Source organism: Psychrobacter sp. DD43 (assembly GCF_904846555.1).
Classification (GTDB): Bacteria; Pseudomonadota; Gammaproteobacteria; order Pseudomonadales; family Moraxellaceae; genus Psychrobacter; species Psychrobacter cryohalolentis.
In genome coordinates, this window is sequence record NZ_CAJHBE010000005.1 from 1 (window position 1) to 57,671 (window position 57,671).

Below are 57,671 nucleotides of genomic sequence, written 5' to 3' on the forward strand. Positions count from 1 at the left end.
TACAGTGTCTAACTTGTCCATGAATAAGCTCCTTTTTCGTAAACTTATTTTAGGACGGGACATAAGTATTAAAAAAGCCTAACATTGACTGTTAGGCTTTTTATTATTCTAAAAATCGCTCTGTCGATTACGACTTATCGCGAATCAACTTATAGTTTAAAAATTCAGTAATGCCAAGGTTACCAAGCTCTCTACCAAAACCTGAGCGCTTCACACCGCCAAATGGGGTATTGGCTTCACTACCAGACGGGGCGTTGATAGTCACCATACCGACATCTAATTGCTGAGCAATCTCTGCTGCCAATGCTGCGTCTTGAGTTTGAATGGAAGCACCTAGACCAAATGGTACATCATTGGCAATTTGAATCGCATGATCGACATCACGCGCTTTATAAATGACAGCAACTGGACCAAAAAGCTCTTGACGATAGACGTCCATGGATTCATCAACGTCTGTCAGTACCGCAGGCTTAAACCAAGCGCCCGGCTTGTCTTTCACCATACCGCCTTCTACCAATACGGTTGCCCCTGCTTGAATGGCGCTGTCGAGCTGCTCTTGTAAGTTTATTGCTGCTGCTTTAGAGGACATCGGTCCGATAAAGGTGCCATCGTCAAGTGGATCAGCCAAGCTCATATCACGTACGACATCGGTAAAGCCTTTGACGAAATCATCATAAACTGACTCAATGACGATTAGGCGTTTGGCGGCATTACAGGCTTGGCCAGTATTACCAAAACGACCAGAGATAGCGCCTTGTACCGCTTTTCCGATATCAGCGTCAGCTGCAACGATGAACGCATCTGAACCGCCAAGCTCTAGCACGACTTTTTTGAGGGCGCCGCCTGCTACTTTAGCAACTGCTTGCCCAGCTCGTTCAGAGCCAGTTAAGGAGATACCTTGTACCCTGCTGTCTTCAATAATGGTCGCTGCTTGTTCATTGGTTGCAAACACATTGTTATAGACACCCTCTGGTAAGCCTGCGTCTTTGAAGATATCGACGATAACTTCTGCTGTCTTAGGGCATTGCGGCGCGTGTTTTAAGATAAGGGTATTGCCTGCCATAAAGTTTGGTGCGGCAAAACGTGCAACCTGATAATGCGGGTAGTTCCATGGCATGATACCCAACAGGACACCAACAGGTAGCTTCTCTACAGAGGCAGACCCTGTATCGACATCAATTTTATTGGGCGCTAATAGCTGCTCTGCATTATCGGCATAGTAACGAAAGATATCAGCAACCAATCCAATCTCGCCTTTTGCTTGCGCGACAGGCTTACCCATCTCTGTTGCTACGATACGTGCAAGCTCTTCTTTACGCTCAAGATAGAGATCAGCAATTTTATGCAGTAGCTTACTACGCTCACTTAGCGATACTGTACGCCAGTCTTGATAGGCTGTGTCAGCTTGCTCAATCACTCTTTGGATATCTTGCTCAGTTGCTGTAGGGTAAGTGGCTTCTACTTCACCAGTGGCTGGGTTATTAACTTGATAATCGCTCATAGTTATGTCCTTTTTTAAAATATTATTGGGTTCAAAATCCATTTGGGTCTATATTTTTATGCGGCTGCTTTTAGTTAATACTTTTAGTTGCTGCTTTTAATTGATGATTTTGGTTGCTGCTGCGTAATGCAATGAATATTGCCGCCACCAAACACAATCTCTTTCGTTCGTACTCCCACTACCTGATGTTGAGGAAAGACTTTTTCAAGCTGCTCGATAGCGAGTGCATCATTTATATCATCATATTGCGGTACGATGATAGCGTCATTACAAATCAAAAAATTGGCATATGAGGCAATACAGACGTCACCCGTTAAGCGCGCCTTGGCATCATCAGATTGTTCAGTATCATAATGTTCAGGCAAGGTGACAGAGTTCTTGGTACAGCATAGCTTATGGACTTTTAAACGTCTGCCTTTTGCATCAGTCATCTTTGAGAGCTGCTCATAGGCCTTTTGCGTTGCCTCATAAAACGGATGCTTAGGGTCGTCAGTAAACAAGCAAACCACTTCACCAGGGCGCGCAAAGCAGGCGATATCATCAATGTGACCTGTAGTCTCATCAGGATCAATACCGTCATCAATCCACAGCACTTTTTGCACATTAAGATAGGCTTTTAGCTTGTCTTCAATTTGATCTTCGGTTAGGTGCGGATTACGCCCTGGGCTTAGCAAACACATGCGTGTAGTCAGAACAGTGCCTTCACCATCGACGTGAAATGCGCCGCCTTCCATGACAAAGTCATCCGTTCGATAGCGTTTGATATCTAGATGGTCACATAAGCGTTCAGCCAACTTATCATCGTCATCCCACGGCGAGTATAGTCCATCATAGTCGCCGCCCCATGCGTTGAATGTCCAATCACAAGCGCGTAGCCCACCTTTATCATTGATTAAAAATGTCGGGACAGTATCACGCGCCCAAGCATCGTTGCTGGGCATCGATATGAGGTCGATATCAGCAGGTAGACTGTCACGGCATGATTGATAATCATCAGGATTGACCAGTACACCAACTTCACAAAATCTGTTGATTGCCGATGCAACATCAGCATAAGCTTTCTGAGCAGGAATGGCTTGCTGTCGCCAGTTATCAGCACGGTAAGGCCATACCATCCATATTTTTTGTATCGGCTCAAATTCTGCTGGCATGTAAAAGCCGTCTTGTTGTGGTGTTGAGCCAGTGATTAATCGGTTCGGTAATAATGACATATAGAGCACCTTATTTGACGACTTTTTTTAGCGATGAGTGGAAAGAGCCTAAAGCTCGAGTGGTGGTTACGCCAAAAGATTTGATAGAGCTGAGCGAGCCGAGCAGTAGAGTGTCTCTAAAGCAGGTATATAACTGTAGCACCACCAAGAACCTGGGTTTTTTGATCGAAACTTATCAGCCAAACAGCTCAACGGAAGAAAAAATTGCTCATGAAGGTGAAGAAATCGGTACCGTCATCGAAGGTAAAGTGTTGATTCGTATTGAAGAGACAACCTACTTATTAAATGAAGGTGACAGTTATGTGATCGATACGATTAAACCGCATACTTTTATCAATCCTACTGACGGCGTGACTCGTATCGTTAGTGCGCATACGCCAACGACTTACTGAACAAAAATCAGCATAAGCTTTTATACAGTGATAGGTCCATATATTAATGTATTTTCAAAAGCGTATGATTATTGAACATACAGGATTGCCTTTTACTCACGCTATTTTCTACTAGAAAGTAGCGTTTTTTGTATGTGTCTTTGAAGCGAGCTGATAAGAGGAAAGTTAATAATAGATAGGCAAGCAGTCAAATTAGAATTGACGCCAATTAAGCATCGTTTGGCTCTTCTGTTACTTTAGTACTATAAGATGTGTTGGGTTTGTCTTTGACCAACCTGACTTTATTGGCTGTTTTTTTATTAACGATGGGCTTAGAAGTTACGCCAAAGACTTTTTTGTGTCTTCTTACGGCTAAAGCATCCGCTGCCGCTTTTTCTTCTGCTAATGCCTGCTCATGCAGATTTTTATAGACGCCTATTGTCTCATCAATCATCTCACGCATGGTAAATTTGTTGGTCATCTCAGGGCGAGTCACACTTTCTAACTGATTGCGCACCGCTTTGCACAGTGCGTTGGCATTGTATTTTCTGACCAAACCTTGCGGATAGAGTGGGCGCAGAATTTCACTAAATGCCGCTTGATCCCAGCCAATGACAGGCGTACCCAAATGAATGGCTTGTAAGGCATTGATACCGATAGATTCAGGCTGATTGGCAAGTGCCATGACGACATTGGCCGCTGACAACCACTCACGCATATCATTACGTTTGCTGCCGACATAAGTGATACGATCGGCTAATCCCAAAGTATTGCTGCGTTGACGAAAATCTTCATGGGCGACATCGCCCGCGCGATAATCATCATCCATAATAATGGCATGGATATTAGGGAATTGCTCTTGAAGATTGCCCAAGATATCAATCAGCCATTCTTGACCATATTCCTTACCGATGATGGTTGGAAATACCAGCCATTTTTTATTCTCAAGCTCAGGGTATTCAGCAAAAGTATGACGTAGCCAATATACTGATGGATTATGACGATAAGGATAGCGACGCGTATCAACACCGCGGTAGATACGTTTAATGACTCTGGGGTCCAGCTCCTCACGGCGCAGCCCTTTTTTTAAGTAATCAGTCACACTATCAGACACAGTAATAATGGTGTGAACATCAAGTAAGGCTTGTGAGTATTTATTGATAGGATAGAAGCCATACATGGTTGATACCAGTTTTGGTCGACGTTTTACCCGTGCACGGCGCAGCGCTAAATGCAGTACCCATGCCGGTGTCCGCGAATGCACATGGATGATATCAGGGTCATATTTTTCAATCAGACGGCGCAGTGGCGCGACCTGTAATAAAGACAGCCAAGATTTTTTGTTCATATATAACTGGTGATAATGGTTGCCATCACGCTTTAGGCGTCTGACCAAGTCATTGTCTTCACTGGCACTAGAGATAATAATTGAGGTATGCTCGTTTTTGACCAAAGCACGCCCAAGATGAAAAATACCGCGCTCGGATTCATCATGCTTCAAAGACGACAGTAAACGCATAACTTTCATAATGGCGTGGGTCACTATTAGAGGAGATCAAGCTGCTATTGTCAGTGAAAAGTGCTGAAAACTCAACCACCAAGATAAAAAGATAGCATGGGACGATGACTATTATTTGTCGTCAATAAATACAGGTAATATAAATGACAGTAATCAAATATTTAGCGCTGTTTTTTGAGGTGCTGCGCATTTGGCAGGACTTGTTTTTCACTCAAGTATTTCCAATAGCGCTGCGGTAAGTATTGCTTGTGCAAACGTGGATTTTTACGCTCTTTGATATTAACGTTGGTAAAATAACCTTGCCAAAAACGCTGATAACGTTGCTCATCTTCGCTATGAATGCTGGCAGGATTGCGCAGTACTGCCTCATCAAGCTCAGTAATGGTTTGCAGGGCTGCGGGGCGCTTGGGCGTGCTTCGGCTTTTGTCATAATAAATACCATAGCCACGCGCCAAATCATAAATTGCCCAATGCTGATCTTGATAACGCTGACGAAAATGCTCCCCAATCAAAGGCAAAACATTAAAATCCGGCTCAACACGGGCAAAGTAAATGTCTTCAACTGTATGCTCAAAGCGTACAAAGGCTTCCATGCGGTGTTTTTCACGACCGACAGACTTGACCGTTTGCACGAGCTCTAAAACATTGAGATTACCCAAATCATCCATGATATGGCGACTTGGGTAGTTAATAGCGTATTTGACCACTTGAAACAATGTGCTACCAATATTGTCTTTTTCTGACAAAAAACCCCAAAGTAAATTTCGCATACCCGAGCGACCTAGGAGTTGATTCAACTTCGTAAGTACTCGTTCGGCATGGTTGGCATTGGTCTCTACACTAATGGCGTGAGCGAGTAATGACGGCACATAATAGTCCTGCGCAATAAGCTGTAGCGATGTATCGTCCTGTAAGTGATTGGAATAGACGTAAAATACTGCACTGAGCCACCCCTCAAAACTTGGCTCATAAAGTACAATACTGGGCGTCAATTGACCCAGCTGGTAGTTTTGATTTTTGGCAAGTTCTGACAGTGATTGCGACATTATTTGTCCTAAAATAACTTCATGATAGTAGCTAAATTATCAATAATTTTAATATTTAAAACAAAGCCAATTGCCCACTGCGTTGATCTTTAAATTTCGTCTGCGTTTGCGCCAGCACATATTGACGAAAGTTATCACGGGTTAAGTGTGCGAGATGCTCGTTTTTACCAGTAGTCGCAATGAAGTATTTGGCACGATTGACCGCCGCGCCCATTTTCTTCAAGTGATAAAGTGTCAGCTGATTAAACTTGCGGGCTTTGACTATTTTTTTAGCCGTTTTTGTACCGATACCGGGAATACGTACAATCATCTCATAACTTGCTGTTTGGATATTGACCGGAAAATGCTCACGGTGGCGGATTGCCCATGCTAACTTTGGGTCGCAGTCCAAATCTAAAAATGGCGAGTCCGGTTCAACGATTTCGTGCGCACCAAAACCATAAAAACGCATCAGCCAATCCGCTTGATAGAGACGATTTTCGCGTATCATTGGCACAGGCGTACCGATAGCTGGCAGGCGACTGTCAGATAACATTGGCACATAGCCAGAATAGTAAACTCGTTTTAAATCATAGTGTTTATAAAAATGACTCGATAGCTGAATCACTTGCAAGTCGGTCTCGTTACTTGCGCCAACAATCATCTGGCTAGTCTGACCTGCAGGCACAAATTTCGGCGCTTTTTTATGCGTTTTACGGCTCTCACGAATGGTGATGATTTCTTCTTTGACCGTCTCCATCGGTGCTTTTAATTGTTCGTGAGATTTTTCTGGTGCCAGTAACGCCAATCCTGATTTAGTCGGAATCTCAATATTGACGCTTAAACGGTCAGCATATAATCCAGCTTCTAATAATAATTCTTTTGAGGCTCCGGGAATGGTCTTTAGATGAATATAACCATTAAAACGCTCACGGGTACGTAATATCTTAGCGACCTCAACCAGTCGCTCCATCGTATAGTCGCCACTTTTAAAAATACCTGAGCTAAGAAACAGGCCTTCGATATAATTACGGCGATAAAACTGCATGGTCAAATCCACCACTTCTTCGACACTAAAAGCGGCACGCGGGGTGTCATTGCTTTTGCGCGAGGTGCAATAAGCGCAATCGTATATACAATGATTGGTCAGCAGGATTTTCAGCAGGCTGACGCAGCGACCATCTTCGGTATAGCTGTGACAAATACCGGTTGCTGAGGCATCGCCAAGGCCACCGCCTTGGTTTTTCCGCGTACCAGCGGAGGATGAGCAAGAGACATCATATTTAGCAGCGTCCGCTAAAATATTGAGCTTACCTTGTAGTCGTTCATAATTGATGGTTGCCATAAGCGGTATTTACCATGTCAGTAATGAAAGACTATTTTAGCAAAATTAGCGTTAAGTCATTGTATTTATGAGTAAAATAGAAATCATAGACGACAACTGTTGTCGTCTATTCTGAGCTGCACTATACGATTATAAAAGCGCTTAAACTTGAAGCAATATAGTCAATGAAAAGTAATATCGATACATTGAGTACTGCTAGTATTAATTTTGCTTGCTTGCTTGCTTGCTTGCTTGCTTGCTTGCTGTGCCTAGGTAGACAGAGGCTGCAAAAAAATTATACTAGCAGTACCGTAACGTTTTTAAGGTGTTTTGACTATGGTTTATGAATAGCCACAAAAAAGGCCTTGCCGGCTAGAGACTTAGCAAACAAGACCTTTTATTAGTTTTAGTATTTCTTAAGTTTCAATACTATAACTTCACTGCCGTATTTATTGAACTTTAGCGCGTATCACGACAGTCTGTGCAGCTTTAGGACTAAGATTTACTAAGTTCCATTTAAGACCTGAGTAATTTTCTTTTACCACTACTGTATTGCCAACTTGTTGGATAGTTTGATAGCTATCGCCACCAGTGGTCGCAAGCGTTGGTAGTGGACTGTTCAATGACACCATTCTGACGCCATTTGGCAAAGAAACCATGGCATTGATATCAGTCACTGGTTGCGCTGTGGTATTGGTATAAACGGTATGATACTCAATCACATCACCAGGCGCGATATGGTTGGCAGGTACTGCAACTTCACGTCCATCGCTATTTTTCAGGATTTTCATGACCTTAGTTTGCGCATTGACCACATCAGGCGTACTAAAAGTTGGTTTGAGCTGCAAGGCTTCTATAGAAGTAATTGTTGTCACAGGGGTAGTGATCACCGGTGCATTGATTACTGACGTATTTATGACTGGCAGCTGAGTTGCTGTGGTTACAGGCAGTATTTGAGTCGTCGGTAATACTTGAGTGACAGTACTGGTTGGCACTGCGATGACATCAACACGACTGCTTTGATTGGTTATTTGGTTGGTCACCGGTACGCTAGTGACAGTCGCACTACCTTGAGTGACGACAGTATTACTAACACCATTACTGGCTACTTGGCGAACCACGTAGCGCGGTACATTGGTAACCTGCGTCACAGCAAACGGCATGCCATCTTGCATACCAATGCTATTAGGCGTAGCAGTAATGACAGCTGTTTTACCATCAGAATACTGCTCGACCACGGTGGTACTACCGCCCGTAGAAGGTAGAACGGTCACTTCAGTGGCGGCATTGGCAGCAGACATAGCCATAACAGTGCCTGCCAACAGTGCGGATACTGCCGTGAATGTAGCTGTTTTTTGCATCACAACGAATGAGCGATTAATACTGGTGGTCATAATAAAGTCCTTTAAAATGATAATAAGTAACACAAAAATAGAGAACACTTAAATAAGAAAGCCCAGATAAGAAAACCCCCGTTAATTGACGCTGCAGGGGAGGTCAAATAACGGGGGCAGCATTACTGATAATAGTAGTAAATAGCCAGACGATAAAAGCTATCTGTCAAACCGTCCTATCAAACTATTGATTTATCCGTGATTATTTTAATTAGTTGCTAAGCATACACTTAGCAATCTCAACTCAACAATTATGCGCTAAAACGAGTTAGGTAGAAAAGCAGCGTTGTGTAACTGCTATCCTATAAACGATGACTTTTTGTGTGGTTTACTTTATCTAATTTCTTAAGAAAGTTACTATTTGATTCACTACAAAAGACGACTATATTAATCGTAAATGACTTTCATAATTTCGTATTCAACCACACCTTTTGGGGTTTCAATACGTGCTTCATCGCCCTCAGATTTACCAATCAAACCACGCGCAATCGGTGAGTTAACAGAGATTTTACCGGCTTTGAAATCCGCTTCGTCGTCACCAACGATTTTGTACTGCTTTTCTTCTTCAGTGTCCATGTTTTCGATAACGACGCTGACGCCGAATATCACACGGCCATCTTTTGGTAACGTCGTAGGATCAATCACTTGCGCACCGCCAAGTTTGGCTTCGATATCACGGATACGAGCTTCACAAAATCCCTGCTGTTCACGCGCTGCATGATATTCAGCATTTTCTTTCAAATCACCATGTTCGCGTGCTTCAGCAATAGAGGCGGTGATGCGAGGACGGTCAATACTTTTTAACTGTTTTAATTCGGCTTCTAAAGCCGCATGTCCTTGCGGAGTCATGGGATAACGTTGCATGTTTTTTTCCTTAAACCAATAACACGGGCACCATCTCCTACTCTTAGTGAATAGTGAGATGGTGTCAGAGTTGTTGCAATGGGTATAAAATAAAAAAAGAATAATGATGCAGACAGCGTAACCAGTCAGGTCGCTATCATTCATTGATATCAATTCAATAATCTGGGTGTTTAAGCTTACGTAATAAAAAGCATAGTCGCAGTTTAGCCACTATGCTTTTTAGGTCTATCATTTAAATTTTATTTCAAGCATGGTCTACATTATTAAACGCTACACTATGCTCAAATAAGCTCCTAGGCAAGCCTAACGGTTATGCTTAATCTACTGAAATTATTCAGCCAAGTCAATAGAGCTATACAATAGACTTTGCTTGCTCATGTAAATCTTGTAATTTATACACCTCAAAAGGTAGGTCAATCGCATAAGATTTACAAACGGCATCTGCTGCGCCCAAAGTCGTGACGTAGAACACTTTACCTTGTAGCGCGCTACGACGGATAGAGAATGAATCCTCTTGTGCCTGCTTACCTTCAGTCGTGTTAATAATAATATCGATTTTGCCGTTTTTTAAGGCATCAACGATATGTGGGCGACCTTCGGTGACTTTGTTAATTTGCTTGCATTCAATACCATTGTCACTTAGTACTTTTTGCGTACCAGTAGTCGCTACAATGTTAAAGCCAAAGTCAATCAGCTGACGAGCGATAGGGGAAATTTGCTCTTTATCGCTATCACGTACTGAAATAAAGACCGTTTTGGTTTCACCTTCAGTTGGCAAACCGGGCAAACGCTCATTACTACCGATAACCGCTTTGTAGAATGCTTCGCCAAAGGTTTTACCCACGCCCATCACTTCACCGGTTGATTTCATCTCAGGGCTCAAGATTGGGTCAACACCAGGGAATTTAGCGAATGGGAAGACCGCTTCTTTTACCGCATAGAATGCAGGAACGATTTCTTTCGTAAAGCCTTGGTCTTTGAGCGACGTGCCAGCCATACAGCGTGCTGCTATTTGTGCTAAAGAAGTGCCGATACACTTAGAGACAAACGGTACGGTGCGCGCGGCACGTGGATTGACTTCTAAGATGTAAACCGTTTCACCTTTTACCGCAAACTGGACGTTCATTAAGCCGACAACACCAAGCTCTTTTGCCATGGCGACAGTTTGCGCGCGCATCACATCGCACAGATCATCAGACAACGAGTAAGGCGGCAATGAACAGGCTGAGTCACCAGAGTGAACACCCGCTTGTTCGATATGCTGCATGATACCGCCAATCACCACATCTGTACCGTCGCTAACACAGTCAACATCGACTTCGATCGCATCGTCTAAGAAACGATCTAATAGAACCGGCGCTTCATTTGATGCTTGTACCGCAGTGCGCAAGTAATGTCTTAATTCATCTTCGTTATAAACGATTTCCATCGCGCGACCACCAAGTACATACGATGGGCGTACTACCAATGGATAGCCAACGTCTTTTGCCTTGACCAAACCATCTTCTAAGCTCGTCGCTAAGGCATTGGTTGGTTGCACAAGATTCAACTGCTGAATCATATGCTGGAAGCGTTCGCGATCTTCAGCGCGGTCAATGGCATCAGGGCTCGTACCAATAATTTTGACGCCAGCGGCTTCAAGTGCGCGGGCGAGCTTCAATGGTGTTTGACCACCAAACTGTACGATAACCCCATCAGGGTTTTCGATACGGACGATTTCTAGCACGTCTTCAAGCGTGATTGGCTCAAAGTAGAGACGGTCAGAGGTGTCATAATCGGTTGAAACCGTTTCAGGGTTACAGTTGACCATGATGGTTTCGTAGCCGTCTTCGCGCATGGCAAGGGCTGCGTGCACACAGCAATAGTCAAACTCGATACCTTGACCGATACGGTTAGGACCACCGCCGATAACCATGATTTTCTTATTATCGGTAGGGTTGGCTTCACATTCGCTATCGTATGTTGAGTACATATAAGCGGTGCTGGTAGCAAACTCTGCTGCACAAGTATCGACACGCTTATAAACTGGATAGACATTTAAGTCCCAACGCTTGGTACGTAGCTGCTTTTGTGAGACGCCAAGCAATTTAGCAAGACGCAAATCTGATAAGCCTTTACGCTTAAAGCTGCGTAAATTATGCTCAGTTAAGCCGCCAAAACCTAACGCTTTAACTTGTGCTTCGGTTTTTACGATATCCTCGATTTGTACCAAGAACCATGGGTCGATTTTGGTTAGTTTGAAAACGTCATCGACGCTCATGCCAATACGGAAAGCATCCGCAATATAATAAATGCGCTCAGGCGTTGGAATGGTTAAGCGATTGGTGATTTCGCTACGCGCTTTTTCAATACTTACTTTTGATAAGTCAATTTGCTCATCAAAACCATCATTGCCAGTTTCCATGCCGCGTAATGCTTTTTGCATCGACTCTTGGAAGTTACGACCAATCGCCATGACTTCACCAACTGACTTCATTTGCGTTGATAGAACATTATCGGCTTGTGGGAATTTCTCAAAGTTAAAACGAGGAATCTTAGTGACGACATAATCAAGCGCAGGCTCAAAGCTGGCTGGGGTTTTGCCGCCCGTGATGTCATTTTGCAATTCATCTAGGGTATAGCCAATTGCTAATTTTGCCGCAATTTTTGCAATCGGGAAGCCCGTGGCTTTTGAGGCCAATGCTGATGAACGTGATACGCGTGGGTTCATCTCAATGACGACCATACGACCCGTTTCAGGGTTGATACCGAATTGCACGTTTGAGCCGCCCGTTTCTACACCAATCTCACGCAGTACTGCTAATGAAGCATTACGCATGATTTGATATTCTTTGTCCGTCAAGGTTTGTGCTGGCGCAACCGTGATCGAGTCGCCGGTATGTACGCCCATTGGGTCAAAGTTTTCAATGGCACAAATGATGATGCAGTTGTCGTTTTTGTCACGGACCACTTCCATCTCGTACTCTTTCCAACCGATGAGTGACTCATCGATAAGCAATTGATGGTTTGGTGATAAGTCAAAGCCGCGCTCGCAAATCTCGATAAACTCATCACGGTTATAGGCGATACCACCGCCTGAACCACCCATCGTAAATGAAGGACGAATGATGCACGGATAGCCCATTTTCTCTTGGGTCGCAAAAGCTTCTTCCATGGTCTCAGCGGTTTCAGCGCGAGGACATTCAAGGCCGATACGCTTCATGGCTTTATCAAATAAGTTGCGATCTTCTGCCATTTCGATTGAGTCTTTGGTTGCCCCAATCAATTCGCAGTTATATTTGGTCAAGACGCCATGCTTGTCTAATTCCAATGCACAGTTTAGGGCAGTCTGTCCGCCCATGGTTGGCAAGATAGCGTCAGGACGCTCTTTAGCGATGATTTGTTCAACCGTTTGCCACGTAATCGGTTCAATATAGGTCGCATCCGCCATGGTTGGGTCAGTCATAATAGTCGCAGGGTTTGAATTGACCAAGATGACGCGGTAGCCTTCTTCTTTTAGCGCTTTACACGCCTGCGCGCCTGAGTAGTCAAACTCACATGCTTGGCCGATGACGATAGGGCCTGCGCCAATGATAAGAATGCTTTTTATGTCGGTACGTTTTGGCATAGTTAGGGCTACCTTCGTTTGAGTGATATTTTGAGTAATCTGCATTTTAACGATATGTTCAATAACGCTTATCGTGTCTGGCATGGTGCAGCTTGAATCACCATCTGTGCTTCAAGCTTTATACTTATTATTTATGGCTAGGTATTAAGCTTTCGCTGCTGCCATCATATCGGCAAATTTATCGAACAGTGGCGCAGCATCATGTGGGCCAGGGCTGGCTTCTGGGTGACCCTGGAAGCTAAAGACTGGCTTATTGGTCAGCTCAATCCCTTGGTTGGTACCGTCAAATAATGAGCGATGGGTAGATTTAACATTGGCAGGCAGCGTGTCTTCATCAACGGCAAAACCATGGTTTTGACTGGTAATCATAACCGTGCCAGTTGCCAAGTCTTGTACCGGATGGTTGGCACCATGATGACCGGTTTTCATCTTGATGGTGTTTGCACCGCTGGCAAGACCAATGAGCTGATGACCTAAGCAGATACCAAAGGTTGGAATGTCCGTTTCTTCAATAATGTGGCGTACCGCATCGATAGCGTAATCACAGGCTGCAGGGTCACCAGGACCATTTGATAAGAAGATACCGTCTGGATTCATCGCGAGGACATCTGCGATAGGCGTTTGCGCGGGTACGACAGTGACATGGCAGCCGCGGTCAACGAGCATACGTAGGATATTGGTTTTGCTACCGAAGTCATAGGCGACAACGTTGTATTTTGCTTCGACGTGCGTGCCCAAATGCTTAAAGAAGCCGCCTGTACCGCTATCATGGCTACCAGCTACATCGCGGTTAAGTAGGGTGTCTGATAAATCCCAGCTACCGGCGGTCCATTCAAATATCGTCGGTGTACAGCATTCTTTTGCCAAGTCCATACCTTCGATACCAGCAAATTCTTGTGCCAATTTAATCGCTTGCTGTTCATCTTCGCTGCTAATCGTTGTGCCGTTAGAAGCCGTCATGATACAGCCGTTTTGTGCACCTTTATCACGTAATAGGCGGGTCAATTGACGGGTATCAATATCAGCAATGGCGACGGTATTATGGCTCTGTAAATAATCAGTCAGTGACTCTGAGTTGCGGAAGTTTGAGGTCACCATGGTCGCATCGCGAATGATAAGACCTTCAGCCCATACTTGATGACCATTACCAGACTCGACATCTTCAGCGTTGGTACCGGTATTGCCGATGTGCGGATAGGTAAGCGTGACCAGTTGGCGTGCGTAACTTGGGTCGGTTAGGATTTCTTGATACCCTGTCATGGCTGTATTAAATACCACCTCACCGACACGATGACCAAGACTACCGATACTCAAACCGCGAAAAATCGTACCGTCTGCTAGTGCCAAAATTGCTTGTATTTCTGCCGATGAATTCAAGGGTTGCCTCCGCTGTTATTAGTGAGTGCTGTGCTATTTTTTGGTTAAAATAAAGCGCTGCTTTTTTGATTATTGCTATTTAACTGCGGCTAAATAACCATAATAAAAGAGACAGCGCCAAAATTTTTCCACAAAAAAGCGAGAAGACATCATAGATGAAAAGGTACAGGATTCACTAGGTGGTGAATAAGTAACTTACATCATGTCCGCTCGCTTTGGCACAGATTTTGCGCATTATACTAGAGTTTTGCACTAAGGGCTAGCATCTTAAGCTGATGCTTGACTAATAAATTTAAGATGTTTCTTATTTAACCTTCAATTATGAGCAGCCATAGTAGATTTGGCTATAGGTAGTGACTAGGAGGTGATATAAATAGGTATGAAGATTATGATTTATTGATCAAAAATTATAATGTACTGATAAGCCATAGTAATCTGGCGATAAGTTGGTGGCGATATGCAGCTGGTCATCTTGATAGCTTTTCGTCAGATACATACTGCTCGCCATACCTAAGGCAGCGCCTGCCAATACATCGACAGCGTCATGCTCATCGGCTTCAATGCGGCTATAAGCCACAAAACCTGCGCCAATATAGGCAGGAACACTATATTTTAGTCCATAGCGTTTATGAATAAAGCTGGCACCCTGAAAGGCTCTTGAGGTATGACCAGATGGATAAGAATCATCATCGCTGCCATCTGGGCGCTCTTTATCAATCACAGATTTTAGGGCATAAGTGGCTGCAACATTGGTTGCAAATGAATAATAAAATTGCTCTCGTCCCTCTTTATCATCCATATAATAAGTGCTACCGTAAGCAACTGCTGGTATAGCGAAAGATAGAATGTCACCCGCCTTGTCGATATTATCGCTACTACTGGCGTGAGCTGGCATAGCGACAAGCAAGCTGCTCGATAATAAAAAACTACTGGGTAATAAAATGATAGCGGAAGCGTTTTTGCTGATCATTGCGGCAATCCTAAAGAGGGTTTATAGGGCAGATGAATGAAAACCGCATTATACTACAAATGCTTGCTCCTAAATTCAGCGCTCACATATTTACAGGTCAGTTTTATAGCCGATATCTGTCTCAACTACATTTATTAATAATAACAACTGAATAAAACCTATCAAGGATAGAGTATGATTTATCAATATTTAGACAAAGTGCCTACATTCGCTGTACCCTTTAATGGTTGGGTTGCAGACTCAGCACGCGTGATAGGCGACGTGTATTTGGGTCATCAGTCAAGCGTCTGGTTTGGCGCGGTGATTCGTGGCGACAATGAACGCATCCATATCGGTGACTATACTAACGTGCAAGAAAACAGTGTTATTCATACTGATGCTGGTATCGAGGTAAAAATCGGTAATCATGTCACCATTGGTCATTTAGCGATGCTGCATGGCTGCGAAATCGGTGATAATAGCTTGATTGGCATTGGCGCGGTCATTTTGAATAATGCCAAAATCGGCAAAAACTGTATTATCGGTGCCAAAGCCTTGGTCACCGAAGGCAAAGAGATACCAGATAATTCTCTCGTTGTGGGCGCGCCTGCAAAAGTGGTGAAAACATTGACAGATGAACAGGCAGTCATGATGAAACTGTCAGCGCTACATTATAGCGATCGTTGTCAGAAGTTTAAAACGGGTCTTAGAGAGATTGAGCAACCAGAATAAGTTGCTAATGAACAATCACTAATCAACAGTTACTAACGACCGATTACTATTAATTATTATCAATTGTCATTAATGAGTATTTTATTATGAGCACGCCAAGCACTGTTAGTCAGACTGTCTCACGTACGTTAGCACTATTTGATTTAGACCATACTTTGCTCGATGTCGATAGCGACTACTTATGGGGCGAATATATCGTCAAGCATAATCTTGTCGACGAAGCCGAGTATCGCACTGCCAACCAGAAATTTTATAATGATTATATCGAAGGTACGCTTGATGCGACGGAATATAATGAATTTGTGGCACAGTTTTTAAGCAGCTTACCAATGGATAGGTTGCATGAGTTGCGCGAAGACTATATAAAAAGTGAGATTGAGCCGCACATCCGCCCAAAAGCAATGGAAGTCCTGTGTCAGCATGTTGAAGCAGGTCACGATGTGGTGATTATTTCGGCGACCAATGACTTTGTCGTTTCGGCGATTGCTAAGCGTTTTGGGATTGAAGACGGCAATGTGCTCTCAACGCCTCTTGAAATAAAAGATGAGCGCTATACGGGTAAATTGACCGATAAGCCAAACTTTAAAGAAGGTAAAATTTATCATTTGGATAAATGGATTGGCAAACAGCAACTGACAGGTATTAATTTTGACAAGACTTATGCGTATTCAGACTCCAAAAATGATATTCCTTTACTAGAGTGGGCAGATGTGGCGATTTGTGTATCACCTGATGATGCGCTACATGCTCATGCGTTGTCGCATCGCTGGGCGGTTGAGGATTGGTCAATTTAAAAGATGAAAATAGCGGCTAAAATTAGCCAAACATTTCACCCAAATCTCATTTAAAATAGCGCCATCGTATTTTTAAAACAGACAGGAACCCTTATGGAAATCAATCCGTATCAAGAACGAATTAAAGATTTATCAGAGCGTGGGCAGGACTTGCGGAGGTATCTTTGACTTCGATGGTAAGCAAGAACGCTTAGAAGAAGTCAATTTAGAGTTAGAAAACCCCGAGCTATGGAATGATCCAGAACGTGCGACCAAGATTAATAAAGAAAAAAGTCAGCTTGATGGTGTGATTGATGTGGTGGTGTCGCTTGAAACTACATTGGAAGATGCGTCCGCTATGCTAGAGCTGGCGGTAGAAGCAGAGGATGAATCCTTGCTGGCAGATGTGCAAGCCGAATTAGACAACGCTGAAAAGCGCGTTGCCGATTTAGAGTTTCGCCGGATGTTTAGCGGTGAGATGGACCCAAATAATTGCTACTTGGACATCCAGTCAGGTAGTGGAGGTACAGAGGCGCAAGATTGGGCAGAAATGCTACTGCGTATGTATACGCGCTGGGCAGAAGCGCATGGCTTTAAAGTTGAAGTGATTGAAGTATCATCAGGTAGCGTCGCTGGTATCAAGTCGGCAACCATTGAGATTAAAGGGGATTATGCCTTTGGTTGGTTACGTACCGAAATCGGCGTCCATCGCTTAGTGCGTAAGTCACCATTTGATAGTAATAACGGTCGTCATACTTCATTTGCTGCCGTCTTTGTGTCGCCTGAGATCGATGATAATATTGAAATTGATATCAATCCAGCAGATTTGCGTATCGATACCTATCGCTCATCTGGCGCAGGTGGTCAGCATGTAAACACCACCGATTCTGCGGTACGTATCACCCACGAGCCAAGTGGCGTGGTGGTCACTTGTCAGAACGAGCGTAGCCAACATGGTAATAAAGCGACGGCGATGAAAATGTTGCGTGCCAAGCTTTATGAGCTTGAGATGCAAAAACGAATGGAATCTCAGCAAGCAGTCGAGGACGGTAAATCAGACGTTGGTTGGGGCAGTCAAATTCGCTCTTATGTGCTTGATGATTCACGTATCAAAGACTTGCGTACTGGCGTTGAAACTTTTAACACTGGTGCGGTACTCGATGGCGACCTCGATCAATTTATCGAAGCGAGCCTAAAAGCTGGACTGTAAAAATAGAATATGAAGACAGATTTAAAATATCAACCAACACTTAATTAAGGAAAATTATGCCAAGCGTTAATAATTATTTTGAAAACAAAGTGACTTCTATTGCCTTTCAAACCGCAACTAAGCCTGCTACTGTCGGTGTAATGGAGATTGGTGAATACGAATTTGGCACCAGTGAGTTTGAAACCATGTCAGTCGTTAGCGGTACCTTGACGGTCAAGCTGCCAGAGAGTGATGAGTGGCAGACTTTTAATGCTGGCGAGCAATTTACCATTGATGCCAACCAAAAGTTTCAAGTAAAAGTGGAAGTTGAGTCTGCTTATTTATGTACTTACGGTAAATATCCATTTCCCATATGAGTACAGTCGTCAAAAAAACGCCAAGTTGATGCTTGGCGTTTTTTTATGAGTACTTTATTCCTCGACTAATTTCAAAAAATAAAACAAGCTAATACAATCTATAAGTTCTTACGGTATTGCACCATATCTGTTTGAGTGGCGATTGTGTCATAGAGTTTGCGCGCTGTGGTGTTTCCCTCTTGGGTTGTCCAATAAACGCGGTTGCAGTTTTGCTGGCGGGCAAACTCATAAACCTGTTCAATCAATGCACGTCCTACGCCTTGCCCGCGCACAGGTTGATCCACATATAAATCCTCTAAGTAGCAGCATTCAGTGCTATTCCAAGTATTGGGGTGTAGCACCACATGCGTGATACCTACCAACTTGTCGTCTTGCCAAGCACCAAAACCATAAATCGGCACATTACTATCGAGCAAACTGTGCCATGTTGCATTCGTCGTTTCTAATGGCAAGCTGCTCTCATAAAACGTCAGATAGCTTTGCCAGAGGCTTAACCAAGCATCGTAATCACTTTTAGATAATGGCATTATTTTTAAAGAGCCATTAGTTGGATTTATAGGAGTGGCGTTTGTCATATTAATGGTGTCTTTAGTCAGTTTGTCTTAAATTATGCCGTAGCGCCCAAAATCTACAAGCCATTTATCGGTTTTATTTTACACAGCATTACACATTGTCCATGGCAAGTACACAGCAATGATAATGGCGGTTGATTATGCTAAAACAACGATATTAGCAAATGAGTATTTTTTATGGCGAAGTCAAATCAACCAAGCAATATACAAGATGTGCGCCATGATTATGAGCACTTGGCGAGCCTCGCGAACTTACGTTATGTCAGCGATAACGATCCTGGATATGGGCGTCGGCGTTCTGGACGTGGCTTTACTTATCGAGATGCCACTGGCAAAACGGTTAAAGATAAAGCCTTGCGTCAGCGCTTTGATGCTTTGGTCATACCGCCGATGTGGTCAGAGGTTTGGATATGCCAAGATGATAAAGGACATCTACAATCGACAGGTCGAGATGATAAAGCGCGTAAGCAGTATTTATATCATTCAGAGTGGGATCGGGTACGTGACCAAGCCAAGTTTAATGCCATGATAGGTTTTGCTGAAGCGTTGCCCAATCTGCGTGCGCAAGTTGAAAAAGATTTAGAAGCCAAACCCTTATCACGTGACAATGTGTTGGCAGCAGTGGTCAAATTACTTGAGACCACCTTGATTCGCATCGGCAATAGTCGTTACGCCAAGCTCAATAAAAGTTATGGTTTAAGCACGTTACGCAGTAAGCATGTCAGCGAAACGGATACTGGACTGGCATTTGACTTTGTCGGTAAAAGTGCCAAAGAGCATCATATAGAATTGCAAGATGAGCGTTTGATTGACATCATCCAAGCGTGCTCTGAGCTGCCCGGTTATCAAGTATTCAAATACTTAGATGAAGAGGGTAATAAGCAAGTCGTTGATAGCGCTGATATCAATGATTATCTGCGTACGCATACCTGTGGTAATGAGTGTGAAAGTTATAGCGGCAATTTATACAGTGCAAAAGACTTTCGTACTTGGATGGCAAGTGTATTGGCAGCAAGCTACCTTTATGATGAGTTGCAAACCAAATCTGGTAAATTGATTTTAGCCACTGCGCCTGATAGTAAAGAGCGTCAGCAACTGGTGACTGATATGGTAAAAAGCGTCGCCGATGAGCTCGGCAATACCCCAACGGTCTGCCGATCCTCTTATATCAATCCTATTATTATCCAGCAGTTTTTAGCAGGGGAGTTTTTTGAGCCTTATAAACAAGCGCGCCGTGGACGTACCAGACGGCATCAAAGCTGTGAAGAGAAGGCGTTACTTGGGTTTTTGAGCGCGCGACAGTAAACCATTACTAAGTAACTGTCTTTAGAGAATAATAAAAATGATACGTTATGTATTGAAATAAGTATAAAAATACGTTACTAATAGAGTATGTGCCATTTAAGATTTTTAAACAGTTGATCAAATATAGCTGTTTTACGATTTATTCTATTATTTCTAACTCTCTGATTTTGTCAGTGATTCTCGATTGCTAAAGGATTAGCTTATGAATACCTCTCCTTCAAGTACTACCTTTTTAAACACCCCTTCAAATCATGCTGTAAATACCTCACAGGCGCTAACGAGTTATAGTGACTATTATCATAATTTTGATATGAACGCATTACTAACAGAGATATTTGGTGAAAATGTAGATGATCGTTTAAACGCCTATATGGCGTGCTGTGGACGTCATGTACGTGACGGTCGCGGTGATCATATTGCGCTAGTTCATGAAGATACGGCTGGCAATGTCACGCGTATGAGCTTTGCTGAGCTTGATAAAGCAAGTGCACAGGTTGCCAGTTTACTACTTTCTTATGGCGTGCAAGCGGGTGACCAAGTGGCAACTATGCTACCGCGTACCCCTGAGTTACTCACCATTGTATTAGCCACTTGGCGGATTGGCGCAGTCTATCAACCGCTGTTTACCGCCTTTGGTTATGATTCGATTAAGTATCGAATGGACAAAGCCAATACCAAGGTCGTTTTTACCAATCAAGACAATCGTGGCAAGTTTGACGACTTGGCGAAGCAAACCAAAATGGTGTTGGTTGGTAGCAAGGTAGATGCGCAAAGCTGGGGTGATGATAACTATGCTGACAAGATATCAGAGCAGCCACAAACTATAGAACCAGTGCTACTAAATACCGATGCACCCTTTTTGCAAATGTTTACCTCAGGTACAGTAGGCAAATCAAAAGGCGTTAGTGTGCCACTAAGCGCGCTCTCAGCCTTTTATCTGTATATGCGTTATGCAATTGACCTGCGCGCGGATGACAACTACTGGAATATGGCAGATCCAGGCTGGGCGTATGGGTTATATTATGCGATTACTGGGCCATTATTACTAGGTATTACTACCTATTTTAATGAAGCGGGCTTTGACGCTGCTCATACCCGCGACTTTATGGTACGTCATAAAATTAGCAATTTGGCGTCCTCACCGACAGCATTTCGGATGATGAAATCGAGTGGCGTGTTTGAAGCTGCTCACAATGACAGTAGTAATGACAATGAGGCTAAACTATCACTGCGCTGTGCCAATTCAGCAGGCGAAACCTTGAATACCGAAGTCGTCAACTGGGTGGAAACTTATCTAAACTGCAAAGTGTGCGATCAGTATGGGCAGACCGAAACGGGCATGACCTGCTGCGAGCACCATGCGTTAGCTCATGAATGCCCAGTAGGCTCGATGGGCATGGCGTTATCGGGGCACACATTGGTCGTATTAGATGATGACATGCAAGTATTGCCTGATGGTAAGCAAGGACAGCTGGCAGTGGTCGTCAGTCAATCGCCCGCGTTTTATTTCCGTGGTTATAGCTGGAACGAAAAAGACGCCTTCGCTGATGACTATTATTTAACAGGTGATGTGGTTGAGCGTCATAGTGATGGCAGCTATTGGTTTTCAGGGCGTGATGACGACATTATTATCACCGCAGGTTACCGCGTTGGACCAACCGACGTTGAAAACACAGTGCTGGAGCATGAGGCAGTCGCAGAGTCCGCAGCAGTTGGCGTGCCAGATGAAGTGCGCGGTCATACGATTAAGTCTTATGTGGTGCTAAAAGATGGTATCAAAGGCACAGACGAGATTGCTAAAGAGATTCAAGATTTGGTGCGCAGACGTCTATCAACTCATGCTTATCCACGTGAGGTTGAGTTTGTGAAAGAGTTACCAAAAACCCCAAGTGGTAAAATTCAGCGCTTTTTGCTGCGCAGTTTATCTGCGGCTTGATAAAGCAATGCATTCATATCGTTAGGTTAAGATAAAAATCGATGACTGATAAAAATAACAGTATAAATATTAATTAAAGGAAAAATTATGCAAATTGAACAACACAGCTTTTTGGTCACGGGCGGTGCGTCAGGTCTGGGTGAGTCGGTAGTGCGTGCTATCGTGGCTCAAGGCGGCAAGGTTGTCATCGCTGATCTTAATGAGTCGACGGGGCAAGCATTGGTCGATGAATTGGGTGACCATGCTCGTTTTGTGCGCTGTGATGTGACCAGTGGCGATGAGGTGCAAGCGGCTGTTGATATGGCTGAAAGCGACTTTGGCGGCTTACAAGGTTCTATCAACTGTGCAGGTATCGCTGTTGTACAGAAGCTCTTAGATCGTGAAAACAATCCGGCAGATCTCGATGCTTTTAGTCGCGGCGTCAATATTAATCTTGTCGGTTCTTTTAACGTGGCGCGTTTGGTGGCAGCCAGTATTGCGAAGCGTGTAGCTAATGCCAATAACGCAGACAGCTCCGTAGAGAAGAACGCTGACAACGGCGTCATTATTAATACGGCTTCTATCGCTGCCTTTGATGGGCAAGTCGGACAAGGGAGTTATGCTTCATCTAAAGCTGGCGTCGTTGGCATGATGTTGCCGCTCGCACGTGAGCTGACTCGTCATGGTATCCGTGTCATGACTATCGCGCCTGGGGTATTTGCAACGCCTATGATGCAAAGTTTGCCTGAAAAGGCGCGCGAGCAACTAGAGGCTGCGGTACCGTATCCTAAGCGCTTGGGTAATCCTAATGAGTTTGCCAAATTGGTCATGCACATCATTGATAATGCCTATCTCAATGGCGAAGTGATTCGTTTGGATGGCGCGATTCGTATGGTGTAATAGAATTCTAAGAATTTAATGTCGCATTTTTAAGTCTCATTCGTACAACTCGCACAACGCTTGGCATGGTTTTTTGTTATAGTTGATCCACTTTTAAAAGAGTACGGAACTACTGAGGTTCATTATTCGCAGCCTCTGTCTGCGTAGGCACAGCAAGCAAGAAAAATTAACCCCAGTAGTGATTGATAATATTTGTATTTCTTTGATTAAGGACTGACTATATCTTATAGATAATAATTTTATTTATTAATAATAAGAAGTAATACCATGCCATTTTTTCGTGCAGATTTTAGTCAGTATCTTGTTTGGTTAGTAAGCGCAATAAGTCTTAGCCTCGTGACTCTCATGAGTACCAATGCCGCGCCAAACATACAAAATACTTCAAAATCTACCCCCTCTATTCCTGATACTGCCATTATCGACAAAGTTTTCGTTGATAAATCAGCGCGTGTTCTACAATTATTAAGTGGTGACACTGTGATCAAGTCTTATCATATAGCGCTTGGTGGCAATCCTATTGGTCACAAGCAGCAGCAGGGTGATAAGCGTACCCCGTCAGGTTCTTATACACTCGATTATAAGAATGAAAAATCCAAATTTTATCGCTCTATTCACATAAGTTATCCTAATGCGGCTGATAAGGCACATGCTAAGAAGATGGGCATCAATCCGGGCGGTGATATTATGATTCATGGTCAAAAGAACGGTTCTGGACATCTAGCGTCGGTCAATCAATTACGCGATTGGACCAAGGGCTGTATCGCCGTCACTGATGAAGAGATGGATGAAATCATGGCGATGGTCAAGGTCGGTACCGCTATTGAAATCGTAGAATAAGAATATTAAATAATCGGTATCTACAGGCGTATTTTTTCTAAAATAAAATTCATTATGTATTAAATGTTAGCACGATTTAGTGACTTGATTTTAAGCAATTAATATCATTACTATTAATAAGGTTTTAGTGCTAAGTAGGTTGAAATTCCTCTCTATGTACCGCATATATAAAGGCAGACGAAGGCAAGTAAACAGCATAAGTTTGCTGCCTAATAATATATAAATGATAAAAGGATACGACTATGAGATTTGAGAAATTTACCCAAAAACTGCAATCTGCCATTCAAGAAGCACAAAGTTTGGCGTTAGGGCGTGACCATACCGGTATTGATCCGGTGCATTTGCTAGCAGTCTTGTTACAAGATGAGTCTAATTTGTCTATCTGCCAACAAGCGGGCGCGTCTATCCCTGCGCTAAAAAATGGCGTGGCAAAGGCGCTCGACAACCAAGCAACGATTAGTGAGCCAACGGGTGACGTTAATCTAAACCCAAATTCAGTCAAAATTCTGAACTTGGCAGACCGCCAAGCACAAAAAGAAGGCGATGATTTTATCGCCACTGAATGGGTGATGTTGGCGCTCGCTGAGCAAGGCGAAACCAAAAAGATATTTGAGAGTGCGGGCGTAACAGCGAGTAAATTAAAAACAGTCATTGAGCAATTGCGAGGTGATGATACCGTGAATAATCAAAATGCTGAAGATCAGCGTGATGCGCTGAATAAATATACCATTAACTTAACTGAGCAGGCGGAACTTGGTAAGCTTGACCCTGTGATTGGTCGCGATGAAGAGATTCGTCGTACCATTCAAGTACTCTCGCGTCGTACCAAAAATAACCCAGTACTGATTGGTGAGCCAGGTGTTGGTAAAACGGCTATCATTGAAGGTTTGGCACAAAAAATCATCAATGGTGACGTACCAGAAGGACTACGCCGCAAAGAAGTGTTGTCGTTAGATTTGGGCTCATTGATTGCGGGTGCAAAATTCCGTGGTGAGTTTGAAGAGCGACTCAAAGCGGTACTCAGCGATTTATCAAAGCAAGAAGGCAATGTCATCTTATTTATCGATGAGTTGCATACTTTAGTAGGTGCTGGTAAAGCCGATGGCGCGATGGATGCCGGTAATATGCTAAAACCTGCGCTTGCGCGTGGTGAGCTACACTGTGTCGGTGCGACAACTCTCGATGAATATCGCCAGTACATCGAAAAAGATGCGGCTCTTGAGCGTCGTTTTCAAAAAGTACTGGTCGATGAGCCAACGGTCGAAGACACCATTGCGATTTTGCGTGGTCTAAAAGAGCGTTATGAGCTGCATCACGGTGTTGATATCCAAGACAGCGCGATTATTGCTGCTGCGCGGATGAGCCATCGTTATATTACCGATCGCAAGCTGCCAGATAAAGCGATTGATTTGATTGATGAAGCGGCAAGTCGTTTACGTATGGAGATGGACAGCAAGCCTGAAGCCTTAGGTAAGCTTGATAGTCGCTTGATTCAGTTGAAAATGCAGCGCGAAGTGCTCAAAAATGAAGAAGACGCTGGTGCGCAAGCCGAGCGTAAAGTGCTTGATGCACAAATCGAAGAGTTAGAGAAAGAATACGCTGATCTTAATGAGATTTGGCAAGCAGAAAAAGCTTTGGTCAAAGGCAGTCAGCAGCTAAAAGACGAGCTGGACAAAGCGCGTATTGCTTATGATAAAGCCAGTCGTGAAGGCGATTATGAGACCATGAGTAAGCTACAATACGAGACGATTCCGCAGTTAGAGCGCCGTATCCATGAGTCGGATTTGGCAGAGCAAAAAGAGCAGACTGGTGAAAATAGTGGTGTAAAACTGCTGCGTAACAAAGTCACGGATAATGAAATCGCTGAAGTCGTCGCGGCTGCGACGGGTATTCCAGTCAGTAAAATGATGCAAGGCGAGCGTGATAAAATGCTGGCAATGGAAGAAAAACTCCATGAGCGCGTCATCGGTCAAGATGAAGCAGTCGAAGCGGTAGCCAATGCGGTACGTCGTAGTCGTGCTGGCTTGTCGGATCCGAATCGTCCTTCAGGTTCATTCTTATTCTTAGGACCTACGGGTGTCGGTAAGACTGAGCTGACCAAATCATTAGCGAATTTCTTGTTCGATAGTGAAGATGCGATTGTCCGTATCGATATGAGTGAGTATATGGAGAAGCACAGCGTCAGCCGCTTGGTTGGTGCGCCTCCAGGCTACGTCGGTTACGAAGAAGGTGGTGCCTTGACTGAAGCGGTACGCCGTAAACCTTATAGTGTGATTTTATTTGATGAAGTTGAAAAAGCGCATCCTGATGTGTTCAATATCTTGCTACAAGTGTTGGATGATGGTCGTTTGACTGACTCACAAGGTCGTGTCGTTGATTTCAAGAATACTGTAATCATTATGACCAGTAACTTGGGTTCGCATAAAATCCAAGAAATGGTCGGCGAGAGCTACGAGGATATCAAAGCAGAAGTGATGGATTCAGTTGGGCAGCATTTCCGTCCAGAGTTTGTCAACCGTATCGATGAGATCGTGGTATTCCATCCACTAGGTATGTCGCAGATGGCAGGTATTGCTGCGATTCAGTTAAACCGCTTACGTCAGCGTTTATATGAGCGTGAGTTAGACATCGAGTTATCAGCAGAAGCGATGAATAAGCTGGTTGCAGTTGGTTATGATCCTGTTTATGGCGCGCGTCCACTCAAGCGTGCCATTCAGCAAGAGATTGAAAACCCATTGTCATTGAAGCTGCTGGCGGGTGACTTTGTTGCTGGTGATATCATCAAAGTCGATGTCGGTGTGGATGATAAGCTGACATTTGATAAGCTTAGAATGAGCTAATCGTTCATTTTAGCCCTTGATCCGAAAATAAGCCCCTTATTTGCCCATTTTTTATACAGGCAAGTAAGGGGTTTTTACTTTGTGCGCCATCATTATTTTTACTCTTGCCATACTTAGATTATGTTATAAATAATCTAAGCTCTAATTATATAAATATAAAATTTATGGAGATAAAAGAATGATAATAATAAATAGGCAGTATATGAGTAAACCATTAACGTTACCGATAATTATCACAGCATTACTGTTTAGTACTTCTGCTTGTTCCAATCAATCTGCAACTGATACCAATGCCGATTTGGCAGAATATCAAGAAGTTGAAACCTCAGTAGCAGATATTGCAAGTACGGACAAACCTGCCTTTACCACAAAAGCCGCTGCCACCTTTGATGAGCCATGGGCAATGACTTCATTACCAAAAGTTGATAATAAACCATTAAGACTGCTCGTAACACAAAAGACAGGTGAGTTATTTATAGTCAATACAGCGACTGGCGCTAAGACAGCCGTCGTGGGCATACCTAAAGTCGCTTATGGCGGGCAAGGCGGTCTTGGCGATATTATTCTTGCACCGGATTTTGCGACTTCTAGCTATGTATATATCAGCTACGTAGAGGCAGGCAAAGGGGTTGATAATAATAAATTTGGTGCAAAAGTCATCAAAGCCAAGCTGTCAGGCTTGGATACTGATAAGCCAAGTTTGCGGGAGATTGCTCCAATTTGGCAGCAGATGCCGAAGGTAGACGGGCAAGGGCATTACAGTCATCGCTTAGTATTTTCTCCTGATGGGCAATATATGTATATTAGCTCAGGCGAGCGTCAGGAAAAAACCCCTGCTCAAGACATGACTGTCAATTTGGGCAAAATAATACGGTTAAATGCTGACGGCTCGATGCCAATGGACAATCCATTTGTGAGTAATAATGACATTGCTGCTCAATTTTGGAGCATAGGACATCGTAATGTACTCGGGATGGCATTCGATAGTAAAGGGCAGTTGTGGGCGCATGAAATGGGTCCACGAGGTGGTGATGAGTTCAATTTGATTGAGAAAGGTAAGAATTACGGCTGGCCAATTGTATCAAATGGTCGCAATTATTCTGGTGTGGATATTCCTGATCACAGTACGCGTCCTGAGCTTGAAGCACCCAAAATCACATGGACACCAGTCATATCCCCTTCATCAATCAGTATGTATTCGACTGGTACACATGCTGATTTTCCTGCTTGGCAAGACAATGCGCTGATCAGTGGTTTATCCTCCAAAGCACTGATAGTCGTTAATTTCGATGAAAATAATGGTGCGACTGAGCGCTATCGCTATGATATGGGCGAGCGTATTCGTAGTGTACTGGTTGTAGATGGGCAGGTTTGGGCGCTAGAAGACGGCAACGATGGTGATTTGTTGCAGTTGTTACCACAGTAGCAATTTATCTCCACTATCCTTTGTACTTAAGAAAGATTAAACGCTCCTAACGAAGTTGATAAGCGGATAAATATAGGAATTACTTGCTAAGTTTCTGAGGTTTTACGGTATTGTGGTTTGCGTGACCAGAGAGTTTTGATTCATGTCTATCAATGAGAAAAGCGTAAATACTTAATTAAATTTGATAGTTGGCAGCTATCTTGTTAAGGTTACCTTCCTAAAAACTAAGGCTAACAAACAAATGGATCATGTAAAAGTTGGCAGGTTAGGCCCTTTTCCACGGGTGAGTAAACCTGTGTTTATTACTTCAGCGTTACTTATCGTTGGATTTATCATCTTCGGTGCTTTCTTTACCGAGACCGCTGGCGCGCTATTTAGCTTTTTGCAGGACTTTATCACCGATAAGTTCGGCTGGATGTTTATTATATTAATGAATGTGGCGCTGGTCTTTTGTATTTATCTAGCGGCAAGTCGTTACGGCGACATACGTTTAGGTCAACAAACAGAGAAACCGCAGTACAGTCTGTTTTCTTGGATTGGCATGTTGTTCTCTGCTGGTATCGGTATTGGACTGGTATATTGGGGAACAGCTGAGCCCCTATACCACTTTATGGCACCGCCATTAGGTGAAGCTGAAACGGTAGAAGCTGCCAAGCAAGCTATGAGCATCTCATTTCTACATTGGGGATTACATGCTTGGGCAATTTATACCATAGTGGCATTAGCACTGGCTTATTTTCACTTTCGCCGTGGACTGCCGCTATCTATCCGTTCGACGTTATACCCGCTAATAGGCGAAAAAATATATGGTCGATGGGGTCATACAGTTGATATCCTAGCCGTATTCGGGACAATGTTTGGTGTGGTAACTTCCTTAGGTCTAGGGGTTATGCAGATCAATTCAGGTCTTGAAAATTTATTTGGTATACCAAATTCTTTAACCGTACAGTTTATTATTATTGCTTTTGTGACTGCGTTGGCATGTGGCTCATTGATGCTCGGTCTTGATAAAGGTATCAAGCGCTTAAGTGATATCAATATGGGTTTTACAGGTGTGCTCTTAGCCTTTATGGTCATTTTAGGGCCAACCTTATTCATTTTTGATAGTTTTATAGAAAACATCGGTAATTACATCGTTGCTATGGTGCCTTTATCAACATGGGGTGAAGCTTATAGTAATACCGATTGGCAGAGTGGTTGGACGATCTTCTACTGGGCATGGTGGGTAAGTTGGGCACCATTTGTAGGCGTATTTATTGCCCGTATCAGTCGTGGTCGTACTATCCGTGAGTTTGTATTGGGTGTGCTGTTGATTCCGATGGTAATTTTGTTCTTCTGGTTCACCACTTTTGGTGGTGTCGCTATCCATATGGAGCTTTTAGCGGCGCTTGATCCAGCTATGGCCAGTCCAGGATTGGTAGAAGCGGTGCAAGCAGATTCGGGTAGCGCTATTTTTAAATTGGTTGAATACTATCCATTTGCAAAACCAATTACTTTTCTTATCGTGATTATGATTGTCTTATGGTTCGTGACCTCATCGGATTCAGCAAGTTTCGTGATCGACATGTTGACGGCTGGTGGCGATACCAACCCACCCAAGATCCAACGTTTATTCTGGGCGTTGATGGAAGGTTTGATTGCCGCTATATTGTTAGCGGCAGGCGGACTAGGCGCATTGCAAGCCGCTGCTATTGTGGCTGGACTGCCATTTGCTTTGGTGATATTTGTCATGATGTATGCGTTACTTCGTGGCTTAAGTCGAGATCGATTGATACTGTATCGAGCTCAACAGCACTTTATTACTGAAGAATCTGCAGATCATAATTCAGCCAATGAGTTTGCAGATGAGCATTTGTTGAAAGGCCCACCTAAAATTGTAAAGGGTGATTAGTCAACACGATGCTGTTTAATAGTCATGAATTAGGGCTTAGATAAGCAAGCTGTGATTAAGCGAAGAAAGATCAAGAGTGTGCTGACAGTCGTTTCATTCAATGATTGGCAGCTCACTATATCTGTTTATTATTTATTAAAAGACGATAAAATACTTGTAATATCAAATCCTAAGATGCATGGTTATCTTAGGATTTTTTTATTTGTTGACCAATAGCAAGGTTATAAAGTGTCTAATTCGATTTGATAGTTGTGTAATATCTTGTTAAGGTGAGCCCCTTCAAAAACTGAGACGACTAAATGGATCATGTAAAAGTTGGCCGCTTGGGCCCTTTTCCACGGGTGAGTAAACCTGTGTTCTTAACTTCAGCACTATTAATTCTGGTGTTTATCATCTTTGGTGCTTTTTTTAATGAGCAAGCAGAACTGGTATTTGGTCACGCAAAAGCATTCGTGTCTTTGCGCTTTGGCTGGTTCTTTATTGTGGTGGTTAACTTAACGCTAGTGATGAGTATTTATATGATATTCAGTCGCTATGGCGATATCAGGCTTGGTCATCAGAACGAGAAGCCCGAGTATAATATAGTCTCTTGGATTGGCATGCTGTTTTCAGCTGGCATCGGTATTGGACTGCTCTATTGGGGCACCGCTGAACCCTTGTACCATTTTATGGCGCCGCCATTGGGAGAGCCCGAAACGATCGCCGCCGCCAAGCAAGCGATGAATATCTCGTTCCTGCATTATGGCTTACATGTGTGGGCGCTCTACGGCATGGTTGCTTTGTCATTGGCTTATTTTCACTACCGAGTGGGCTTACCACTAGCAATCCGCTCGACACTTTATCCTATATTGGGTAAGAAAATCTATGGCGGTTGGGGTCATACGGTTGATACGCTAGCAGTGTTTGGGACGATGTTTGGGGTAGTGACGACGTTAGGTCTTGGGGTATTACAAATTAACTCAGGTCTTGAGACGTTATTTGGTATTCCCAATAATATTACAGTGCAAATTATGTTGATTGCCTTTATCACTATGCTGGCAGGACTGTCTCTATTTATGGGACTCGATAAAGGAATTAAGCGCTTAAGCGATACCAATATATTATTTACTGTGATATTACTCAGTTTTGTGATTATTTTAGGACCAACTCAGTTTATCTTCAATAGTTTTGTAGAAAATATCGGTAATTACTTACATGAGATTGTACCACTAGGTCTTTGGACAGAATCTTATAACGGTGAAGAAAATTGGCAAGCCTCATGGACGATTTTCTATTGGGCATGGTGGATAAGTTGGTCGCCTTTCGTTGGGGTGTTCGTGGCTCGTATCTCTCGTGGTCGTACGATTCGTGAATTCATATTGGGAGTGTTGTTGATTCCTATTACCATATTGTTCTTATGGTTTACCGCTTTTGGTGGTTCAGCCGTTAATATGGAGCTAATGGCGGCGGCGGACCCCAATATTATCAGTCCTGGCTTGATCGAGGCCGTCCAAGCAGATACTGGCAGTGCCATCTTTAAGTTGATGGAGTCTTATCCGCTAACATCGGCTGTGAACTTGCTCATCGTGGTAATGATTGTTCTTTGGTTTGTCACGTCATCGGATTCAGCCAGTTTCGTCATTGATATGTTGACCTCAGGGGGCGATGCCAATCCACCGAAAATTCAGCGCTTATTTTGGGCGGGTACCGAAGGTGTTATTGCGGCGGTACTATTGGCAGCAGGTGGCTTGAGTGCGCTACAAGCGGCTTCCATTGTGTCAGGTTTTCCTTTTGCGATAGTGATAGTCGTAATGATGTATTCGCTACTACGTGGCTTAAGTCGTGACCGTTTGATATTGTATCGCAATCAGCAATGGTTTATCACCGAAGAGTCAGCAGAGCACAATTCAGCCAATGAATTTCGTGATGAAGACTTGCTTACAGGTCCGCCTGATATTGAAAAGCCTGAAGGTTAAGAGTTTTTTAGACAATGTTTAAATAATACTTAAGCTGAAAAATAATTCAAAAAGCCCCAGCTTTATCATAAGTTGGGGCTTTTTCATTTCTACTGATATATCTATAGTCAATCCACTGTAAATCAAACACAATGCTACAGGGATAAATTTTGCGTCGCCTCTGTCTGCGCAGGCACAGGCACAGCAAGCAAAAAAATTATACCAGTAGCGCGTTATAATATTTGTACTTATTTTATTTAGGATCGACTATATTATGATGAAAAGTATTTGATTAGAGTTACCAGAGGTAGGATATAAACTACACACATTGTCCTTTTACATAACCGACTGCAGAGGTAGTACCACATGCTGAACAGGCGTTGCCCGCAGTACGATAACTGACACCTGATTGGTTTTTTACAGTGACACAGACAGGATCATACTGTGCGGTACACATGGTTTGCTCAGGATTAAAGGGTGGGCATTTATTGAAAGGATTGTTAATTGAGCCTTGATTTCTGCTAGCACTGTGGTCTTTGTTGTTTTCAGTGCTATGAATAGGCGGCTCAGAATGGGTGCTGATTGGAAGATTATTACAACCAGATAATGTGATGGCTACTGAGAGCCCTAGTATTGACAGCCACGGTTTAGATAAATGATTCATAATGATGTTTCCTTATAAATAGCGCTCGATAACTTCCTGTTATCAACAGTCAACGACAACCATATCAGAAATAGAATGATACAAATGGATAGTAACTTATTTAGGGGAAGTCATCCACCACATCATATGATAAGTACAAAATAAAATCGAGAAAATTATATATGTATATATAGTCAGGGAAAAGTAATATCGATACATCAAGTACTGCTGATATTAATTTTTCTTGCTTGCTGTGCCTACGCAGACAGAGGCTGCAAAAAATTTATACCAGCAGCACTGTAGCGTTTTTGAGATATTTTAACTATAGCTATACTACTGCTATGTATTTTGCTCAATGCCTGAGAAAAGCTGCAAAAACTTCATAGCAATAGCATTGTTGGCTTTAATAATAGCTTTCTATCATTTACAAGCAAATAAAAACCCCAAACTTAATAGTAAGCTTAGGGTTTTTTATTTGCTCAAAGATAATTTCTGCCACTAAAGATGCTCAGATAAATATCTTTAACCAAGCATAACTGTTTTATTTAGCAGGCTTATCATCTTGATTAAGCTGAATATATTTATCAAAGTTCTGCGCATAATCAGTCAAGTTGTCGCTCAGCATTTGGCGATATTGTTTGGTATAAAATTCGACAATATCATCCTTTTCTTTGGCAAAATCATCACCTTTTACAAAGCCGATTGAGGCGACCGATGCGCTATAACGTGCTGCGGCATAAAGCAGTGACGCACCTACTTGACCTGAGTGCGCATCAGGACCTAATTGACTGTTTGCTACACCAATAATGGCATCAGCACGTTGATAAAACGACTGCATTTCAGGGGTGATTTCAAGACTTGCATCAATCTCATTGTTTTGAGCATTCTCTTGAGACATAAACGACTCCTAATAATGGTAGGTAAATTTAAATGTATCACAGCAGTCTAATAACTGGATAAGATAATAGGTACAAAAAGGGTTTTAGCAAAAATTTTATAAGCCAGCATCCGCTTTTAAAATCTCAGCTTTGTCAGTTTTTTCCCACGTAAAGGCGGTTTCAGAACCTTGGCGACCAAAATGTCCAAAACTAGCGGTTTGCTGATACATCGGCTGCAATAAATTCAGCATACGAGTGATACCATACGGACGTAGGTCAAAATGTGTACGAATCAAACTAATGATTTCATCGTTGCTAATTTTGTTAGTACCAAAAGTATTAATCGAAATAGAAGTCGGTTCAGCAACGCCAATGGCATAGCTTACTTGTACTTCACAGCGATCGGCAATACCAGCAGCGACGATGTTTTTAGCCACGTAACGCACCGCATAAGCCGCACTGCGATCGACTTTTGAGGGATCTTTACCACTAAATGCGCCGCCACCGTGACGCGCCATACCGCCATAAGTATCAACAATAATCTTACGACCGGTCAGTCCTGCATCACCAACAGGACCACCGATGACGAATTTGCCAGTCGGGTTGATATGATAACGTGTACCAGCATGTAGTAGCTCTGCCGGGAGTACTTGTTTGATAATTGACTCCATGATCGCTTCTTGTAAATCGGCTTGCGAGATACTTGGATCATGCTGCGTAGATAAGACGACCGCGTCAATAGCAACAGGTTTATTGCCATCATATTTAAGCGTGACTTGTGCTTTGGCATCCGGACGTAACCAAGGTAGTTCGCCTGCGCGGCGCAACTCCGACTGACGCTCCATCAAGCGATGAGCATACTCGATAGGGGCGGGCATCAATACTTCAGTCTCATTACTAGCATAACCAAACATCAAACCTTGGTCACCAGCGCCTTGTTCTTCAGGGTCAGCGCGGTCAACACCTTGGGCAATCTCAGGCGATTGTTTACCAAGCATATTAATAACCGCACATGTCTCGCCATCAAAACCCAAGTCTGAATGATGATAACCAATGCCATTAACCGTATCACGCACGATACGCTCAACGTCGATATTTGCCGTGGTGGTTATTTCACCTGCCAATACGACAGCGCCAGTTTTGACTAGGGTCTCACATGCCACGCGTGCATGTAAATCTTGCCGTAAGATCGCATCAAGGATAGCGTCTGAGATTTGATCAGCCATTTTGTCAGGATGACCTTCGCTCACAGATTCTGAGGTAAATAAGTTGTATTCGCGCATAATAGGATCGCTTAATTGAATCAGTAAAGATAGGAAAAAGCATAACGTCTGGGCGCTGCTTTAATTGGTATTGGCCAAACAATGTATTGCTTGGTGTTTAATCGGTACTACTTAATTCACTTATTCATAAATGCATGTGTTATATAAATTTACATAAGGCACAGATGTTTATAAATCATATGGGGTCAGGCTAAGAGAACGATAGCTTTACGTTGTACTATATCGAATTATTAACTGACAACGTGCTTGAAGCTGTCGCCAATCATACGTCTATCAACTGATTATCAGCAGGATCAAAAATATGACGTACTTGCCTAAAAATACGCTTATTCTAACTCGAAACGCAATAAAACTCTAGTGAGCTGCGCTCGTTCTATTATAAGTAATGCTCAATCATGACATTATTATAATTTAGCATAAGTATATTGATCGATAGGCTCTGCGATCATTATCATCTGCTCACGTTACAACTCTAAAAATACTGCTTTATCCTTAAACATACATTCGTCATAAACAGGACAAGCGCCGCATTTTGGGGTGCGAGCCTGACAAGTATAGCGCCCATGCAAAATCAAGTAATGATGAGCATCAACGATAAAGTCATCGGGGATACGTTCGACCAGTTTCTTCTCAACGATTAAGACGTTTTTGCCAGTGGCAAGTCCCGTACGATTACCCACTCGAAAAATATGGGTATCAACCGCCATCGTCGGCTGTCCAAAGGCTGTATTTAGAACTACATTCGCCGTCTTGCGCCCGACACCTGCTAGAGACTCTAAGTCTTTTCGGTTATCAGGAACGGTGCTATTAAATTTCTCAATCAAGTCACGGCAAGTTTTGATGACGTTTTTGGCTTTGGCATTAAACAAGCCGATATTCTTAATATAGGATTTCAAACCTTCTTCGCCTAAAGCGAGTATTGCCTCAGGCGTATTCGCCACCGGATAGAGCTGATTGGTGGCAATATTGACGCTGACATCAGTCGCCTGCGCTGATAATATGACTGCGATAAGCAGCTCAAAGTTACTCTTATAATTGAGCTCAGTCACTGGCTCATCAATTGTCGCCGCCAACTTCTCAAAAAATGGACGCACATCACGGTTGGGCATGCGCCTCGATGGCGGAGTATCAGCTGTTTTATGTTTGACGGTTTTACTCATGGTATTTTTACCATTATTTTGTTCATTGGTTATTCAAAGTGGATATTGGCTATTAAAGTTGTGCAAGCTCAGCTTTTAATTCATTCAATTCTGCTTGTTTGCTTTCATTGGGACGTACGCTAAGCTGCTTTTCTAACTTCTTAATTTTACTGCGCAGCTTTGCCGCTGCAATAGTGTTTTTTGCTTGAGCTTCACTGATATTTAACGACTGACTGGCGGCATTATTCAGTTTTGCCTCCACCATGCTAACCACGGGTCTACTATTGCTGCTATCCGCAAGTTGCTTGCTCACACGATTTAAATGGGTATGATAACGCTGTCTCAAATCCTCTTGCTCAAGGGTGCGCTCAGGTGTCGAAAGCGTACGCTCAACCGTGACCAAATCGATGCAGTCAACAGGGCAAGGCGCTATACATAATTCACAGCCCGTGCATAAATCTGTAAAAATAGTATGCATATGCTTGCCAGTACCAACGATGGCATCAACAGGGCAGGCGGGAATACATTTGGTACAGCCAATGCAATCATCTTCACGAATAACGGCGCGCACTTCAACAGGCCGCTGCGAAGTAGCATCTAACGGCCATTTTGAAGGTTCAGCGCTTAATGTTGGCATATCAGCATCGATAATCTGCGCGATAGTATCCGTCACTGGCTGACCACCCGGTACACACTTATTATGTGGCTCACCATTTATCACGATAGCAACTGCATAAGGTAAGCAACCATCAGCATGGTCGCATAGACCGCACTGTGTTTGCGGTAGGCTGCCATCAATGCGCGCAATTTTTTCCTGAACATCAGCAGGCAATGTTTCTATCTTCAGCGAATCGAATAAGATTGGCAGATTGTTTAAACGGATATGATTGCTGTTTTTATTCATGGTGCTTTGCATTTAATGTAAAACCTTTATATCAGTGCTAGATGCTGATATCAAAATAAATAGGATAATAGTGGTAAGGATAAATGCTGAATGAGGCGTTGATATGATAGATTAAAGCAAAATACCTTGCTCATTGGCAATTTGCGCAATCAGCTCATAAGCAATGCTACCCTTAAAGGGGATTTTTGGCAGCTTTGATAGATCGAAAAAATCTGCATGTGATAGCTCATCTTCTTGTATAACGATATCGCCATCTGCATAAGATGCTCGAAAGCCCAACATCAAATTAGACGGAAACGGCCATGGCTGACTGTTCACATAGCGAATATCGGACAAGCTAAGACCCACTTCTTCTGCCACTTCGCGTACCACAGCATGCTCTAGACTTTCACCTACTTCTACAAAGCCTGCAATCAAACCGTATAGTAACGGTTGGGTCGACTGTAATAAATGAGAAGCTGTTTTTTGCTGACCGTAACGATGATGATGAGCCAATAAAATTTGCATTTCACCCGTTTGTGGGTTGGGTCGAGTAATGGCGGTAATGACGCAGGGCTGTACACGCGGATACTGACGCAATCGACAAACGTCACAAACCATAGCACGCTCACCGCATTTGGCAGCTACAGTGCGTGCCGCGCAGCGACTACAAAACCGTGTATCTGCTTGCCAACGAAGTAGTTGTATGGCTTGGCTAAGCTGAGCAGCTAATGCTATGGGCAGGTGCGTGATAAGCTGTCGATAAGGTATAAAAGTGTTAATACTGTTCTCTACATTGCTAATAACGCTACTATCCAAGTCACTACTTGTTAATTCATCACTGTCTAAAATACTGGGCAAGGCGATATTATGTGCTATTGCATAATCGTAAGTGATAGCGCGGCTTGCTTGTACAGTGACAGCATTAGCGTTATCAGTATCATCTACATCACTCGGCAGCCAGCTATTGGGCGCTACGCTATCAAACAATGTAACCTGTCCTAATTGATAAGCTTGCTCACTACTGACATCAGAGTGTGCTAGCTCAACCTGTAAAGGCCACCAGCCATTAGGCGTTTGACGACATAAGATCGTTTCATCAGATAGTACAAAGGCGCAGATCATCATATAGTTTTCCAAACGGTCAAAGACAAGCTCATATCAGCTTGTCTTTGTATAAAAATTTACATAAATGATTAAGCGGCAAGCAATTGGCTTAAGCTATGCTGCCCAACATCCAATGCTTGTTTGCTGACAGGGCGATTGTTCTCGAAACCGTCTAGATGATGGTCAACTGCCATGATAACATCAGCAATATAAGATAAGGTGCCATCATCGATACGATTACCACTATTGATACGTTGCTGTAAATAATTTGCCAATTGACTGAGCATACTGGCAGGCGTTGGCAATTGCAAGAAGCGTACCGCACCGCTTACTTGACGCAGCATTTCAGGGGTATTTTGAATATTAAGAATATCGCGCTCAGGCTCCGCAAGGTAGTCATTGATTGCTTGTTCAGCACTGGCAATTGCCGTACGACTCTCTTCTATCAAGGTATCATAAGCGGTATTCAGCTGATGTAGTGAGATATGAGGATTGTTCAACGGCAGATAAATTGCACCTGGAGTATGCATCTCAGCCATGGCGATGGTCGCGTTTTCTGCATGCATGAGTGCCAATAATAAATGATCAAAATCTTCTGGAGTAGGCGAGCGCCATGTGTTGACGGCTTCTGACGCTTTAATCAGGCTATTGGCGGCATTAGATAGACCAAGAAGATGCAACGCAGAGCTTAAAGTAGTGAGTTCTTCAATAATTTGCGAGGTCTGCATATCGACTGGATTGATTGAGTCGCCACGGGCATAGCTGTCGACATTTTCTTTAATCGTATTGATTTGAGTCTGGATAATGATATTCAAAGTATCCGTCAGCTCACGGTTTGGACCAAACAAGAAGCGCTCCATCTGCTGGCGCTGTGGATCTTCTAAACGGTTGGCGGCGTATTGATCGCGCAGTATTTTTGCCGCTTCAGTATCACGTTGTCCGGCAAAACTGACCAAATCAGCAAAACGCGTATCCATGACAGGCAAATAGCTTTGGAATTGCTGCTCAACATAAATAAGCGTGTGCTTTTGAGTGATATTAAGCGGCAGGATGGCTGCGATATCAGTGACCGCAGCGGACGCTGCTTGCCAAAATAGACTGCTGGTATTTTTCGCTATCAAAGCACAGGCAGCTGACATAGCATCCAATTTTTGCTGATCATCTTGATTGATGTTGCCATCCCGATTGATCAAAGTAACGCCAAGCCCACTACGATAAGCATAGGTCAGTAGCTCTTGATCAAGGTTGAGCTCATTTAGCGGCTGAAAATTCTGTTCAGGATTGGCAATAATGACGCTACTATTACCAAAAGCAGAAAAATAATCAGCAGCAATAGGCACTATTTGGCTATGAGCATTCAGCTTATTAATAATAGGTAGTAATAAAGTAGGCTCTACCGACTCAGTCAGCAGCACAAATTCAATATAACGATCAAGCGTCATGATCGCTTCGGACAGATCCATGATTAAGTCAATATCACTATTGTCGCCACTGTCATAAAGCTCCTGTAAACCGTGTACAATCGCATTATTGAGTGCCTCTGCACCCACCAAAGATATCAGCTCAAAAATACAAGAAAGCTGTTTTAATACAATAATAGAGTCTAATAATAAGGGCGCTTGGCTATTGTCGTCATTAAATTCGCCCAAATGAATCTCAGTATCTTTAAGTATGACCTTGACCTCATCGTGCAATAAGTGCAGCGATGGCAAATTAAAGTCAGTAACACTAAGCGTTGGCGCGGTCAATTTTATTTGCGTAGAGTGGTTCATAATTATTTTTTCCATAAGATACTGACGAAAATAGCAAATAGTTAGAGAGTAAATTAAAAAATAGCGCTAGATAAGGTTTTACTTTTTATCGTTATAATAATCAAGACTATATTCTCTAATCGCCAATATAAGAAGCGATTTTAATGCCTGTTACATTTTGGCTTTCAGCTCAGGATAATCTTCTGCGAGCGACGCATACCAGCTTTGATTGGCGCCCTCATCAGTACTTGACTCAAGCAATAAAGCCGCTAAATTGGCAAAGCTAGCATGGGCTGTGTGTCCGCCATCCGCTTGCGCGTCATCCTCAATGCCTAGCGTTACTTGTCCGCCAGTCATCGCCAAATAGACTTCTGCTAAAATCTCTGAATCTAGTAATGCCCCGTGAAAGGTACGGTCTTGCTTGCCCACGTCTAAACGACGTACGAGAGCATCAAGAGTATTTTTCTGTCCAGGATACTGCTGCTTTGCCATGACCAGTGAGTCGGTCACTTTTACTCGCTCAGCAAAGTCATGCATGCCAACTTTGGCAAACTCCATATTTAAGAAGTTCATATCAAACGAGGCATTATGAGCGATGACTTCTGCACCATCCATAAAGTCATAGAGCGACTGCGCGACTTGGTCAAAGGTTGGTTTGTCCGTTAAAAACGCTTCAGAAATACCGTGAATTCGAATAACTTCTTCATCCATACCGCGCTGTGGGTTGATATAGACGTGGAGCTTTTCGCCGGTGAACTTACGTCCGATCATCTCTACAATACCGACTTCGATAATGCGATCGCCTTTTAGCGGATCAAGACCGGTGGTCTCAGTATCCATAATGAGCTGACGATCTGATTCATGACGATGGATTGGCTTGGGTAGCAGCGGTATAAAATACGGATTGGCACGGCTGGTATCACCATCGAATTTTGGCGTATCTGCTTCAACATTAGTAACCATGTTGGACGCATGGTTATTGATGCTTGTATCAATCAAAGGCGTCTGGGCATCTGGCATTTCTATAGCACTCATTGAATTGGTGGCATTGTACGGACTAATATTTTCTTCAGCGAAAGCATGAGTATTTATTACACTGTCATTATAACTTTGATTCTCTAGTAGTTCGGCATCAAGCTCATCATCCATCATATCAAAACCTAATGGATCAAAATTTAGCCAATCATCGCTGCTTGATGGCTTTTTATCAGCCATTATTGGCTCTTTTTTTTTAGTACTATCTTGAACGTCTGTTATCAAATCTTCACTACGTGAGGTCACACCTAGGTTTGCAAGCTCATCCGCTTTTTCATTACCAGCATTACCAGCATGACCTTTTACCCAATGCCAATCAACATCGCGTTTCTGACAGAGCTCATCGAGTCGCTGCCATAGGTCTTGATTGGCGACGGGTTTTTTACTGGCCGTTTTCCAGCCTCTTTTTTTCCAACCTTCAATCCACTCAGTGATGCCTTTTTTGACATAACTTGAGTCTGTCCAAATCTCGAGTTTCTGCTCATGCGAGCTATGGGTTAATGCTTGTATCGCACCCATCAATTCCATACGATTATTGGTTGTTTCTTTATCACCGCCATAAAAATCCTGCGTCCGTCCGTCGCTAAATATCAGATGAGCGCCCCAGCCACCAGCACCAGGATTGCCTTTACACGCGCCATCTGTGTAAGCAACCGTAGTATCTGCTTTGGCAGCCAATGGGTTTATGGCATTACTGGTGTTAAATGGCTGCGCTGCGCTGCGATTTTCTGACATAAAAATTTACTGACCTAATAGAGAATAAATACAGGATATAGCGAAGCGATTTCACTGATATATTGGAGGCTTATTTTAGCTACCTATGTTGGAATTGAGTATAACAAATCCAGCGTTAATAGGGGCAATTGCCATGCACAAAAAACCAAAAACAGATATCCTAATAGTAAGCTTATCGTTTTCTGTTAAAATAGAGCGGTTGTAAGGATATGTCTAGCCAGACATTAACTATAATTTGCTTAACTAAAGCTTTCAATGCTCGAATTCAGGGTTACCCTATGATGTCATTAGCCTCAAAATCTTCTTCTAAAAACCGCAGCCATTTGATGATTGCGATGGCTGCGAGCAGTATGCTGCTTTTGAGTGCTTGTAATGATAGTAATACTCAAGCGGATACCAAAAAGGTTGAGAAGGTAGCAGATTTATCTATCTTTGAGGGCTGTTACACCGTCAGTCATGATGAGCCGGCGCAAATAAAAGTCAGCCAACAGGGCGGCGCATGGGTCATGCAGATGAAAGAGCCTGCAAGTGCCAAACGTGTTTGGGATGATGCTGAGCCGTTAGAGATAATTGAAAATAGCGATATACCACAGTTTTTCTCTATTGATCCTGATAATGTCGATGCGGTGATTGGTCGTCCGGATAGAGTGTTGGTATTAGCTCATGTTAAGCCTGTTTATGCCAATATCGATCCGCTACTTGATAGTGAGTACTTGTCTTATATCTATAAAGGGGCAAACACTATTTACCGAGTCGAATGTGATGACGTCAATACTGATATTTTGGCCAATCCTCATGCCAATATTGTCATTGATAATGTTAAAGAGACTATTTAGTTAGGTATTATCAGTCAATACTACATATCTGTTATTTATGATAAAAAGTGCTTTTTTATCAATACAATTTTGTTATAAACCGTCGTATCATTAGAGTCAGGTAATATGAATTTTTTTAGTTATGTGGTGTTGGGTGGATTTTCTTATGCGGCTGGTTGGGCGATAAGAACCTATGTATTAAACAAAAAACCTGAACCTGAGCAGCCTTACAATCTTAAGCATCCAGTTATCTTGGCATATTTGGGCGGGTTCTTTATTGTTATGCTGATTGTCTCATGGCTCATCGGTCGCTACGTGCTTGGACATACCACTATTGATTTGCCGTTCATCGTTATAAACAGCCTCGTTGCGACCTTTGTCTATTCGTTCGGTCTCAATCCAGAAAAAGCCCGTTATGATGTGCCGGATTAATGGTTTATTAGATAGGTAAACTCCATAAAGATATGGTTGCTCTCATATAAAGACACGGTCAATGTGTACCTCATTGACCGTGTCTTTATAACAAATGCTATATTAAGTTATGCTAGGTATATCACTTAATATAGATGACTAAATAGCTATGACGACTTTTTAGTATCTACCTTATCGTCTTCCGCTTTAGACTCTTCGTCTTTATCTGCTTTTTCCGTACTTTTATCTTTGAGCTTTTTATTAGTAGGCTTTGAGTCTTTATCTTTAGATGCGCTTTGTTTATCCTTCCAAGTTTTGTATTTCAATAAATCCTTTTCCATGAGCTTAAGACAGAATTTTAGTACCAAGGCATCATCGATTTGACCGATAAAGGGGATAAAGTCTGGAATAAGATCAATAGGGTTTATAACATAGAGCAGACCAACCACTGCCGCTGAAATAGTTTTATAAGGGATATTACGATAGTTACCTTGGTAGTAGTCTTTTACCAAGCTCATGAGCAATAGTAAATCCTTGGCATAACGTTCAAGACCGCGACCATTTTCAAGTTGGTCTTTTATTTTGTCTTCTTTACCCAAGATGAGTCTAATACTATCCATTAGGCTTTTATTCTCTTTCTCTTTGTCAGCCATGCTTATGATCCTTTTGTATTAGTAAATATTTATGGTTTATTGCGATTAATCGTTCTTTACTATAACAAGAGTAGCGATTTCATCCAAATAAGACGATGGGTGATTCTGTATTGTTTTGTTGACTAGCATAACAATGGGTTGAGCTACCCTAGACAATCTTAAACCAAATTGCCGTCTCAACTTCCGTTATAATGCAATGTTTCAAAGATAAAGGCTTAGCGCATGTTAAATGAAATCGCGTGCATTTAAAGCATCAATGCTAAATAAGTATCCTTGTTAAACAAGCATTAACTGAATAGTACAAAAGGTAAAATAATGACCAAGAAATTTTCTGAGCTGAATCGTCGCCAGTTTTTACGTCAAGTGGGAATCAGTGCTGGGGCAGGACTATTGGCAACTCAAAGCATCACTCAGGCGCTTGCTGCCAATACTATTCAGCAAGATAAAAGCACGCAGCTTACCAAAGATGATCTGCCATCAGGACAAGCACAACAAGCAGCGCCCGAAACATTGCAGGCGCAAACGAGTTGTATCACGCCAAATATTGAGACGCGGCTTTTTGCCAGCTCTAATGTCGGTGGTAGTGACGAGCGTAATGAATTGGCGTTAGATCGCATGGCTTGTGCGGGTTTTAAAGTGGATAATCCTGCGATTACTAAGCGCCAGTATTTGCGCTTTGCGGGTACGGATTCGCAGCGCGCGAGTGATTTGCAAAACATCGCTACGGGTGCGATCGCAGCACCGAAACTGCTACTTGGGGTACGCGGTGGCTATGGTGCTGTGCGTTTATTGCCGATGGTGGATTGGTCGACGCTGGGACGTATTATGAAGGAGCGCGGCACGATACTCGCAGGCTTTAGTGATGTGACCGCTATTCAATGCGCATTGCTGGCAAAGGGTGATATGAGTTCGCTTGCGGCACCGATGCTTTATAGTGAGTTTGGCAAAACCAAACCCGACCAAGTCAGCTGTCGACAATTTGTGGAAGCATTAACCAATCTAAATCTGGCTATCAACATACCAGACGCCTCTTTAACCAGTCCGAATTTACCGAGTATTCTGTCAAGTTCTGAGCCAAAAACGATAACGGGCGCTATGTGGGGTGGCAATTTGAGTGTCGTATCGGCGCTGGCAGGCAGTGAGTATTTGCCACGAATTGCTGGCGGTATCGTATTTTTAGAAGATGTCGGCGAGCAAGCCTATCGTATTGAGCGCATGCTATATGATTTGTATTTAGCAGGCGTATTTAAAGATCAGCAAGCCATCGTGTTTGGCGCGTTATCGGGTAGCGGTGAGGACAGCTATGACAAGCGTTACGATGTTGCCACCGTGATTCGTCAATTGCATCAGCTGACAGGATTGCCGATTTATAGCGGCATGCGCTTTGGTCATATTGGGCAAAAACACAGTTTTCCACTGGGGGCGACGTGCCAGCTTAGCGCCAATACAGTCGGTGGCTATCAATTGGTATTTAGTGATTATCCCACTATTAAGTCGGATGCCATTCATGTCGAAGGCTTATGGCAATAAAATTTAGCTCTACAAAAATTTTTGCCGTGATAAATTTTCTTTGCTTGCTATGTGACTTCGTCACTCCAGAAGCTGCAGAAAGCTTATCACGGCAGCAATGTATTACTTTCAAAAAACATCTACTATGAAGTTAGATTGCTAAGCGCGAAAACTTATCCTGATACTCTTTTGGTGTCAGCTCAGTAGCGCGTTTAAAAAGCCTAGTAAATGAGGAAATATCATCGTAGCCAACTTGCTCAGCGAGTGATTTTATCGTCACATCTCCCAATTCTAACAAACGCTTTGCCTGCTCAATTCTGACTGCTTGAATATACTCAATAGGCCGCATCGCCACGCAGGATTGAAAGCGTCTGTTTAAGGTACGCGGCGTGATATTTACCATGGCTGCCAAGCCGCTAACTTGAATAGGCTGTTTGAAGTTTTCCTCGATAAACTCTTGTACTTGCTTAACCAGCTGATCTGAATGTGGCTTATGCAATGTCACATTGGTATAGCTGTTTTGATTGCCTCTTTTACTATCAATAATCTGGGTTTTTGCCACTTGGGTAGAAATCTCACGCCCGCAATATCGCTCAATTAATAGCAATCCCAAGTCATAAAAGGCGCTACCACCTGCCGCACAAAATATATTGCCCGATTGATTCTTTGATTGAGTGACAAATTGATTCTCTTGCAAATCAACCAATGGAAAATCTGCCTTAAACTTACTGGCATAGCCCCAATGGGTGGTCGCTACTTTGCCATCGAGCAAGCCTGCTTTTGCCAAAAAGAAAGCCCCGCTACAATTACTAGCGATATCCGCTTTGGTATTCGCCAGTCGCTTGATGTGTGGAATTAAATCGCTATTTTGGCTCAATACTTTATCGATTGAATCGCCAATGGTTGGAATTAATAGTAAGTCGCACTCTGTGACTTCCTGAATATCGCAATGCGCTCGCATAATCAAACGATTGCTACATCTGATATCCGCGCCACCTAAGCTTGCAATCTGCACACTAAATCTAGGCTCTACTTCTTCATCCAAAAATCGTTGCCAGCTGACGCCAGTAAATGAAAATAAATCTAGCGCCCCAGCAAGCACACTGCCGAGTACGCCATCGAAGCCAACGATAATCACTTTAAACGGTTTGAAGTAGGGCAAAATTTGGCTTCCTTTAAGTGTATGCAAATTTATGGCTGATATTCACCAGCTGCACGATACGTAATTTGAAATTCACTCACTATAGGTTAGATGATATGTCTTATTTGACCATAATTATGTCATAAATGACAATACGGCAAGGCGGTAAATTAGATTAATATCAATGAATCACCAAATTTAATGAGTTAACGAGAATACTATGGCAGCAGATACGCTTATCAATGACTTTGAGTTACCGTTTCAATTATATGATGTATTGGGCACTGAACATTTAACCGAGCATCCAAAATTTGCAGAACATAGCCGCGAAACTTTTGATGCGGTACTCGACACCGCCAATAAAATCGCGACTCAGCTATTTTTACCGCACAACCACGTAGCAGATAAAAACGAGCCACAGTTCGATGGCAAAAAAGTCAGCATGATAAGTGACGTAAAAGTTGCCTTTGATGCGTTTCGTGAGTCGGGCTTCATCGCTGGTCGTTATAGCTTTGGCGATGGTGGCATGCAATTACCCGAAACGGTTATGACCGCAGTGGCAGGCTATTTTATGGCGGCCAACCCATCAACGACGGCTTATCCGTTTTTGACCACTGCAGCGATTAATGTTATCTCACATTTCGCCAGTGATGAGATTAAAAATGCCTTTATGCCGCGCATGTTGACGGGTGAATTTACCGGCACCATGGCGTTAACTGAGCCACATGCTGGCTCATCGCTTGCCGATATCAAAACCACTGCCGTCAAACAAGACGACGGTTCTTACCGCGTAAAAGGCAGCAAAATTTATATCTCAGCGGGTGATCACGAATTGTCTGACAATATCGTGCATTTGGTACTAGCCAAAGTGCCGGGCGGTCCTGGTGGCGTCAAAGGCATTTCTTTATTTGCCGTACCTAAGTATCGTCTAAATAATGATGCATCGGTTGGCGAGCGCAATGACGTGCATTTAACGGGTCTCATTCATAAGCTGGGTTATAGAGGCGCGACTTCTACCGCATTAAGCTTTGGTGATGCAGGCGAGTGCTATGGCTATCTTATCGGCGAAGAGCATTTCGGCTTGCGCTACATGTTTAAGATGATGAATGAAGCGCGCATCGCGGTGGGCTTTGGTGCTGCGATGATTGGCTATCGTGGTTATCAATACTCGCTTGATTATGCCAAAGACAGAACGCAGGGCAGAATTGCACCGAATAACAAACCTGAAGACGCGGCAACGGCGATTATTAATCATGGTGATGTCAAACGTATGTTGCTTGCGCAAAAAGCCTACAGCGAGGGCGGCATATCACTCTGTCTATATGGCTCAAACCTGATTGACCGTATCAATACTTGTGAAGATGCAACACTAAAAGCTGAGCTATCAGAACTGCTGGATTTACTCACGCCAGTGTTAAAAGCATGGCCCTCTGAATATGGTCCAAAAGCCAATGATTTAGGCATTCAAGTATTGGGCGGTGCAGGCTATACGCGCGAGTATCAAGCCGAGCAATTTTGGCGTGACAATCGTCTCAATCCCATTCATGAAGGCACAAATGGCGTGCAAGCGTTAGATTTGTCATTCCGTAAGTTATGGCAAAACAAGGGTCTTGGTATTCAAATTCTAAAACGTGAAATTACCCAAGACTTAGAAAGCATTACCACGCCCGAGACTGCTAAACTTGCCGGTAAATTGATGCCTTATATGGGTCATCTGCATGAAGTATTGGTGCATTTAAGTAAAATCCTGCAAACGGAAAAAGCACTTACATTAACGGGTAACGCACAAGCACTAATGAATATTTTTGCCTCTATCGTGGTCAGCTGGATTTGGATTCGCCAAGCCAGTAAAGCTGAGCAATTGCTAAGCGAGACAACAGATATTGAAAAGCAGAATTTCTATCATGGCAAATTACAAGCAGCCAAATACTTTATCGATTGGGAGTTGCCGTTAATCAATCGCGATATCGAGCTGTTAAATAATGACAATGCGGTATGTACCAATATGCAAGCAGAATGGTTTTAAGGGATTGTTTTCAATATAAGAACATGCCTGAATAATACGACCAATGTGATGCTGGGATGAATTTTTCGAAGCCTCTGGAGCGCACAGCAAGCGAGAAAAATTTATCCCAGCAGAGCGCTTTTTAATATATTTGGCTTATTTTGAATAAACTCTTTTTAAGCAAACGATAGCAATGGCTTTTTATAAAAATTTAAAGGAATAAATAATGACAACAATGAATAAGCAGTGGCGTTTAAAAGAAAGACCTGTTGGCGCACCGAGTGCGGAGACTTGGGATTATACTGAGTCAGAACTACCGACCATCACAGACGGTCAGTTACTGATAAAAATTGAATATATCTCGATGGATCCAGCGATGCGTGGCTGGTTAAACGACGCCAAATCTTATATCGAACCGGTACAAATTGGTGATGTCATGCGCGCGGGTACCGTGGGCGAAGTCATTGAAAGTAAGCATGAGAAGTTTGCCGTCGGCGATTATGTCTGTGGTCATAATGGCGTGCAGTCGTATGCGGTCAGTGATGGTACTGGGTTATACAAAGTCGATCCAAACCTTGCACCCTTATCTTATTACTTAGGCGTGCTCGGTATGCCAGGTATGACCGGTTACTTTGGCTTATTAAAAACTGGTCAACCAAAAGCTGGCGAGACGGTGGTCGTCTCTGGTGCTGCGGGTGCGGTTGGTGGTTTGGTTGGACAGATTGCAAAACTAAAAGGCTGCCGTGTCGTTGGTATCGCAGGCGGTGCTGGGAAATGTAAATTCTTAGTCGATGAGCTAGGCTTCGATGCTGCGGTAGATTATAAAAATGAGGATGTTAAAAAAGGCTTAAAGCAAGCTTGTCCAAATGGGGTAGATGTCTTCTTTGACAACGTAGGCGGCGATATCTTAAATGACGTCCTCACCCAAATTAATCTGCGCGCGCGTCTCGTGATTTGCGGTGCGATTAGCCAATATAACAACACCACAGCGGTAAAAGGGCCGTCAAACTATCTGTCATTATTGGTCAATCGCGCCCGTATGGAAGGCATCGTGGTATTTGATAATATCAAAGAATATCCAGTCGCCATGAAAGATATCGCTGGCTGGATTCAGTCAGGTGATATGAAAGTGAAAGACCATATCGTTGAAGGTATCGAGACGTTCCCTGATACTTTGATGATGCTCTTTAACGGTGAAAACTTCGGCAAACTAGTACTTAAGGTAGAGGGATAGATCATGACACTGAATACAAATGGAATTGCATCAGACGTAGCCAGTAACGTTTCTGGTAAACGTATTTTAATCACGGGCGGTGCGTCTGGCATCGGTGCGGCAAGTGCGTTATTGTTAGCCAGTCGCGGCGCAAAAGTCGTGATCGGTGATATGGCAGAAGAGATGGGCGCAGCCGTTGCCACGCAAGGTCAAGATGCGGGCAATAGTATCGTCTTTAAAAAAGTTGATGTGACGAGTGGCGACGAAGTGCGCGCATTATTTGCCTTTGCCATGGAAACGTTGGGTGGTCTTGATGTCGTGGTAAATAATGCGGGTATCGACCATCAGCCTGCACCGATGCATGAGCTAAGCGATGAGGACTTTGACCGTAATATTGCCGTTAATCTAAAAGGCGTCTGGCATTGCATGCGTGCTGCTGTTACTTGTATGGCAGCCAATGGCGGCGGTCACGTGATTAATGTCGCCTCTATCGCAGGACTTCGTTCTGCACCACTACTGTCAGCGTATAGCGCCGCGAAGCATGGCGTGATGGGACTGACGAAGTCTGCTGCTCATGAATATGCGCGCGTCAATATTCGTTTTAACGCCGTTTGTCCAAGCTTTATTGATACGCCAATGGTGCAAAATACCATGGCGAAGATGGGCGAGCGCGCGCAAAAAGCAACAATTAATGCCAGCCCGCTACGCCGTTTAGGGACAGTTGATGAAGTATCCGGCGCGATTGCATGGCTGGCGAGCGATGAAAGCAGCTTTATGAATGGTCATGCCTTTACCCTTGATGGTGGCATGTTGGCTTAGCTGACTTAATGCAATTTCTTAAAACGATTGGTATGAAATTTCTAAGCTAAGTATCTCAGAGCTGGTAAAAATTTTCTTGCTTGCTGTGTGCGTTGCACTCCAGAGGCTGCAAAAATTTCTTCCAGCTCTGCTACACATTTAAAATGTATAAATAATATATTTAAAGATATAAGGAATAATAATGAAAGATTTATTTGATTTAACGGGTAAGATTGCTTTGGTCACAGGTGCTAGTCGTGGTATTGGCGAATCTATTGCACGCTTATTAGCTTCTAGAGGCGCGCACGTCATTGTCTCTAGCCGCAAGATTGATGCTTGCCAAGCAGTGGCAGATAGCATCGTCGCTGATGGACATAAAGCTAGCGCCTTTGCTTGTCACGTGGGCGAGATGGCGCAGATTGACGCAATTTTTGAGCACATCAAAAGTGAGTTTGGTCAAATTGATATTTTAGTCAATAATGCCGCTACCAACCCTTACTACGGGCATATCTTAGATACCGATTTAGCAGCGTTCGATAAGACCGTTGAAGTCAATATTCGTGGTTATTTCTTTATGTCGACAGCTGCTGGCAAAATGATGAAAGAGCAGGGCGGCGGAGTGATTTTAAATACCGCCTCGGTCAATGGCTTGGTCGCGGGTGACAAGCAAGGCATTTATTCAATCACTAAAGCTGCTGTCATTAGCATGACCAAATCTTTTGCCAAAGAATGTGGCCCATTAAACATTCGTGTTAATGCGCTGCTGCCTGGTCTGACCGATACTAAGTTTGCCTCAGCATTGACCACCAATGATAAAGTCTTAAAAATGGCGCTCCATGCGATTCCATTAGGACGCGTGGCTAATCCTGACGAGATGGCTGGCACGGTATTGTACCTAGTGTCTGACGCCTCAAGTTATACCACGGGCGCAACGATAGTCGTTGATGGCGGGATGTTGGCTTAGTTAGCCGTTCGCCCTCTAAAAGTAGAGCCATTTCTAAAACCGTATGCTGATAAATGGCATACGGTTTTTTATTTGGTTATAGTAAGTACTAATATTTTAAGTAACATTGTTTGAAATAATAGTATTTAAGGAAGGAATAAAGCATGCAAGCATCTATTGTTAAAAAATTTTCCAATATCAAAACATGGTTATTCGTTCCAGCCACTCGCATAGATAGAGTGGAAAAAGCCTTTGCCAGTGGGACAGATGCAGTGATTGTGGATTTAGAAGATGCGGTTGCTACAACGGACAAAGTGCAAGCTCGCAAAGATTTACAAGTTTATTATAATAGTCAGGCTTATCAGCCGATTTGGGTACGCATCAATAAAGCAGGTAGCGAGGAGTTTTTCAAAGACGTGGTGTTATGTCAGAAAATGCCCAATCTCGCTGGCGTGTTACTAGCCAAAGCTGAGCAAGCATCAGATATTGAAAGTGTGCATCAACTTACGGATTTGCCCGTCATTGCATTAATAGAGACAGCGCTTGGTTTATATCAAATCGATAGTATGGCAAAATCTGCTGGACTGCTTGCATTTAGCTATGGGTTTTTAGATTTATGCAATGATTTACAGGTGCACGTAGGTACAGCGGCAGCAGATGTTATTGCCAATCAAATTCGTTATCAGCTTTTACTCACATCAAAAGTACATCAATTATTAGCGCCTATTGATACAGTTTATACTGATTTTAACGATGGTAAGGGGCTTGGGCAGCGAGTGCAATTATGGTCACAAATGGGCATATCCGGAATGCTTTGTATCCATCCAAAGCAAGTAGCAACTGTTAAGCAATCTCTGCAACCGACTGACGCCGATATTGAGTTTGCAAGACGTGTGATAGAAGAATACGAGCGGAGCGGGCAGGCGATATTTAAAATAGATGGCAAGATGGTCGACGCGCCCGTAATTGAGCGCTGCCGTCAGTTGCTGAGTTCATAAGATGTTTTTTAATAGAATGCGCTCTAACAGACTAAAACAGCAAAAAAGGCGCGGTACGACTGGCTTTTGATTTTGCGACTTCTGCTGGTGTGCCTTCTGCCACAATAAGACCGCCCTCATCACCAGCGCCCGGCCCAATATCGATAATCCAATCACTGTTACTAGCGACTTGCATGTCGTGTTCGACCATAATCACAGTGTTACCAGCGTCAACGAGTCCGTTCAATTGCGCCATCAATAGCGACACGTCTGAAGGATGCAGGCCAGTTGTTGGTTCATCAAGGATATAAAGCGTGTCTCCTCGTTGTGTTCGTTGCAGTTCGGTGGCAAGCTTAATGCGCTGTGCTTCGCCGCCCGAAAGCTCGGTCGCGGGTTGACCAAGCCTGAGATAGCCAAGCCCGACTTTTAGCAACGCGTCTAATGCTCGTAGGATAGGTGCTTCTTCTACAAAGAATTCATAAGCAGATTCGACGGTGAGATCGAGGATTTCAGCGATGTTTTTGTCTCGATAAGTGATCTCAAGGGTTTCATCATTGTAGCGTTGCCCATGACACACTTGGCATGGCGAGTAAACACTCGGCAGAAATAGTAGCTCAACACTGACAAAACCAACACCTTCGCAATTTGGGCAGCGGCCTTTTTTAACGTTAAACGAGAAGCGACCGGCATCGTAACGTCGTGCCTTTGCTGCTGGCGTTGCGGCAAATAATTTGCGCACATGATCGAACAGGCCGGTATAAGTGGCAAGGTTTGAGCGCGGCGTACGACCGATGGCTTTTTGATCGACGGTCACCAGTCGACTCACATGTTCCATACCATCAGCAATCTTACCACTGGTCTGAGTTTCTAGCTCTTGCTCTAGTAAATCAGCTTCGCCAGTCGGTGCTTCGATGATTGTCTTCTGCCCTAATTCACTATAAATGAGATCGACCAGCGCTTGACTGACTAGGCTTGATTTGCCCGAACCTGATACGCCCGTCACCGTTGTCATCACTCCCAATGGAAACGCAACATCTAGCCCTTGCAAGTTGTTGCGTTCGATATTGACCAGCTGTAGCGAGGCTTTTGCTTTTCTTGGGGTATGCTCAACCGCCTCGTCAGTCTCAAAAAGATACTGTCCTGTGCGTGATTGCGCAACGTCCCGCAAGCCTGCTACAGGGCCACTGTAAATAACTTCGCCGCCATGGGTTCCAGCCTTTGGCCCCACATCGACAATCCAATCGGCGTGCCGAATCACGCTGACATCATGCTCAACAATAAATAACGAGTTACCAGCCGCTGTCAGCTCATCCAATGCGCCCAATAGTGCTTGAGTATCGGCAGGATGTAATCCAGCAGACGGCTCGTCAAGCACATAGACCACACCAAACAGTTTAGAGCGAATTTGGGTAGCAAGTCTTAGGCGTTGTAGCTCACCCGGAGACAAAGTAGGTGTAGTACGTTCAAGTGACAGATACCCTAAGCCTAGTGTGGTCAGAGCCTCAACTCGAGACAGAATGTCACTGGCAATACGTTGAGCAACGATGGCCTTTTCTCGGTTTGGCATGTTGTCAGTTGGTTTGGTCTTGGCAGCATCCTGAAGTTTGAGTGCCATTTCAGTCAGGGTTAATTGAGACAGTTCACCAATATCAAGACCCGCGAACTTCACCGATAGCGATTCTTTTTTGAGTTTTTTGCCATGGCATTCTGGACATTCAGAAATTTGCATAAACTGGGAAACGCGCTTTTTGGTACGCGGACTTTGAGTGCTAGCAAAAGAGTGCAAGACGAAATTCTTTGCACTGGTAAACGTCCCTTTATAATTGGGCTTTTCGCCTTTTTTAATCGCCTCGCGTACTTGTTCAATGTTGTACTCTGGATAGACAGGGACTGCTGGTGTGTCATCGGTAAAGAGAATCCAATCGCGGGTTTTTTGGGGCAGGGTATTCCACGGCTTATCAATATCGTAACCCAGTGAAGTCAGGATGCGGCTTAGGTTTTGCCCTTGCCATGCAGGCGGCCAAGCAGCAATGGCGCGTTCGCGAATGGTTTTGGTATTGTCAGGAACTAGTAATTCTTCTGTCACCTCAAACACGCGGCCAATACCGGAGCAAGTAGGGCAAGCGCCATCTGGCGTATTTGGAGAGAACGCGTCGGCGTAGAGTATGCCTTGACCAGCGGGGTATTCGCCCGCTCGTGAGTAGAGCATGCGTAAACCATTTGAAATCGTCGTCACGCTACCGACCGATGAGCGTACAGATGGCGTACCTCGTTGTTGTTGCAGGGCAACGGCGGGCGGTAAGCCTTCTATCGAATCGACGTCAGGCTGATCCACTTGATCGATTAAGCGTCTGGCATAAGGCGATACTGAGTCAAGATAGCGATGTTGTGACTCAGCAAAAAGAGTACCAAATGCTAACGAAGATTTGCCTGAGCCTGATATACCCGTGAATACCACAAGGGCATTACGCGGCAAATCAACATCGACGTTTTTTAGATTGTGAACTCTTGCGCCTCTGACTTGGATGCTGTGAGCTGGGTCGCAAGCGATATTTTTAGTGGCATTGTCATCAACTTTTGCAGTGGGTTTTACTTTTTTATTTTTAGTGGTCATAAAACAGTTATTCCTATCAAATCGTATTTTTAGCTTTATTGTGAAGAAGACGGGTAAAGTTTTGGCTAAGAAACTGCTTGCTAAATAATTAGCTAATTAAACAACGTCTTGGCTCAAGCAACATCTTGGCAATCTAAAACCATCCTAGCATGTCAATATCGAATCCTTAGATAGGTTTACGCTTTACAGACAGATGACAGACATAGCAATGCCAAACAATAACATTTATAAGGTTTCATCTCTGAATTGCAGCTTGTAAGTCTTGAAAAACTGCTTTTAAGACATACGGATTTTTGAAGTGGGTGAGCTGGCAAGTGGCGAGGTAGCTGATAATGGTTTATCATTAATCATAACTATCAATTATTTATAAAAGCATCCTATGATTTTTATCAGCAATACCATTAGTCTAAATGACAGTGACGTAGAGATTAGCGCGATACGTGCGCAAGGCGCAGGCGGACAAAATGTCAATAAAGTATCTTCTGCGATTCATTTGCGTTTTGATATCCATGCCTCAAGCTTGAGTGATGTAAATAAGCAGCGACTACTTGATAGTAAAGACAGCCGAATTACCAAAGAAGGCGTGCTCATTATTAAGGCGCAGCAATTTCGTACCCAAGAACGCAATAAAATTGATGCGTTTGAACGCTTACAAAGCTTTATCAACAAAGCTACTTACGTCAATAAAACACGCAGGCCGACCAAACCGAGCAGAAATGCTAAGCGTAAACGTGTCGATCAAAAAACTCAGCGCGGTAAAACAAAAGTATTACGCGGTAAGGTGGATTTTTAGATAGACTGATTTTAAGGTGGATTTTCACAATTAACCAAAATGCCAGCCCATTTAAGTGGCTGGCATTTTTTTGTGCTTAGTTAGCATTTAAGCATAGCCCAATTAGCCCAGTCTTCTGCTTAACTCAGGAAAGCGCTTTATCATAAATAGCATCAGTAGCAATGCCATAACCGCGATAGCCGCCCCTACATAGCCCACGCTCGATAGTGAAATATGCGTTACTGCATAGCCTCCGAACAGTGCACCCGTCCCAATGCCTAAATTGATAATCCCTGAAAACATCGACATCAGCATGTCTTGTGCATTGACATCGACCATGATGACCTTGGCTTGCATGGAGATGATAAGCAGCATGAGCGCCGCGCCCCAGAGTAGGGCAATCAAGCTGAGCGCCCATATTGAGGTTACCGCAAATAACAGCATGAGCATAGACAATAGTATCAGTATCGTCGATATCAGCATTAATCTGGTATTGAATTTATCACCCCAACGACTGAAAATTACACTACCCGCAATCCCTGCGACACCGAACAATAGCAGCACAATAGTCGCAGCGTTTTCACTGATTGCCCCAACCTGCCGCATAAAAGGTTCGATATAAGAGTAGGCGGTATAGTGTGCGGTAAAGACAAGCAAAATAAGTACATATAGGCTGACCAATAAAGGGTTTTTGAGCAACTCTGGAATCTTTCTAAAAGACCCTTCAAACATACTAGGCAGCGTGGGCAACAGTCTCATTTGCAGAATAAATACGATAAGGGCAAGCCCGCCAATACCACCAAAAGTCGCGCGCCAGCCAAACCATTGACCGACCACGCGTCCTAAAGGCACACCCAAGACCATCGCTAATGACGTACCAGTCGCAAGCACACTAAGCGCCAGCGCCTTTTTGCCCTCTGGTGCCACACGTATCGCAATCGCTGCGGTGATGGACCAAAATATCGCATGCGTGAGCGCAATGCCAACTCGGCTGATGAGCAGCACTTCAAAGCTCCAAGCAAATACTGACAACACATGACTGGCAATAAATACCGCAAATAACGCCAACAGCAAACGCTTGCGCTCAAAGCGACTGGTCAGCAGCATCAATGGCAATGACATGGCCGCGACAATCCACGCATACAGGGTCAACATCCAGCCCGTTTCTGCCGTGGTTATAGAGAAATCTTGGGCGATGTCGCTTAATAGGGCAACAGGGACAAATTCGGTGGTATTCATGATAAAGGCGCTAACCCCCATCAAAAATACTTGGAAATACTGAGTGCGGCGAGCTTCTGAGCTCACCTCAAGGTTATGTTTCATATGATCCAACGGTCAGAAAGAATGCTAAAAAATTAGCGTAAAAACGGGGCAGGAAGTGAGATGTTCATAGAAAAGCTAAGCAAGATAGCAAGTCAATGGCTTTAGTTAAAGGGGTTTTTTGCTAATGTCATTAATGCTTAGCCTTTTAATGATAAATACTGACTTCGACAATAGGTTTATCTGGTTTGTCAAAATGGATAAATCAGAGGATAATTCCAAACAATATCATACTTATTTAGAAGTTATATTATGCTCATCAATGCAGAATTTTCATGCCGTGCTGCCTTAGCACCTGAACACTATCAGTGGGTCCAATCACCACAAAACGGCGTCGAGCGCGTGATGCTTGACCGAGTTGGCGCCGAAAAAGCACGTGCTACCAGTATCGTACGCTATGCCCCTGAGTCAAATTTTCCGCATCATCTGCACCCAGGTGGCGAAGAGATTCTGGTATTGTCAGGCACTTTTTCTGCGGATAATAGTGATTATCCTGCTGGTTGGTATCTACGCAATCCACCGACTTCAGGGCATCAGCCTTATAGTCATGAGGGGGCTGTTATTTTTGTCAAACTTTGGCAGATGACAGTCGACGAGACCCGTCATGTCGCTATCGATACCAACGATGCTGACAACTGGCAAGAACAAGGCGGCCGTGAGGTTTGCCAGTTATACTCGGATGCAAAGGAGCAGGTGAGCTTGCAACGTATCAATGCAGGTGAGGCATTGTTTGCAGATACCATCGTAGGAGGTGCTGAGCTATTGGTGCTAGAGGGTACTTTGATAGAAGCGGGACAGAGTTATCAGCGCGGTGGTTGGATACGTCTGCCTGTCGATGCGATATCGCAAGTAACAGCAGGAGAGAATGGCGCCACGGTTTATCTAAAAACTGGACATTTATCACAAATCATCGGAATCGATGTTCACTGAGTTTATAAGTACTGTTGAGAAAAATAACATGAAAAAAGCATCGGTAGCGATTATTGGCGGCGGTCTAAGCGGCGTGTATGCGGCTTATTTATTGGAGAAAAAAGGCATCGATTATGTGCTGTTAGAGGCGCGTCCGACGCTAGGTGGTCGTATCGTTACTGCGAAATTTTCGAGAGATAATAAAAATATAGATAGCTTTGATTTGGGGCCTTCTTGGTTTTGGCCAGACTATCAGCAGCAGTTGGCGCATCTTATTGCAGAACTGCAATTAGAGACCGTAACG

The 57,671-nt window shown here is 43.5% G+C and carries 47 protein-coding genes (1 of these 47 running past the window's edge); 24 read left to right on the forward strand and 23 right to left on the reverse strand.

Translation table 11 applies throughout. The annotated features are described in order from the left end of the window. Positions 1 to 127: 127 nt before the first annotated feature. Together JMX89_RS03785 and aguA are read right to left on the reverse strand one after the other, a co-directional pair. Positions 128 to 1,501, reverse strand: coding sequence for an NAD-dependent succinate-semialdehyde dehydrogenase (locus tag JMX89_RS03785; RefSeq protein ID WP_201531464.1), 1,374 nt, complete (start codon positions 1,499 to 1,501; stop codon positions 128 to 130). 83 nt (positions 1,502 to 1,584) lie between these two features. Beyond that, positions 1,585 to 2,712: an agmatine deiminase gene (aguA, locus tag JMX89_RS03790; RefSeq protein ID WP_201531466.1), complete on the reverse strand. Its 1,128-nt coding sequence runs from the start codon at positions 2,710 to 2,712 to the stop codon at positions 1,585 to 1,587. 14 nt (positions 2,713 to 2,726) lie between these two features. On the opposite strand from aguA, the gene JMX89_RS03795 reads away from it, so the two are divergent. Beyond that, positions 2,727 to 3,104, forward strand: a complete 378-nt coding sequence (locus tag JMX89_RS03795; protein ID WP_227673000.1) for a cupin domain-containing protein — start codon at positions 2,727 to 2,729, stop codon at positions 3,102 to 3,104. A gap of 208 nt (positions 3,105 to 3,312) precedes the next feature. Here the strand turns inward: JMX89_RS03795 and JMX89_RS03800 are convergent, their stop codons facing one another. From JMX89_RS03800 to JMX89_RS03835, 8 genes are all read right to left on the reverse strand, one after another. Next, on the reverse strand, positions 3,313 to 4,611 hold the full coding sequence (locus JMX89_RS03800; protein WP_133105333.1) for a glycosyltransferase: 1,299 nt from the start codon (positions 4,609 to 4,611) through the stop codon (positions 3,313 to 3,315). Between the two features lie 152 nt (positions 4,612 to 4,763). Further along, positions 4,764 to 5,648: a TIGR03915 family putative DNA repair protein gene (locus tag JMX89_RS03805; RefSeq protein WP_133105334.1), complete on the reverse strand. Its 885-nt coding sequence runs from the start codon at positions 5,646 to 5,648 to the stop codon at positions 4,764 to 4,766. A gap of 55 nt (positions 5,649 to 5,703) precedes the next feature. Beyond that, the gene (locus JMX89_RS03810; protein WP_133105335.1) at positions 5,704 to 6,972 is read right to left on the reverse strand and encodes a putative DNA modification/repair radical SAM protein; all 1,269 of its coding nucleotides are present in this window, start codon (positions 6,970 to 6,972) and stop codon (positions 5,704 to 5,706) included. 428 nt (positions 6,973 to 7,400) lie between these two features. Beyond that, positions 7,401 to 8,345: a hypothetical protein gene (locus tag JMX89_RS03815; RefSeq protein ID WP_133105336.1), complete on the reverse strand. Its 945-nt coding sequence runs from the start codon at positions 8,343 to 8,345 to the stop codon at positions 7,401 to 7,403. 387 nt (positions 8,346 to 8,732) lie between these two features. Then, a complete protein-coding gene (greA, locus tag JMX89_RS03820; protein WP_011513174.1) occupies positions 8,733 to 9,209 on the reverse strand; it encodes a transcription elongation factor GreA in 477 nt (158 codons plus the stop codon). A 352-nt stretch (positions 9,210 to 9,561) separates the two neighbouring features. Further along, on the reverse strand, positions 9,562 to 12,816 hold the full coding sequence (carB, locus tag JMX89_RS03825; protein ID WP_201550978.1) for a carbamoyl-phosphate synthase large subunit: 3,255 nt from the start codon (positions 12,814 to 12,816) through the stop codon (positions 9,562 to 9,564). Between the two features lie 144 nt (positions 12,817 to 12,960). Beyond that, positions 12,961 to 14,193 carry a glutamine-hydrolyzing carbamoyl-phosphate synthase small subunit gene (gene carA, locus JMX89_RS03830; protein WP_133105337.1) on the reverse strand — a complete coding sequence of 411 codons (1,233 nt, stop codon included), beginning with the start codon at positions 14,191 to 14,193 and terminating at the stop codon, positions 12,961 to 12,963. Between the two features lie 400 nt (positions 14,194 to 14,593). Then, positions 14,594 to 15,163: a phosphatase PAP2 family protein gene (locus JMX89_RS03835; RefSeq protein ID WP_133105338.1), complete on the reverse strand. Its 570-nt coding sequence runs from the start codon at positions 15,161 to 15,163 to the stop codon at positions 14,594 to 14,596. A gap of 174 nt (positions 15,164 to 15,337) precedes the next feature. Here JMX89_RS03835 and JMX89_RS03840 point away from each other — a divergent pair, with 174 nt between their 5' ends. The 4 genes from JMX89_RS03840 to JMX89_RS03855 all read left to right on the forward strand — a co-directional run bounded on the left by JMX89_RS03840 (position 15,338) and on the right by JMX89_RS03855 (position 18,213). Further along, the gene (locus tag JMX89_RS03840) at positions 15,338 to 15,874 is read left to right on the forward strand and encodes a gamma carbonic anhydrase family protein (RefSeq protein ID WP_133105339.1); all 537 of its coding nucleotides are present in this window, start codon (positions 15,338 to 15,340) and stop codon (positions 15,872 to 15,874) included. Between the two features lie 86 nt (positions 15,875 to 15,960). Next, positions 15,961 to 16,668 carry an HAD family hydrolase gene (locus JMX89_RS03845; protein ID WP_201531471.1) on the forward strand — a complete coding sequence of 236 codons (708 nt, stop codon included), beginning with the start codon at positions 15,961 to 15,963 and terminating at the stop codon, positions 16,666 to 16,668. Between the two features lie 93 nt (positions 16,669 to 16,761). Further along, positions 16,762 to 17,857, forward strand: a protein-coding gene (gene prfB, locus JMX89_RS03850) for a peptide chain release factor 2 (protein WP_144061752.1) whose coding sequence is annotated in 2 segments (ribosomal slippage) — positions 16,762 to 16,833 and positions 16,835 to 17,857 — 1,095 coding nt in all. Because the reading frame shifts where the segments join, the coding sequence is not laid out codon by codon here. Between the two features lie 56 nt (positions 17,858 to 17,913). Continuing rightward, complete coding sequence (locus JMX89_RS03855) at positions 17,914 to 18,213, forward strand: pyrimidine/purine nucleoside phosphorylase (RefSeq protein WP_201531473.1); 300 nt, start codon at positions 17,914 to 17,916, stop codon at positions 18,211 to 18,213. Positions 18,214 to 18,311: 98 nt separating this feature from the next. On the opposite strand, the gene JMX89_RS03860 is transcribed toward JMX89_RS03855, so the two are convergent. Then, a complete protein-coding gene (locus JMX89_RS03860) occupies positions 18,312 to 18,788 on the reverse strand; it encodes a GNAT family N-acetyltransferase (protein WP_201531475.1) in 477 nt (158 codons plus the stop codon). 174 nt (positions 18,789 to 18,962) lie between these two features. Here JMX89_RS03860 and JMX89_RS03865 point away from each other — a divergent pair, with 174 nt between their 5' ends. The 8 genes from JMX89_RS03865 to JMX89_RS03900 all read left to right on the forward strand — a co-directional run bounded on the left by JMX89_RS03865 (position 18,963) and on the right by JMX89_RS03900 (position 31,854). Beyond that, on the forward strand, positions 18,963 to 20,090 hold the full coding sequence (locus JMX89_RS03865; RefSeq protein ID WP_201531477.1) for a DNA topoisomerase IB: 1,128 nt from the start codon (positions 18,963 to 18,965) through the stop codon (positions 20,088 to 20,090). 202 nt (positions 20,091 to 20,292) lie between these two features. Further along, a complete protein-coding gene (locus JMX89_RS03870) occupies positions 20,293 to 22,026 on the forward strand; it encodes an AMP-binding protein (protein WP_201531479.1) in 1,734 nt (577 codons plus the stop codon). Positions 22,027 to 22,113: 87 nt separating this feature from the next. After that, complete coding sequence (locus tag JMX89_RS03875) at positions 22,114 to 22,905, forward strand: SDR family NAD(P)-dependent oxidoreductase (protein WP_020443122.1); 792 nt, start codon at positions 22,114 to 22,116, stop codon at positions 22,903 to 22,905. A 267-nt stretch (positions 22,906 to 23,172) separates the two neighbouring features. Then, positions 23,173 to 23,742 carry a L,D-transpeptidase family protein gene (locus JMX89_RS03880; RefSeq protein WP_201531481.1) on the forward strand — a complete coding sequence of 190 codons (570 nt, stop codon included), beginning with the start codon at positions 23,173 to 23,175 and terminating at the stop codon, positions 23,740 to 23,742. A gap of 242 nt (positions 23,743 to 23,984) precedes the next feature. Further along, complete coding sequence (clpB, locus tag JMX89_RS03885) at positions 23,985 to 26,582, forward strand: ATP-dependent chaperone ClpB (protein WP_201531483.1); 2,598 nt, start codon at positions 23,985 to 23,987, stop codon at positions 26,580 to 26,582. Positions 26,583 to 26,784: 202 nt separating this feature from the next. Further along, the gene (locus tag JMX89_RS03890) at positions 26,785 to 28,008 is read left to right on the forward strand and encodes a PQQ-dependent sugar dehydrogenase (protein ID WP_201531485.1); all 1,224 of its coding nucleotides are present in this window, start codon (positions 26,785 to 26,787) and stop codon (positions 28,006 to 28,008) included. A 241-nt stretch (positions 28,009 to 28,249) separates the two neighbouring features. After that, positions 28,250 to 29,899, forward strand: a complete 1,650-nt coding sequence (locus tag JMX89_RS03895; RefSeq protein ID WP_201531487.1) for a BCCT family transporter — start codon at positions 28,250 to 28,252, stop codon at positions 29,897 to 29,899. A gap of 299 nt (positions 29,900 to 30,198) precedes the next feature. Further along, complete coding sequence (locus JMX89_RS03900; RefSeq protein WP_201531489.1) at positions 30,199 to 31,854, forward strand: BCCT family transporter; 1,656 nt, start codon at positions 30,199 to 30,201, stop codon at positions 31,852 to 31,854. A gap of 298 nt (positions 31,855 to 32,152) precedes the next feature. On the opposite strand, the gene JMX89_RS03905 is transcribed toward JMX89_RS03900, so the two are convergent. From JMX89_RS03905 to dnaQ, 8 genes are all read right to left on the reverse strand, one after another. Further along, positions 32,153 to 32,497, reverse strand: a complete 345-nt coding sequence (locus JMX89_RS03905; RefSeq protein WP_201531491.1) for a hypothetical protein — start codon at positions 32,495 to 32,497, stop codon at positions 32,153 to 32,155. 520 nt (positions 32,498 to 33,017) lie between these two features. Further along, positions 33,018 to 33,374 carry a DUF3144 domain-containing protein gene (locus tag JMX89_RS03910; protein WP_011513191.1) on the reverse strand — a complete coding sequence of 119 codons (357 nt, stop codon included), beginning with the start codon at positions 33,372 to 33,374 and terminating at the stop codon, positions 33,018 to 33,020. Positions 33,375 to 33,470: 96 nt separating this feature from the next. Next, positions 33,471 to 34,637 (reverse strand): methionine adenosyltransferase, encoded by a 1,167-nt coding sequence (gene metK, locus JMX89_RS03915; protein ID WP_133105351.1) that lies wholly within the window; start codon positions 34,635 to 34,637, stop codon positions 33,471 to 33,473. A 464-nt stretch (positions 34,638 to 35,101) separates the two neighbouring features. Beyond that, the gene (nth, locus tag JMX89_RS03920; RefSeq protein ID WP_011513193.1) at positions 35,102 to 35,797 is read right to left on the reverse strand and encodes an endonuclease III; all 696 of its coding nucleotides are present in this window, start codon (positions 35,795 to 35,797) and stop codon (positions 35,102 to 35,104) included. A gap of 52 nt (positions 35,798 to 35,849) precedes the next feature. Continuing rightward, complete coding sequence (locus JMX89_RS03925) at positions 35,850 to 36,692, reverse strand: RnfABCDGE type electron transport complex subunit B (RefSeq protein ID WP_201531493.1); 843 nt, start codon at positions 36,690 to 36,692, stop codon at positions 35,850 to 35,852. 99 nt (positions 36,693 to 36,791) lie between these two features. Next, positions 36,792 to 37,787, reverse strand: coding sequence for an NAD(+) diphosphatase (gene nudC / locus JMX89_RS03930; protein ID WP_201531495.1), 996 nt, complete (start codon positions 37,785 to 37,787; stop codon positions 36,792 to 36,794). Positions 37,788 to 37,855: 68 nt separating this feature from the next. Continuing rightward, the gene (locus tag JMX89_RS03935) at positions 37,856 to 39,538 is read right to left on the reverse strand and encodes a hypothetical protein (protein WP_227673001.1); all 1,683 of its coding nucleotides are present in this window, start codon (positions 39,536 to 39,538) and stop codon (positions 37,856 to 37,858) included. 150 nt (positions 39,539 to 39,688) lie between these two features. After that, entirely contained in the window at positions 39,689 to 41,287 is a 1,599-nt protein-coding gene (gene dnaQ, locus JMX89_RS03940) for a DNA polymerase III subunit epsilon (protein ID WP_201531499.1), read from the reverse strand. Between the two features lie 278 nt (positions 41,288 to 41,565). Between dnaQ and JMX89_RS03945 the strand changes: the two genes are divergently transcribed. Both JMX89_RS03945 and JMX89_RS03950 read left to right on the forward strand, forming a co-directional pair. Next, the gene (locus JMX89_RS03945; protein ID WP_201531501.1) at positions 41,566 to 42,123 is read left to right on the forward strand and encodes a hypothetical protein; all 558 of its coding nucleotides are present in this window, start codon (positions 41,566 to 41,568) and stop codon (positions 42,121 to 42,123) included. Positions 42,124 to 42,228: 105 nt separating this feature from the next. Further along, positions 42,229 to 42,534 carry a hypothetical protein gene (locus JMX89_RS03950; protein ID WP_133105358.1) on the forward strand — a complete coding sequence of 102 codons (306 nt, stop codon included), beginning with the start codon at positions 42,229 to 42,231 and terminating at the stop codon, positions 42,532 to 42,534. 146 nt (positions 42,535 to 42,680) lie between these two features. Here the strand turns inward: JMX89_RS03950 and JMX89_RS03955 are convergent, their stop codons facing one another. Next, positions 42,681 to 43,166: a YkvA family protein gene (locus tag JMX89_RS03955; RefSeq protein ID WP_201531502.1), complete on the reverse strand. Its 486-nt coding sequence runs from the start codon at positions 43,164 to 43,166 to the stop codon at positions 42,681 to 42,683. 315 nt (positions 43,167 to 43,481) lie between these two features. Here JMX89_RS03955 and JMX89_RS03960 point away from each other — a divergent pair, with 315 nt between their 5' ends. Beyond that, positions 43,482 to 44,696 carry an LD-carboxypeptidase gene (locus tag JMX89_RS03960; protein ID WP_201531504.1) on the forward strand — a complete coding sequence of 405 codons (1,215 nt, stop codon included), beginning with the start codon at positions 43,482 to 43,484 and terminating at the stop codon, positions 44,694 to 44,696. Positions 44,697 to 44,826: 130 nt separating this feature from the next. Here JMX89_RS03960 and JMX89_RS03965 read toward each other — a convergent pair whose 3' ends face one another. Then, entirely contained in the window at positions 44,827 to 45,837 is a 1,011-nt protein-coding gene (locus JMX89_RS03965) for a GlxA family transcriptional regulator (RefSeq protein ID WP_201531506.1), read from the reverse strand. Positions 45,838 to 46,036: 199 nt separating this feature from the next. On the opposite strand from JMX89_RS03965, the gene JMX89_RS03970 reads away from it, so the two are divergent. From JMX89_RS03970 to JMX89_RS03990, 5 genes are all read left to right on the forward strand, one after another. Next, positions 46,037 to 47,842: an acyl-CoA dehydrogenase gene (locus tag JMX89_RS03970; RefSeq protein WP_201550897.1), complete on the forward strand. Its 1,806-nt coding sequence runs from the start codon at positions 46,037 to 46,039 to the stop codon at positions 47,840 to 47,842. Positions 47,843 to 48,047: 205 nt separating this feature from the next. Then, the gene (locus tag JMX89_RS03975) at positions 48,048 to 49,055 is read left to right on the forward strand and encodes an NADP-dependent oxidoreductase (protein WP_201550899.1); all 1,008 of its coding nucleotides are present in this window, start codon (positions 48,048 to 48,050) and stop codon (positions 49,053 to 49,055) included. A 3-nt stretch (positions 49,056 to 49,058) separates the two neighbouring features. Continuing rightward, positions 49,059 to 49,853 (forward strand): SDR family NAD(P)-dependent oxidoreductase, encoded by a 795-nt coding sequence (locus JMX89_RS03980; protein ID WP_201550901.1) that lies wholly within the window; start codon positions 49,059 to 49,061, stop codon positions 49,851 to 49,853. Between the two features lie 181 nt (positions 49,854 to 50,034). Beyond that, positions 50,035 to 50,796, forward strand: coding sequence for an SDR family oxidoreductase (locus tag JMX89_RS03985; RefSeq protein WP_201550904.1), 762 nt, complete (start codon positions 50,035 to 50,037; stop codon positions 50,794 to 50,796). Between the two features lie 143 nt (positions 50,797 to 50,939). Further along, a complete protein-coding gene (locus JMX89_RS03990) occupies positions 50,940 to 51,773 on the forward strand; it encodes an HpcH/HpaI aldolase/citrate lyase family protein (RefSeq protein WP_201550906.1) in 834 nt (277 codons plus the stop codon). A gap of 31 nt (positions 51,774 to 51,804) precedes the next feature. Here the strand turns inward: JMX89_RS03990 and uvrA are convergent, their stop codons facing one another. Then, positions 51,805 to 54,366, reverse strand: a complete 2,562-nt coding sequence (gene uvrA / locus JMX89_RS03995) for an excinuclease ABC subunit UvrA (protein WP_201550908.1) — start codon at positions 54,364 to 54,366, stop codon at positions 51,805 to 51,807. A gap of 379 nt (positions 54,367 to 54,745) precedes the next feature. Here uvrA and arfB point away from each other — a divergent pair, with 379 nt between their 5' ends. Further along, positions 54,746 to 55,159, forward strand: coding sequence for an alternative ribosome rescue aminoacyl-tRNA hydrolase ArfB (gene arfB, locus JMX89_RS04000; protein WP_189581200.1), 414 nt, complete (start codon positions 54,746 to 54,748; stop codon positions 55,157 to 55,159). Between the two features lie 102 nt (positions 55,160 to 55,261). Here arfB and JMX89_RS04005 read toward each other — a convergent pair whose 3' ends face one another. After that, positions 55,262 to 56,461, reverse strand: coding sequence for a sugar transporter (locus tag JMX89_RS04005; protein WP_133105369.1), 1,200 nt, complete (start codon positions 56,459 to 56,461; stop codon positions 55,262 to 55,264). Positions 56,462 to 56,710: 249 nt separating this feature from the next. Between JMX89_RS04005 and JMX89_RS04010 the strand changes: the two genes are divergently transcribed. Then, positions 56,711 to 57,388 (forward strand): cupin domain-containing protein, encoded by a 678-nt coding sequence (locus tag JMX89_RS04010; protein ID WP_133105370.1) that lies wholly within the window; start codon positions 56,711 to 56,713, stop codon positions 57,386 to 57,388. 28 nt (positions 57,389 to 57,416) lie between these two features. Then, on the forward strand, positions 57,417 to 57,671 hold the start of the coding sequence (locus tag JMX89_RS04015; protein WP_227673002.1) for a flavin monoamine oxidase family protein. It continues 852 nt past the right edge of the window; only the first 255 of its 1,107 coding nucleotides appear in the window; its start codon is at positions 57,417 to 57,419; its stop codon lies off the right edge, out of view.

Coding starts and splice junctions, on each gene's coding strand:
- JMX89_RS03785 (WP_201531464.1), bottom strand. CDS start 1,501: ATGAGCGATTATCAAGTTAATAACCCAGCCACTGGTGAAGTAGAAGCC.
- aguA (WP_201531466.1), bottom strand. CDS start 2,712: ATGTCATTATTACCGAACCGATTAATCACTGGCTCAACACCACAACAA.
- JMX89_RS03800 (WP_133105333.1), bottom strand. CDS start 4,611: ATGAAAGTTATGCGTTTACTGTCGTCTTTGAAGCATGATGAATCCGAG.
- JMX89_RS03805 (WP_133105334.1), bottom strand. CDS start 5,648: ATGTCGCAATCACTGTCAGAACTTGCCAAAAATCAAAACTACCAGCTG.
- JMX89_RS03810 (WP_133105335.1), bottom strand. CDS start 6,972: ATGGCAACCATCAATTATGAACGACTACAAGGTAAGCTCAATATTTTA.
- JMX89_RS03815 (WP_133105336.1), bottom strand. CDS start 8,345: ATGACCACCAGTATTAATCGCTCATTCGTTGTGATGCAAAAAACAGCT.
- greA (WP_011513174.1), bottom strand. CDS start 9,209: ATGCAACGTTATCCCATGACTCCGCAAGGACATGCGGCTTTAGAAGCC.
- carB (WP_201550978.1), bottom strand. CDS start 12,816: ATGCCAAAACGTACCGACATAAAAAGCATTCTTATCATTGGCGCAGGC.
- JMX89_RS03835 (WP_133105338.1), bottom strand. CDS start 15,163: ATGATCAGCAAAAACGCTTCCGCTATCATTTTATTACCCAGTAGTTTT.
- JMX89_RS03840 (WP_133105339.1), top strand. CDS start 15,338: ATGATTTATCAATATTTAGACAAAGTGCCTACATTCGCTGTACCCTTT.
- JMX89_RS03845 (WP_201531471.1), top strand. CDS start 15,961: ATGAGCACGCCAAGCACTGTTAGTCAGACTGTCTCACGTACGTTAGCA.
- JMX89_RS03855 (WP_201531473.1), top strand. CDS start 17,914: ATGCCAAGCGTTAATAATTATTTTGAAAACAAAGTGACTTCTATTGCC.
- JMX89_RS03860 (WP_201531475.1), bottom strand. CDS start 18,788: ATGACAAACGCCACTCCTATAAATCCAACTAATGGCTCTTTAAAAATA.
- JMX89_RS03865 (WP_201531477.1), top strand. CDS start 18,963: ATGGCGAAGTCAAATCAACCAAGCAATATACAAGATGTGCGCCATGAT.
- JMX89_RS03870 (WP_201531479.1), top strand. CDS start 20,293: ATGAATACCTCTCCTTCAAGTACTACCTTTTTAAACACCCCTTCAAAT.
- JMX89_RS03875 (WP_020443122.1), top strand. CDS start 22,114: ATGCAAATTGAACAACACAGCTTTTTGGTCACGGGCGGTGCGTCAGGT.
- JMX89_RS03880 (WP_201531481.1), top strand. CDS start 23,173: ATGCCATTTTTTCGTGCAGATTTTAGTCAGTATCTTGTTTGGTTAGTA.
- clpB (WP_201531483.1), top strand. CDS start 23,985: ATGAGATTTGAGAAATTTACCCAAAAACTGCAATCTGCCATTCAAGAA.
- JMX89_RS03890 (WP_201531485.1), top strand. CDS start 26,785: ATGAGTAAACCATTAACGTTACCGATAATTATCACAGCATTACTGTTT.
- JMX89_RS03895 (WP_201531487.1), top strand. CDS start 28,250: ATGGATCATGTAAAAGTTGGCAGGTTAGGCCCTTTTCCACGGGTGAGT.
- JMX89_RS03900 (WP_201531489.1), top strand. CDS start 30,199: ATGGATCATGTAAAAGTTGGCCGCTTGGGCCCTTTTCCACGGGTGAGT.
- JMX89_RS03905 (WP_201531491.1), bottom strand. CDS start 32,497: ATGAATCATTTATCTAAACCGTGGCTGTCAATACTAGGGCTCTCAGTA.
- JMX89_RS03910 (WP_011513191.1), bottom strand. CDS start 33,374: ATGTCTCAAGAGAATGCTCAAAACAATGAGATTGATGCAAGTCTTGAA.
- metK (WP_133105351.1), bottom strand. CDS start 34,637: ATGCGCGAATACAACTTATTTACCTCAGAATCTGTGAGCGAAGGTCAT.
- nth (WP_011513193.1), bottom strand. CDS start 35,797: ATGAGTAAAACCGTCAAACATAAAACAGCTGATACTCCGCCATCGAGG.
- JMX89_RS03925 (WP_201531493.1), bottom strand. CDS start 36,692: ATGCAAAGCACCATGAATAAAAACAGCAATCATATCCGTTTAAACAAT.
- nudC (WP_201531495.1), bottom strand. CDS start 37,787: ATGATGATCTGCGCCTTTGTACTATCTGATGAAACGATCTTATGTCGT.
- JMX89_RS03935 (WP_227673001.1), bottom strand. CDS start 39,538: ATGAACCACTCTACGCAAATAAAATTGACCGCGCCAACGCTTAGTGTT.
- dnaQ (WP_201531499.1), bottom strand. CDS start 41,287: ATGTCAGAAAATCGCAGCGCAGCGCAGCCATTTAACACCAGTAATGCC.
- JMX89_RS03945 (WP_201531501.1), top strand. CDS start 41,566: ATGATGTCATTAGCCTCAAAATCTTCTTCTAAAAACCGCAGCCATTTG.
- JMX89_RS03950 (WP_133105358.1), top strand. CDS start 42,229: ATGAATTTTTTTAGTTATGTGGTGTTGGGTGGATTTTCTTATGCGGCT.
- JMX89_RS03955 (WP_201531502.1), bottom strand. CDS start 43,166: ATGGCTGACAAAGAGAAAGAGAATAAAAGCCTAATGGATAGTATTAGA.
- JMX89_RS03960 (WP_201531504.1), top strand. CDS start 43,482: ATGACCAAGAAATTTTCTGAGCTGAATCGTCGCCAGTTTTTACGTCAA.
- JMX89_RS03970 (WP_201550897.1), top strand. CDS start 46,037: ATGGCAGCAGATACGCTTATCAATGACTTTGAGTTACCGTTTCAATTA.
- JMX89_RS03975 (WP_201550899.1), top strand. CDS start 48,048: ATGACAACAATGAATAAGCAGTGGCGTTTAAAAGAAAGACCTGTTGGC.
- JMX89_RS03980 (WP_201550901.1), top strand. CDS start 49,059: ATGACACTGAATACAAATGGAATTGCATCAGACGTAGCCAGTAACGTT.
- JMX89_RS03985 (WP_201550904.1), top strand. CDS start 50,035: ATGAAAGATTTATTTGATTTAACGGGTAAGATTGCTTTGGTCACAGGT.
- JMX89_RS03990 (WP_201550906.1), top strand. CDS start 50,940: ATGCAAGCATCTATTGTTAAAAAATTTTCCAATATCAAAACATGGTTA.
- uvrA (WP_201550908.1), bottom strand. CDS start 54,366: ATGACCACTAAAAATAAAAAAGTAAAACCCACTGCAAAAGTTGATGAC.
- arfB (WP_189581200.1), top strand. CDS start 54,746: ATGATTTTTATCAGCAATACCATTAGTCTAAATGACAGTGACGTAGAG.
- JMX89_RS04005 (WP_133105369.1), bottom strand. CDS start 56,461: ATGAAACATAACCTTGAGGTGAGCTCAGAAGCTCGCCGCACTCAGTAT.
- JMX89_RS04010 (WP_133105370.1), top strand. CDS start 56,711: ATGCTCATCAATGCAGAATTTTCATGCCGTGCTGCCTTAGCACCTGAA.